Genomic DNA, 41,060 nt, shown 5'->3' with positions numbered 1-41,060 from the left:
GGCAAGCGAGCGCTCAACCTTCCTTGGCCGAACGTGTTTCGAGGCCCAAAACTCGTGCCATACTTGGCCTCATGCGGTTGAATTTCCTATCCGTACCTACAGCAACGACAAGATCTATGCGATGCGCAAGGTGATCAAGCCCTTTGGCGAGAGTCTGGACGACTTCGAGATCTTCCGCCGCCTGGCCGCACTGATGGGCGTGGAATACGGGTTCACCGAGGGCAAGACGGTGATGGACATCCTCAAGGCCTCGTACGAAAAGACGAGCCAAAAGGTTCCGTTCGATCAGTTCTGGAAGGAAGGCTTGGTGCGCATCGAGGTGCCCGAGAAGATGCGCCAATGGGTGCGCCATGGCGACTTCTACACCGACCCGGCCAAGCACCCGCTGCACACCAAGTCCGGCAAGATCGAGTTGTATTGCTCGGAGATCGCCCGTTTCAATGTGCCCGATTGCCCACCGGTACCCAAGTACCTGGAACCTTCCGAGTTCCTGGGCAACGCCAAGCCCGGCCAAGTGCACGTGGTCAGCCCGCACCCGTACAACCGTGTGCATTCGCAGATGGCCCAGGCCGACGTGCGTTTTGAGCAAAACGTCAAGGGCCGCCAGCATGTGCTCATCAGCGTGGAAGACGCTGCAGACAAGGGCATCAAGAACGGTGACCTGGTGGAGTTGTCGAACAGCCGGGGCGCCCTGATTGCTGGCGCGGTGGTCACCGACAAGATCATGAAGGGCGTGGTCAGCCTGGAAGAGGGCAACTGGATCCAGCTCGACTCCAAGGGCCGGTGCAACAGCGGTGCGATCAACATGATCACCACCAGCGTGGCATCGAGCGGGTTGAGTCAGGCTACCAGCGCCAACACCTGCATTGCAGACCTCAAGCGCTGCGACGATGCCGAGTCGCCAAACCGGGCCTATGAGCCGCCCGTCATCGAACGTGCCCCGGTGCGCAAGCTGGACGTGGCCGCCCTGCAGCTCACCGAGCGTGCCGCCCGCATCAAGGGCGCCACCATGAGCCAGATGATTCCCGGCGAAAAGCTCTTCTACGAGCGCTGCACGCTGTGCCATGTACCGCGTGAACCCGGCGACTTCACCAAGAGCCAGTGGCATGGCATCACGCAGAGCATGTTCCCGCGCGCGGGCTTGAGCGACACAGAGCGCAAGCTGGTGCTGCAGTTCCTGGAGATGAACGCCAAGGATGCCGCCGTGTTGCCCTGACGGGGTGATTCGGTACGGTATCAGGCACGGCGCGCAGATGGATTGACCATGAAACTATTTGGTATCGCGGGCCATTCGGGGATGGGCAAGACCACGCTGCTGGAGCGGCTTGTCCCTGAACTGCGCGCCCGGGGGCTTTCGGTGTCGCTGATCAAGCACAGCCACAAGGACATCGAGATTGATCGCCCCGGCAAGGATTCGTACCGCCTGCGGGAGGCGGGCTGCGGCGAGGTCATGCTGCTGGGGCAGGCGCGCTGGGCCTTGATGCATGAGCTGCGTGAGCAGGTTCATCCACCACTGGAATATCTGCTATCGCGCCTTCAGTCGTGCGACTTGGTGCTGATCGAGGGATTCAAGACGGGAGATTTTCCGAAACTGGAGGTGTGGCGGCCAGCCTTGTTCAAGGCGCCGCTGGGGCCGGGCTGGCCGGGCATTGTTGCCACCGCCAGCGACGAGCCACAACGAGTGCCGCACGGCCCTGCTCTCGATTTGCATGACATACCGGCTATCGCGCAACTAGTCATGGACCGTGCGCAGCCCTGCTCGTTAGGCCCAGCGGGCCGCGCGGAGCGAAGCGCAGACTGGCCGTAACCGCTGAGCGGCTCACCCACTGTATCGCTCATTGCCACTGCTGCTGGCTGGGGAAGCGACCTGTGGCACCGAGCCCGACAGGCATCCGCACCTCGTGCAGCGGCCCGGACCTTTATGCCCGCCCATCTTGCCTTGTAGCACCTTTACAAGGTGCTGCTTGGCTTCCGCCAACTGGGCCTTGTCGGTGTCGTGCACCTTGCGGAAGAACGCCGCGCACTCGGCGGAGCCGGCGGCTTCGGCGTCTTTGATGTACTGGTCGTAGGCCATGAGGGCCTGGGCCTTGTTCTGCACCAAAGTGACCCAGTCGTAAGCCAGGTTGCCAAGAGGATGGGGATCGGTGGAATTTTCTTGCATCGGTAGCCTCCGCGTTGCGTGACAAGATTTGGAGCGCCTCGTGGTTGGCCCCGCCTCGTCAACAAAGCGGGGGCAATAAAAGAGGTGCCCCACGTTGCAAAGACCTGGGCTGCGGCGAAATCCTGAAGGAAAGCCGCCCTGAGCTTGCTCTTTCCACCGTATCGCCAACCGCTGCCGCTGGGTGCGGCGTGTTTCTATGTTGCACGCAGGACTGGGCCTACTTTGCCAAGGGGGCAGTGCAGTGCTGCCCATTGAACCTGTTCAGGTATTTTCGGGGTCGTCCGAATGGCATGGCGCGATGGTCGCCGGGTGCGGCCAACAGCCCACAGCCCATGCCAAGGGCAAGCGCGGTGCCTGATCACTCCCCGCGTTCCCTGTCCTTGCGCAGCGCGCTGCGCAGCAGGCGCGTGGCGCGGTCGCGCAACCCGGTGGGTTGGTCGCGCCGCACGGGGTGCGCTTTGGCGTGAGCGCACGCTGCCAAAAAATCGTTCAGGATGGCCGTGTCGTCCAGCGTGTCGGCCCCGAGCTTGTGAAACTCGGGGTGCCACTGGGTGGCGGCGATGTAGCCGCGGCCCGGTGCGGGTTTGACGCGGATGGCTTCGGGCACGCCGTCGGGCTCGCTCAGGGCTTCGACCACGAAGTCGGGCGCCACGCGCTTGATGCCCTGGTGGTGGATGCTGTTGACGCGGGCGCGGGGCAGGTTGGGGTAGAGCTGTGCCAGGCGCGAATCGGGCACGATCTGGATGTCGTGGAAATGCTGGTCGTAGGCCACGGCGTTGCGGTGCTGCAGTGCGCCGGGGTGCTGGGTTTCGATGTCCTGGTACAGCGCGCCGCCAAAGGCCACGTTGATGAGCTGCAGCCCCCGGCACACGCCAAAGATGGGTTTGCCCACCTCGGCAAAGGCCTTCACCAGCGCCAGGTCGTAGATGTCGCGCACGCGGTCGCCAATCCATTCCTCGCGCAGGGGTTCTTCGCCATAGTTGCCGGGCCACACATCGGCGCCGCCGTGCATGACCACGCCATCCAGCCATTCGGCGTAGTGCTGCAGGGTGACGTCGCCGCGCGCCGTCTCGCCCGTGGGGCAGGGCACCATCACCACCATGGCCCCGGCGGACATGAGCCAGTGCGCGATGGACTGCTCGACGTATTGCAGTGTTTTGTTGGTGAACAGTGGGCGGGTGGGATCCGCGTGTTGAAAGCAGGCCGACAGGCCGATCTTGAGGCGGGGTGCGTTGGGCATGGGCAGCGGGTGGGGTGCGCGGGCGGTGGGTGCGCACAGGCCAGCCTCTGTTGTAGCACCGCCCTTGCCGCAGCGGTGTAGGAAAGTGTCGGCTTTGCGCGGCGCCCGCAGGCCTTCACCCGCCCTCTGAAGGGGCTCCTTGGGTATTTGAATGAAATTGGGCTCTTCTAGCGAATGCTAGTGATGCACTCGATAAATGTCGTACGTCGAAATCGTCGTTTACAGACGTGCGGCGATTTCCATCACTACTATTCGCTAGAAGAGCCTGAAATTGGCACCTGGCGCTTATTGGGTAAGCGCTGGTAGCTATCGAAATGATAGCATTTCGGTTAGGCGGTGGCGAGCTCTTTGGTTTCCTGGGCCGTTGGCACTGTTTGCAGCACGGTGCCTGGTCGCGCCAGCAGCGGGTGCAGTTGCACCACCTGACCCACCATGATGAGGGCGGGGGGCTGGACCTTTTCGGCCACGGCCAGGGCGGGCAGGGTGGCCAGGGTGGCCGTGAGGCAGCGCTCGGTGGGCAGGGTGGCGTTTTCCACCACGGCGGCGGGGGTGTCGGCAGGCAGGCCGTGGGCGATGAGCTGGCTGCAGATGGCGGGCAGGGCGCCCACGCCCATGTAGATGACCACGGTTTGGCGGGGGCGGGCCAGCAGTTCCCAGTCCAGCCCCACGGTGCGGTCTTCGCGCAGGTGGCCGGTGGCAAACACCAGGGTGCAGGCGTGGTCGCGGTGCGTGAGCGGAATGCCCACCGACGCGCCCGCACCTTGCGCGGCGGTGATGCCGGGCACCACGTCAAAGCCAATGCCGGCCTCGGCCAGGGCCTGCACTTCCTCGCCCCCTCGGCCAAAGATGTAACCGTCGCCACCCTTCAGGCGCACCACATTGCGGCCGCTGCGCGCCAGGCGCACCATCAGCTCGATGATCTGCTCCTGCGGCAGGGTGTGACGGGATGATTCCTTGCCCACGTAGATGCGCTCGGCGCCAGGCGCAATGCAGTCCAGCACGGCAGGGCCGACCAGGTGGTCGTACAGCACCAGCGTGGCGGTCTGCAGCGCCCGGTAGGCTTTGCGGGTGAGCAGCTCCGGGTCGCCAGGGCCCGCGCCCACCAGCGTGACATGACCCACGGGGGAAACCACGGGCGCAGTGGGGCCTTCTCCTGCGGGCTGGTCTGCCGCTGCAGCGCCCGGGGCGTTGTTCTGGAAGCTCATCGTGGATCTCGTTGTGTGGTGGAAACAGGCCCGATGTTTAAACGCAATGCCCGGCCCGACCTTGACTTAGTTCAAGGTCGGCGCTTCCAACACGCGAGAGGATGCGTCCATTGAAGGCGGTTGCCGCAACCTGTGTTGCGCGCCCCACGCTCCCACGGTGACGACATGACACACATCCCCCGCTTTTTCCGGCCCGGCCCGTGGCGCGCCGCGCTGCTGCGCTGCTGCCTGCTGGGGTGGTTGGGCTGCGCGGCCGCAGGCGCTGCCCTGGCGCAGCCTGCGCCAGCGCCCGTCCCTGTCCCCGCCCCCAGTGCAGAGCGCCAAAGCGCCCTGGTGCGCATGGTGCGGCAAGACTGCGGCTCTTGCCACGGCATGCGGCTGACGGGTGGGCTGGGCCCCGCCATCACCCCCCAGGCGCTGGAGGGCAAACCCCTGCTGTCCATGGCCTCGACCATCTACGGCGGCCGCCCCGGCACCCCCATGCCGGGCTGGAGCGCCATGCTCACCCTCGAAGAAGCCCACTGGGTGGCCCAGCAGCTGGCCGAGGGCTTTCCTGAAGAATCCCGGAGACCTGCGCGATGAATCCACCCGCCTTCCAGCCCCTACAACGCCGTGGGCTGCTGACCCTGATGGCCTCGGCCCCCCTGTGGGCCAGTGGCTGCGCCGCCCTGGCCGATGGCCGCGCTGCGGAAGCATCCCCAGCCGCCCTGCGTGGCACCGGCGACCTGGGCGTGGTCATCCAGCGTGCCCGGGGCGCCATCACGGTGGTCAACACCAGCGACCGCTCGCTGCTGGGCGAAATCACCGGGCTGGGCGATCTGTCGCACGCCTCGGTAGTGTTCTCGCGCGATGGCCGCTACGCCTACGTGTTTGGCCGCGATGGCGGCCTCACGCAGGTGGACTTGCTGCGCGAACGCATCGTGCACCGCGTGATGCAGGCCGGCAACTCGATTGGCGGGGCCGTGAGTGCCGACGGCACGCTGGTGGCCGCCCAGAACTACGTGCCTGGCGGCGTAAAGGTGTTTGACGCAAAAACCCTGGAGCTGCTGGCCGACCTGCCCGCCACTTATGGAAACGGGCAGCGCTCGCGCGTTGTCGGCCTGGTGGACCTGCCTCAGCGCCGCTTTGCCTACAGCCTGTTCGATGCCGATGCGATCTGCATTGCCGATTGCTCCGACCCCACCCGCCCCCGCGTGCACACCCTCGAGGGCATTGGCCGCCAGCCGTACGACGCGCTGGTCACGCCCGATGGGCGCCACTACATCGCCGGCCTGTTCGGTGAAGACGGCCTGGCCATGGTGGACCTGTGGGAACCCCAGCCCAAGGTGAGGCGCATTCTGGCCGGTTACGGCCGGGGCCAGCAGCCGCTGCCGGTTTACAAGATGCCGCACCTGCGCGGCTGGGCCGTGGCCGGGCGCCACGCCTACCTGCCCGCCATTGGCCGCCACGAGGTGCTGGTGGTGGACACCACCACCTGGCAAGAGGTGGGGCGTATCCCCGTGGCGGGCCAGCCCGTGTTCGTGATGGCCCGGCCCGATGGCCGCCAGGTGTGGGTGAACTTTGCCGTGCCCGACTACGACCGGGTGCAGGTGATCGACACCCCCAGCCAGCGCGTGGTGGACACGCTGCGGCCCGGCAAGGCCGTGCTGCACATGGAATTCACGCCCCGCGGCGACGCGGTGTGGATCAGCTGCCGCGACGACCACCTGGTGCGCGTCATCGACACTGCCACGCGCCAGACTCTGGCCACGCTGGCGGTGGACGCCCCCAGCGGCATCTTCTTCACCGCGCGCGCTCAGCGCATGGGGTTCTGACATGCAGGCCGTGCCCGACCCCGCTGCGCCTGCCCTGGGCAGCACCGGTTTCCAACCCAGCCCCGCGCAGCGCCTGTCGCTGCTCAACGCGTGGCAGCGCGGCTTTCCGCTGTGCGACGAGCCCTTTGCCGTGGTGGGCGCGGCGCTGGATTTATCTGCAGCGCAGGTGCTGCAGGCCTACCGCCAGCTGTCGCGCGAAGGCGCGCTCAGCCGCATTGGGGCGGTGTTTGCGCCGGGCAGCGGCGGGGCCTCCATCCTCTCGGCCATGGCGGTGCCGCCCGAGCGGCTGGAAGCCGTTGCCGCCGTGGTGTCGGCCCACCCGGGCGTTAACCACAACTACGAACGGGAGAATGCCTACAACCTGTGGTTCGTGGTCACCGGCCCCAGCGCCGCCCAGGTGGAATGCACCATCGTCAGCCTGGAGGCGGACACCGGCCTCACGGCCCTGCGTCTGCCCATGCTGCAGCCCTATCGGATCGACCTGGCGTTTGACCTCTCGTCCGAGCTGACCACCGGCCCGCAACACGCCGCCCAGGCGGCCAGCTGCGCCCTGCAGCCCCCGCAGGTGGCGCCCCGCGCCCAGCTGGCTGATGCCGACTGGCCCCTGGCGGCCTTGGCCGAAGCGGGCCTGCCCCTGGTGGCCCAGCCCTATGCCCAGTGGGCGCAGGCCCTGGACACCACCGCCGCGCAGGTGCAGGCCACCTTGCAGCAGTGGCTGCACACCGGCGTGCTCAGCCGCTTTGGCGTGGTGGTGCGCCACCACGAGCTGGGCTTTGCCGCCAATGCCATGACGGTGCTGGATGTGCCCGACGACGAGGTAGACGCCGCCGGCTGCGCCCTGGCCGCCCAGCCTGGCGTGACGCTGGCCTACCGCCGCGCCCGCGCGCCCGGCTGGCGCTACAACCTGTATTGCATGGTGCACGGCGCCCATCGGCAGGCGGTGGAGCAGGTGGTGGCCAGCGCCCTGGAGCGCAGCGGCCTGGCCCACCAGCCCCACGCCGTGCTGTTTTCGCGCCGCCGTTTCAAGCAGACGGGCGGGCGCCGGTTTGCCGCCGCAGCACCCACCGCGCAAGGAGTGGCCCATGCCCTGCCTTGAAGACCTGCGGCTCATGGCCTACCTGCACGGCGGCTTTCCGCTGGTGGACGCGCCCTACGCCGCCGTGGCCCAGGCGCTGGGCACCACCGAGCAGGACGTGCTGCAACGGTTGCAGCGTTTGCTGGATGACGGCTACCTCACCCGCTTTGGCCCGCTGTTCCAGATCGAACGCGCAGGCGGGCAGTTTGTGCTGGCCGCGCTGTCAGCCCCCGAAGCGCAATATGACGCCGTGACTGCACAGGTCAACGCCCTGCCCGAGGTGGCCCACAACTACCGGCGTGAACACGCGCTGAACATGTGGTTTGTGGTGGCCGCTGAGTCGCCCGCGCAGGCCACCGAGGTGCTGCAGCGCATTGAGAGCGCCACGGGCCTGAAAGTGCACGCCTTTCCGAAAGAGCGCGAATACCGCGTGGAGCTGCGCCTGCCGCTGCTGCCCCCCGGCGAAACGCTGCCCCCACCGCTGGAGGTGCCCCATGGCGCTGGATGCGTTTGACCGCGCGCTGATCGCCGCCACCCAGGCCGGCCTGCCCCTGGTGCCCCGCCCGTACGACGCCGTGGGCGCCACCCTGGGCGTGAGCGGCGAGCGCGTGCGCCAGCGGCTGGCCGAGATGCTGCACACCGGCCTGGTGCGCCGCATTGGCGCGGTGCCCCACCACTACAAGCTGGGCTTTACCGCCAACGGCATGAGCGTGTGGGACGTGGCCGATGCCGAGGTGGATGCCCTGGCCCGCCAGGTGGCCCAGCTGCCCGGCGTGAGCCACTGCTACCTGCGCCCGCGCAGCCTGCCGGTGTGGCCCTACAACCTGTTCGCCATGCTGCACGGGCGCAGCCGCGACGAGGTGGCCGAACAGGCCGCCCAACTTGCCCAACTGCTGGGGCCGCACTGCCGCCAGCACGACATTCTGTATTCCAGTGCGGTGCTCAAAAAAACAGGCCTGCGCCTGAAGGAAGACTGACCATGTTTCGCATCAGCCAATACATGCGCGAGCTGGCAAAAGCCGAGGCCACAGGCCAATACCCCGTGGTGCGCGACCGCAAGGCCACCGGCCCGGTCGTGATCTGGAACCTGATCCGCCGCTGCAACCTCACCTGCAAGCATTGCTATGCCCTGTCGGCCGACCACGACTATGCGGGCGAGCTGGGCACGCAAGAGGTTTATACGGTGATGGACGACCTGCGCGCTTTCGGCGTGCCCGTGCTCATCCTCTCGGGCGGCGAGCCCTTGATGCGCCCCGACCTGTTCGACATTGCCGCGCGCGCGCAGGGCATGGGCTTTTACATCGGCCTGTCTACCAACGGCACGCTGATTGACGAGCCCATGGCCGACCGCGTGACCGCTGCCGGTTTTGACTACGTGGGCATCAGCCTGGACGGCCTCAAGCCCACGCACGACAAATTCCGCCGGCTCGACGGCGCTTTTGATCGCAGCCTGGCGGCCGTGCGCTTCTTGGGCGCGCGGGGCGTGAAGGTGGGCCTGCGTTTCACCATGACGTCGATGAACGCGCACGACCTGCCCGCGCTGCTGGCGCTGATGCGCGAAGAGGGCGCGCAGAAGTTCTACTTCTCGCACCTCAACTACGCCGGGCGCGGCAACATCCACCGGGGCAAGGACGCGCATTTCACCGCCACCCGCGAGGCGCTGGACCTGTTGTTCGAACGCGCCTGGCAAGCCGCACTGGACGGGCTGGACGAAGACTACGTGACCGGCAACAACGATGCCGATGGTGCCTACCTGCTGCAGTGGGTGCAGCGGCGCCTGCCCCGCTGGCACGCCGATCTGCGCGCGCGCCTGCAGGCCTGGGGCGGCAACTCCAGCGGCGTCAACGTGGCCAACATCGACAACCTGGGCCATGTGCACCCCGACACCATGTGGTGGCACCACGACCTGGGCAGCGTGCGCGAGCGGCCGTTCTCGGCCATCTGGGCTGACACCAGCGACCCGCTCATGGCCGGCCTCAAGGCCCACCCCCGGCCGGTGGAAGGCCGCTGCGCGCAATGCCGCTACTTCAGCCTGTGCGGGGGCAACACCCGCGTGCGCGCCCAGCAGCTCACCGGCAACCCCTGGGCTTCTGACCCCGGCTGCTACCTGACGGACGAAGAAACCGGCACCGAGCACCTGGCCGTGGCCGAACCTGCGGCCCCGCACCCCGTGCACTTCATGGAGGTGAGCCATGCGCAGTAACCGCCTGACCCGCACCGTGCGCGTGCTGGCCCTGTGCGCTGCGGGCCTGCTGGCCGCTTCAGGGGCCGCGCTGGCGCAGACTTCTGCGCCCGCCACCGCCTCCACCGCTGCGGTGCCTGATGCTCCTGCCCTGTACCAGCAGCACTGCGCCGCGTGCCACGCGCCCCAGCGCACCGGCGCCATGGGCCCGGCCCTGCTGCCCGAAAGCCTGGAGCGCGTGCGCCCCGCCGAGGTGCTGCGCGTGATTGGCCAGGGCCGCACCGCCACGCAAATGCCCGGCTTTGCTGGCACGCTGAGCGCCCCCGAAATCCAGGCCCTGGCGCAGTGGGTGCGCAGCCCGGTGCAACCCGCGCCCACCTGGGGCGATGACGACATTCGCGCATCGCGTGTGGTCACCCCCGCACCGGCCGATGAGCCCGCCAAGCCCGTGTGGTCTGCCGACCCCATGAACCTGTTTTTGGTGGTGGAGGGGGGCGACCACCATGTCTCGCTGCTCGATGGGGACAAGTTCGAAGTCATCACCCGCTTTGCCAGCCGCTACGCCCTGCATGGTGGCCCCAAGTTCACGCCCGACGGGCGCTATGTGTTCTTCGGTTCGCGCGATGGCTGGATCACCAAGTACGACCTGTGGCGCCTGCGCGTCGTGGCCGAGGTGCGTGCGGGCCTGAACATGCGCAACGTGGCGGTGAGCGGCGATGGCCGCTGGGTGATGGCCGCCAACTACCTGCCGCGCAACGCCGTGCTGTTCGATGCCGACCTGAACCTGGTGCGCAACTACCCCGCCACCTCGCTCGATGGCAAGCAGGCCTCGCGCGTGTCGGCGGTGTACGACGCCACGCCGCGCCGCAGCTTTGTGGTGGCCCTCAAGGACGTGCCCGAGCTGTGGGAGATTTCGTACGACCCGGCGGCCGAGCCCATCCATGACGGCTATGTGCACGACTACCGCATGGGCGAGTCGATTGCCAAGCCGGGCTTCCAGGGCGTGCGCCGCACCCCGCTGGAGGAGCCGCTGGACGACTTCTTCTTCGACCAGACCTACACCTACGTGCTGGGTGCGACGCGGCCCCGCCAGTCTGCACAAGCCGAAGGTGCCACCGCCCAGGTGGTGAACCTGAACATCCGCCGCAAGGTGGCCGACCTGCCCATTGCCGGTATGCCGCACCTGGGCTCGGGCATCACCTTTGCCTGGAACGGCACCACCGTGCTGGCCAGCCCCAACCTGCAGGGGGGCGCCATTGACGTGGTGGACATGAAGAGCTGGAAGCCCGTGCGCACCATTGCCACGCCCGGCCCCGGCTTCTTCATGCGCAGCCACGAGAACACGCCGTTTGCCTGGACCGATTCGATGATGAGCCCCACGGGCAAAGACACCCTCACCATCATCGACAAGCGCACGCTGGAGGTGGTGGCCAAGGTGCGCGAGCCGGGCAAGACACTGGCGCACATCGAGTTCACCAAAGACGGGCGCTACGCCCTGGCCAGCGTGTGGGAGATGGACGGCGCCGTGGTGGTGTTCGACGCGCAGACCTTCAAGGAAGTCAAGCGCCTGCCCATGAGCAAGCCCGTGGGCAAGTACAACGTGTGGAACAAGATCACGCGCAGCGAGGGCACCTCGCACTAGCCTCCTTGGCGTGCGCTGCCAGTCGCACTCAGCGCGGCTGGAACACCGCCGCGGCTGTTCTGCGAACCAGATCGAGTGCGGCCTTTTGCACCTGGGTGGATGGCCGCTGCAGGCTGGTGGCCAGCGACAGCGCAATGCGCAGCGGTGGCGTGCCAATGGCCTGCGCGGTGTAGGCCGAGGGGCGTGGCGAGTTGAGCAGCGCGTTGCGCGACAGCACGGCGCAGCCTGCGCCATTGGCCACCAGGTCGAGGATGGCAGACACGCCGTCAATCTCCAGCGCCACCTGCGGGGTGCAGCCAATCTGGGCCATTTCTGATTCCACATGCATGCGGATCGCATTCGGCCGGGTGGGGATGACCAGGGGCAGTTGGGCCACCTCGCTCAGTGCGATGGGGCCGGGCGGCGGGTCTTCCAGCAGGCCTGGCGGGCGGGCCCGCACCAGCACCAGGTCTTCGTCAAGCAGGTGCGCCACATCGGTCTCGCGCGAGGGCTGGGCGTTGTAGAGCACCACCAGGTCCAGGTGGCCGCTGTTCAGCCCGCCCAGAATGGCGCCCGACAAGCCTTCGCTGATGGACAGGCGCACCTCGGGTAGCTCGTTGCGGAAGGCGCGGGTCAGCGGCACCGTCATCACGCGCGCCACGCTGGTGGGCAGGCCAATGGCCACGCGCCCGGCCAGCGCTCCGCGCACCCGGCCCAGCTCTTCGCGTGCCCGCTCCACCTGGTGCAGGATGCCGCGCCCATGCTCCAGCAGCAGCTTGCCGGCCTCGGTGGGAATGGCGCCGCGCCCGTTGCGCACCAGAAGGTTCTGGCGCAGCTCCACCTCCAGCAGGCGCACCTGGCGGCTCAGGGCGGGCTGGGCAATGTTCAGCACGACGGCAGCCCGGGTAAAGCTGCCCAGCTCTGCCACGCGCACAAAGTATTCGATCTGTTTCAAGTCCATGGGGCTCTCCCGGTAGGCTGCGGCGGGTCGGCAGCTATGGTTATTGGAATATCTGCCATTTGGCCATCACAGAATGGTATATCTGGTAGTGGCTTGGCATGCTGTCGCACGGGCCGCGCCATGACCACAATCAAGCCTTTTCACGGGTCAGGCAGGCGCCGCAGCGCCTACTCCGGCCGCACCGCATCCACAGGAGACGCATGGCTACCCCCCTCCAAGGCATTTCGTCCATGGCCACCCGCCAGGTGCTGGCAGAGCTGGTGGCCGCCTATGCGCAGCAATCGGCCGACCCGGTGCACATCGAATCCGTAGGCGGGGTGGATGCCGCCCGGCGCGTGCAGGCGGGTGAGGCGTTTGACGTGGTCATCCTCGCCTCGGACGCCATCGACAAGCTCGCGGCCTCGGGCCATGTGCGGGCGGGCAGCAAGGTTGATCTGGTGCATTCCGGCGTGGCCGTGGCAGTGCGCGAAGGCGCCCCCGTGCCCGACCTGGCCTCGGAAGACGCCGTGCGTCGCGCGGTGCTGGCGGCCCGCAGCCTCAGCTATTCCACCGGCCCCAGCGGTGTGGCGCTGGCCCGGCTGTTCGAGCGCTGGGGCATTGCGCAAGAAATTGCGCCCCGCATTGTTCAGGCCCCACCGGGCGTGCCCGTGGGCACGCTGGTGGCGCGCGGCGAGGTGGAGCTGGGCTTTCAGCAGCTGAGTGAATTGCTGCACGTGCCAGGCATCACGCTGGCCGGGCCGCTGCCAGAGCCCATCCAGATCACCACCACGTTCTCGGGCGCGGTGGCCACAGCCGCCGCCCAGCCCGCGGCCGCGCAGGCGCTGCTGGCGTTCATGGCGTCCCCGCAGGCGGCGCCCGCCAAACGCCGCCAGGGCATGGAGCCCGCTTAGCCGCGCGCCGACCTGATATACCGATTCCAAGCATCCAAGGAGCCCTTCATGAGCCTCATCATCGACTGCCACGGCCACTACACCACGGCCCCCAAGGCGCTGGAGAACTGGCGCAACGCGCAGATCGCTGGCATCCAAGACCCCGCAGCCATGCCCAAAGTGGCGGACCTGAAGATCAGCGACGACGAACTGCGCGAGTCCATCGAGACCAACCAGCTCAAGCTGATGAAAGAGCGCGGCAGCGACATCACGCTGTTCAGCCCGCGTGCCAGCTTCATGGCCCACCACATCGGTGACTTCAATGTGTCCAGCACCTGGGCTGCTATCTGCAACGAGCTGTGCTACCGCGTCTCCACGCTGTTCCCCGACCACTTCGTGCCCGTGGCCATGCTGCCGCAAAGCCCCGGCGTCGATCCGGTCACCTGCATTCCCGAGCTGGAAAAGTGCGTGAAGGAATATGGCGCCGTCGGCATCAACCTGAACCCCGACCCCTCCGGCGGCCACTGGACCAGCCCGCCGCTGACCGACAAGCGCTGGTACCCCATCTACGAAAAGATGGTGGAGTACGACCTGCCCGCCATGATCCACGTGAGCACCAGCTGCAATGCGTGCTTTCACACCACTGGCGCGCACTACCTGAATGCTGACACCACGGCCTTCATGCAGCTCATCCAGGGTGATCTGTTCAAGGACTTCCCCACGCTCAAGTTCCTGATTCCGCACGGCGGCGGCGCGGTGCCCTACCACTGGGGCCGCTTCCGGGGCCTGGCGCAGGAGATGAAGAAGCCCCTGCTGCAAGAGCACCTGCTGAACAACGTGTACTTCGACACCTGCGTGTACCACCAGCCCGGCATTGACTTGCTCAACACCGTGATCCCGGTGAAGAACGTGCTGTTTGCCAGCGAAATGATCGGCGCGGTGCGCGGCATCGACCCCACCACCGGTCACTACTACGACGACACCAAGCGCTACATCGAGGCCAGCACCCTTCTGAGCGCTGACGACAAGCACCAGATCTACGAAGCCAACACGCGCCGCGTGTTCTCCCGACTCGATTCACGCCTGAAAGCAAAGGGGCTCTGACATGTACGAACTGGGCGTTGTCTACCGCAACATCACCCGCGCCGACCGCGCAGCCGCCGATGGCCTCGCAGCCCTGGGCTCTGCCACCGTGCACGAGGCCATGGGCCGCGTGGGCCTGCTCAAGCCCTACATGCGCCCCATCCAGAGTGGCGTGCAGGTCAGCGGCACGGCCGTGACGGTGCTGCTGCACCCCGGCGACAACTGGATGATGCATGTGGTGGCCGAGCAGATCCAGCCCGGCGACATCGTGGTGGCCGCCATCACCGCCGAGTGCACCGATGGCTACTTTGGCGACCTGCTGGCCACATCCTTCCAGGCGCGTGGCGCACGGGCGCTCATCATCGATGCCGGTGTGCGCGATGTGAAGACCCTCAACGAAATGAATTTTCCGGTGTGGAGCAAGTGCATTTCCAGCAAGGGCTGCATCAAGGAAACCCTGGGCTCGGTGAACATCCCTGTGGTGTGCGCCGGCATGCTGGTCACGCCGGGCGATGTGATCGTGGCAGACGATGACGGCATTGTGTGCGTGCCCGCTGCCCGGGCGGTACAGACGCTGGAAGCTGCGCAGAAGCGCGAGAGCTTGGAAGGCGAAAAGCGCGCCAAGCTGGCCAGCGGCGTGCTGGGGCTGGACATGTACAAGATGCGCGAGCCACTGGAAAAGAAGGGCCTGCGCTACATCGACTGACCTGTCTGTCTGCAAGCAATTTCAAGTAAAAAAGGCCTGTAGCGCTTATGAATAAAGCGCAAGCAGCTATCAAATTAATAGTAATTACATCAAGGAGACATCCCGTGGCAACTTTCGCAACCCTGAACCGCCGCACCGCCGCCCTGGCTGTGGGCCTGGCCGCCACCCTGGGGCTGGCGCCCCAGTGGGCCGCCGCGCAGCAGTTCCCCACCAAGCCTGTGCGCATCATCACCCCCTTCCCGGTGGGCGGCGGCCCCGATGGCGTGGCGCGTCTGGTGGCTGACAAGCTCTCCAAAACCTGGGGCCAGTCGGTGGTGGTGGAAAACCGCCCCGGCGGCAACGGCTTCATTGCAATCGATGCCTTCAAGCGCGGCGCCAAGGACGGGCATGACCTTATCGTGCTCGACAACGTGCACCTGGCCGCCTACCCCAGCCTGTTCAAGAAGCTGCCCTACGACACGGCCAAGGATTTCGACACCCTGCTGCCGCTGTTTCGCACCTACTTCTTCTTCACCGTGGGCACCAACAGCCCCTACAAGACCGTGGCTGACGTGGTGGCCGACGCCAAGGCGCGCCCTGGCAAGCTCAACTACGGCTCGTGGTCGGTGGGTAACCCGGTGCACCTGGGCTCTGAGCTGTTCGAGAGCATGACCGGCACGCAGATGGAGCATGTGATCTTTAAGGAGACCACGCAGCTCTACACCTCGGTTTCCACAGGCGATATCAACTTTGCGATGGGCAGCGCCGCCACTGCGGGCCCGCTGTACCGCGCTGGCAAGCTGCGCCTGCTGGCCCTGGCCGCGCCCCAGCGCTCGCCCGAGTTCCCCGACGTGCCCACCGTGGCCGAATCCGGCGGCCCCAAGGACTTTGCCGTGACCGGCTGGAACGCCATTGCCGTGCCGCCCGGCCTGCCCGCTGCCGTCACCGACAAGATCAAGCGCGACATCGAGCAGGCCCTGACCGGCCCCGATGTGACGGAGAAGTTCAAGACCTTTGGCTACGAACCCTTCCCCACCACGCGTGCGCAGTTCGACCAGTTCGTCAAGGACGAAGCCAAGCGCTTTGGCGACGTGATCCGCCAAGCCAACGTCTCGCTCGACTGACCTGCGAGCCGGCAAGAATCCAAGGAGCACGCGAATGAGCGAATTCACCAGAGCGGAGGTCTTCACCCAAGCCGAAGGCTTCACCAAAACCCCCGGCTGGCTCGACTGGTACACCGGCCCTGCCAAGCCCCGCTTTCAGCTGCCCGCTGGCGCGGTGGACGCCCACTGCCATGTGTTCGGCCCCGGTGCGGAGTTTCCGTACGCGCCCGAGCGCAAGTACACGCCTTGCGATGCCAGCAAGCACGAGCTGTTTGCGCTGCGCGACCACCTGGGCTTTGCCCGCAACGTGATCGTGCAGGCCACCTGCCACGGCGCAGACAACCGCGCCATGGTGGATGCCTGCCTGGCCAGTGGCGGCAAGGCGCGTGGCGTGGCCACCGTCAAGCGCAGCGTCACCGATGAGGAACTGCAACAGCTGCACGCCGCAGGCGTGCGCGGTGTGCGCTTCAACTTCGTCAAGCGCCTGGTGGACTTCACGCCCAAGGACGAGCTGATGGAGATTGCAGGCCGCATTGCCAAGCTGGGCTGGCATGTGGTGATCTACTTTGAGGCGGTGGACCTGCCCGAGCTGTGGGACTTCTTCACCCGCCTGCCCACCACCGTGGTGGTGGACCACATGGGTCGCCCGGATGTGAGCAAGGGCGTGGACAGCGAAGAGTTCGCGCTGTTCCTCAAGTTCATGCGTGAGCACCAAAACGTGTGGAGCAAGGTGAGCTGCCCCGAGCGCCTGAGCGTGACCGGCCCCAAGGCCCTGAACGGCGAACAGGCTGCATACCAGGACGTGGTGCCCTTTGCGCGCCGCGTGGTGCAGGAGTTTCCTGACCGCGTGCTGTGGGGCACCGACTGGCCGCACCCCAACCTCAAGGACCACATGCCCGACGACGGCCTGCTGGTGGACTTCATCCCGCACATTGCGCCCACGGCCGAGCTGCAGCAGAAGCTGCTGGTCACCAACCCTATGAAGCTTTACTGGCCCGAGGAGGTCTGAGATGGCACTCGACAAACCCTACCAGGACGTGCCTGGCACCATCATCTTTGATGCGGAGCAAAGCCGCAAAGGCTACTGGCTCAACCAGTTCTGCATGAGCCTGATGAAGGCCGAGAACCGCGAGCGCTTCAAGGCCAACGAGCGCGCCTATCTGGACGAATGGGCGATGACCGAAGAGCAGAAGCAGGCCGTGCTGGCCCGCGACCTCAACTGGTGTATGCGCACCGGCGGCAACATCTACTTTTTGGCCAAGATCGGTGCGACCGATGGCAAGAGCTTCCAGCAAATGGCGGGCTCCATGACCGGCATGACCGAAGAGGAATACCGCGCCATGATGATCGGCGGTGGCCGCAGTGCCGAAGGCAACCGCTACATCGGCGAAGACGGCGATGCCCAGGCGCACCGCCAGCCGCAAGGCAAGGCCGGGCAGGCCCAGAAAGACTGAACACCATGGCACGCATTACCGCATCCGTTTACACATCGCACGTCCCCGCCATTGGCGCGGCCATGGACCTGGGCAAAACGCAAGAAGACTACTGGAAGCCATTGTTTGCAGGCTACGACTTCTCCAGGCAATGGATGAAGGACCACAAGCCCGATGTCATCTTCCTCGTCTACAACGACCACGCCACGGCCTTCAGCCTGGACTTGATTCCCACGTTCGCCATCGGCACCGCCGCCGAGTACCAACCCGCCGACGAGGGCTGGGGACCGCGCCCGGTGCCCAAGGTGATCGGTCACCCCGAACTCGCCTCGCACATCGCGCAAAGCGTGATTCAGCAAGACTTTGACCTCACCATCGTCAACAAGATGGATGTGGACCACGGACTGACGGTGCCGCTGTCGCTGATGTGCGGCGAGCAGCATCCCCAGACCGGTGCCTGGCCCTGCCCGGTGATTCCGTTTGCGGTGAACGTGGTGCAGTACCCCGTGCCCAGTGGCCGCCGCTGCTTTCAGCTGGGGCAGGCCATCCGCCGCGCGGTGGAGAGCTACGACGAAGACCTGAACGTGCACATCTGGGGCACCGGGGGCATGAGCCACCAGTTGCAGGGCGCACGCGCAGGCCTCATCAACCGCGAGTGGGACAACGCCTGGCTTGACCAGCTTATCAACGACCCTGCCGCTTGCTCGGAAGTGCCGCACATCGACTACGTGCGCGAGGCGGGCAGCGAGGGCATTGAGCTGGTGATGTGGCTCATCGCCCGTGGTGCGATGGCCGATGTGGCCGGGGGCCCGGCCCCCAAAGTGGCGCACCGCTTCTACCATGTGCCCGCGTCCAACACCGCCGTGGGCCACCTGATTCTTGAGAACTGAACCGAATCCCAAAGGACATCACCCCATGACCATCAAAGTCGCACTCGCCGGCGCGGGCGCCTTCGGCATCAAGCACCTGGACGGCATCAAGAACATTGACGGCGTCGAAGTCGTCTCCCTCATCAGCCGCGACCTGGCCAAGACCCAGGAAGTAGCCGACAAGTACGGTATTAAGCACGTCACCACCGATCTGGCCGACAGCCTGGCCATCAAGGAAGTGGACGCCGTGATCTTGTGCACGCCCACGCAGATGCACGCCAGCCAGTCCATTGCCTGCCTGGAAGCGGGCAAGCATGTGCAGGTGGAAATCCCGCTGTGCGACATCCTGAGCGAAGGCCAGGCGGTGGTGAACCTGCAAAAGCAGACGGGCCTGGTGGCCATGTGCGGCCACACCCGCCGCTTCAACCCCAGCCACCAGTACGTGCACAAGAAAATCAAGGCGGGCGAGTTCAACATCCAGCAGATGGATGTGCAAACCTACTTTTTCCGCCGTACCAACATGAACGCCCTGGGCCAGCCCCGCAGCTGGACGGACCACCTGCTGTGGCACCACGCCGCCCACACGGTGGACCTGTTCGCCTACCAGGCGGGCAGCCCCATCGTCAAAGCCAACGCCATCCAGGGCCCCATCCACAAGGATCTGGGCATTGCCATGGACATGAGCATCCAGCTCAAGGCGGCCAACGGTGCGATTTGCACGCTGAGCCTGAGCTTCAACAACGACGGCCCGCTGGGCACCTTCTTCCGCTACATCGGCGACACCGCCACCTACATCGCCCGCTACGACGATCTGGTGAACGGCAAGGAAGAGAAGATCGATGTGAGCCAGGTGGATGTGTCGATGAACGGCATTGAGCTGCAAGACCGCGAGTTCTTCGCCGCCATCCGCGAAGGCCGCGAGCCCAACGCCAGCGTGGCGCAGGTGCTGCCTTGCTACCAGGTGTTGCATGATCTGGAGCAGCAACTGGTTTGATGCTGCTATTGATTCAGTAGCTGCTAACGCCCGTAGATCAAACGCTGCGGGCGTTTTTCATTAGATATCGGAGATGTGATGCAACAACGTGCTTTGGGCCCTTTCCAGGTCAGCGCCATTGGCCTGGGCTGCATGAACCTCTCGCACGCCTATGGCGCCCCGGTCAGCGCTGAGCAGGGCGAGCGTGTGCTGCTGGCCGCGCTGGATGCGGGCGTGACCTTGTTCGACACGGCGGCGCTATACGGCTTTGGCGCCAACGAAACCCTGGTGGGCCGGGTGATGAAGCCGCACCGCCACCGCTTCACCCTGGCCAGCAAGTGCGGCATGCAGGGCGTGGATGTGAATGGCGACGGCAAGCTGGTGCGCGAGATTGACGGGCGCCCCGCCACGCTGCGCCAGACCTGCGAAGACAGCCTGCGCCGCCTGCAGACCGATGTGATTGACCTTTATTACCTGCACCGCTGGGACAAGAGCGTGCCGATTGAAGACAGCGTGGGCGCGCTGGCCGACCTGGTGCGCGCGGGCAAGATCCGCAGCATTGGCCTGTCGGAAGTGTCTGCCGCCACGCTGCGCCGCGCCCATGCCGTGCACCCCGTTGCAGCCCTGCAAACCGAATATTCGCTGTGGACGCGCAACCCCGAGATTGCGGTGCTCGACGCCTGCCGTGAACTGGGCGTGGCGTTTGTGGCCTTCAGCCCGGTGGGCAGGGGCTTTCTGTGTGGCGACCTCACCGATGTGGGCACGCTGGACGCCAAGGACATCCGCCGTGGCATGCCGCGCTTTGCGCCCGAGGCGTATGCAGCCAACCTGCAATTGCTGGCAGGCTACCGTGCCATCGCGGCCGAAGTGGGCTGCACCCCCGCGCAACTGGCGCTGGCCTGGTTGCTGCACAAGGGGCAGGACATCATCCCCATCCCGGGCACGACCAGTGTGGAGCATCTGCACGACGACCTGGGGGCTGTGCAGGTGCAGCTCGGCAGCGCTGTCATCGAGCGGCTGGAAGCGCTGATCAACGAGCGCACTGTGGTGGGCAACCGCTACAACCCGCAGAACGCCAGCGAAGTGGATACCGAGGCCTACGCGGAGCGCACAGGCGTCTGAGACAGCATCCATTGGGTGTTGCCCCTTCGCGGTTGGCCGGGCTTCGCCCCGCCCATCGCATGGGTGAAAAGACCGAGGCCAGCGCCGCCTGTGCCTTGGGTTGTGGGATATGTCCTACAAACATTTGCAAGCACTGCGGATGGTGTTGTGCGCGATGCGCGGGCATGCTGAAAGGCTGCCTGCCCTGGTGCTCCCCGTGGTTCCTGGGCGTGGTCTTTGCCAACGCTACACACAAGGAGAACCCTGCATGCCACCATCCGCCTTTCTTTCCTGGGTTCAGGAGACCACTTTTGCGGGCGTGCCGCTGTGGAGCTTGCTGATCGCCGTGCTGGCGGGGGTGGCCACCTATCTGGGCATATTGCTGGCGCTGAGCCTGTTGACCGGCCGTGCCCGTGCGTGGGCCAGCCAGTCGCACAGCGGGGTGGCCCGTGCGCTGGTGGATGTGCTGGAAGGCACCAGCCGCTTCCTGATGCTGGTGGCGGCGCTGCTGGTGGGCGCCAGTTTTCTCGATCTGCCCGGGCGCTGGGAAAACCGGCTGAGCCAGCTGTGGTTTGTGGCCGTGGCGCTGCAGATGGGCTTGTGGGGCATGCGCGCCATCGGCATCGGGGTGCGGCACTACCTTGCGCAGCACGCGTCTTCGGGCATGACGCAGGTGAGCGCTTCGGCCACGCTCATGTCGTGGGGGCTGCGCACCTTGCTGTGGAGCGTGGTGCTGCTGGCCATCCTGTCGAACCTGGGGGTGAACATCACGGCCTTCATTGCCAGCCTGGGGGTGGGCGGCATTGCGGTGGCCCTGGCGGTGCAGAACATCCTGGGGGATTTGTTTGCATCGCTGTCCATCGCGGTGGACAAGCCGTTCCAGGTGGGCGACTTTGTGGTGGTGGGCAACGTGGCGGGCACGGTGCAGATGATTGGCCTCAAGACCACCCGCATCCGCAGCCTGCAGGGCGAGGAGGTGGTGATGTCCAACACCGACCTGCTCAAGCAGACCATCAGCAACTATCGCCCCATGCAGCGCCGCCGCATCGTGTTCGGCTTTGGCGTGCCTTACGACACGCCCATCGAACAGGTCGAGGCCATCCCAGGCGTGGTGCAGCGGCTGGTAGAAGCCCAGCCGCAGCTGGAGTTCGACCGGGCGCACTTCAAGGCCTTTGGGCAAAGCGCGCTGGAGTTTGAGGTGGTCTACATCGTGAAGGACCCGGGCTTCAATCTGTACATGGACCTGCAGCAGACCCTGAACCTGGGCTTGATGCGCGAGCTGGCCGCCATGGGCGTGAAATTTGCCTTGCCCGCCCGCACCGTGCATGTGGCCCAGATGCCTGCCGAGCCTCCCCACCCCCTGCGCGTGGCCCCTTTGCAGGCCTGATGGGTTGATGTTGCTAAGGGCGCGGCGCGCGACGCGTTTTGCGGCGATGCCAATGCCAGCGCACCTGCTGTGCCAGTACCAGCGCAGCCAGCGCCCACAATTGCGCACGCTGCTGGCCGGTGCGCTGCTCCAATATTTGCACTTGCGCCTGCAGCACGTCGCTGTGCGCTGCGGGCGAGGCAGTGCCCGCAGGTGTGGCGGGCAGCATGTCGGCGGTGATGTCTGAGCCTGCTGCCGCCACCAAAGCGCCGGTCTGCGTGGCGGCCACCGCACGCTTGCCCACTGCGCTGCCGCGCTCGTCGGCATACACCTTGGTGAACTCGGCCCCCAGCAGAAAGATCTGTGCGGCGTAGTACACCCAGGCCAGTACCACCACCAGCGAACCGGCTGCTGCATAGGTTTCGTTCACGCCGCTCTTGCCCAGGTAGTAGCCGATGGCGAATTTGCCCAGCTCGAACAGCACAGCCGTCACGGCAGCGCCCACCCACACGTCATGCCATTGCAGTGGCACCGAGGGCATGAACTTGAAAATCATCGCGAACAGCACGGTGGTGGCGCCTACCGCAATGAGGGTGTTCAGGGCTTGCAGCGTCACCTCCCAGGCCGGCCACAGGCCGCTGGCCCAGCCGCCCAGGGCCGCCACCCCCGCGCTGATGACCAGGGACACGATGAGCAGAAAGGCCAGCCCCAGGATCAGCCCGAACGACAGCACCCGCGCGCGCAGCACGGCCCATAGGCCCGAAGGCTTGGCCCGCTGCGGCACATGCCAGATGCGGTCGAGCGCGCTTTGCAATTCGGCAAACACGGTGGTGGCACCCACCAGCAGCACCACGCCACTGATCAGACCCGCCACCAGGCCGCGCGTGGGCTCGCTGGCAGCCCGCACCAGCGCTTGCACGGCCACGGCAGCGTCCTGGCCGATGAGCCCTTGCAATTGCCCCACGATTTCGCCCTGGACCGCCTCGCGCCCAAACAGCGCGCCTGCCACGGCAATCACGATCACCAGCAGGGGGGCGATGGAAAACACGGTGTAGTACGCAATCGCCGCGCCCATGCTCGGGGCAAAGTCATCCATCCAGGCCATGACGGCTTTGCGGGCCAGGCGATAAAGGCGTTGTAGGTTCATGGGCGACAAGAGAACAGAACTGACCCTATGCTGCCGTTGAACACACCTTGCGGCTGTAGGCGCGCGCACCGATGCTGCGTAGGCGGGCTGCGTGATGCATTCCTGCCAAGGTGACCTACCAAAGAGAAACGCGCCCCTCGGGGCGCGTTTCGCAGGCAGCTTGGGGTGCCTTACTTGGCAGTCACCACGCGCACCATTTCCAGGCACTTGTTCGAGTAGCCCCATTCGTTGTCGTACCAGCTCACGACCTTCACGAAGGTGCCGTCCAGCGCGATGCCGGCGTCAGCGTCGAAGATCGAAGTGCGGGTGTCGCCACGGAAGTCGGTGGCCACCACCTTGTCTTCGGTGTAGCCCAGCACGCCCTTCAGGGCGCCTTCGGACTGGGCCTTCATCTCGGCCTTGATCTCGTCGTAGGTGGCAGCCTTGTCCAGCTCCACCGTCAGGTCCACCACCGACACGTCGGAGGTGGGCACGCGGAAGGACATGCCGGTCAGCTTCTTGTTCAGCGCAGGAATCACCACGCCCACGGCCTTGGCAGCGCCAGTGCTGGAAGGGATGATGTTTTCCAGAATGCCGCGGCCGCCGCGCCAGTCCTTGTTCGATGGGCCGTCCACGGTCTTTTGCGTGGCAGTGGCTGCGTGCACGGTGGTCATCAGGCCGCGCTTGATGCCCCACTTATCATGAAGTACCTTGGCCACGGGGGCCAGGCAGTTGGTGGTGCACGAGGCGTTGGAGACGATGGCTTGGCCAGCGTAGGTGTCGTGGTTCACGCCGAACACGAACATGGGCGTGTCGTCCTTGGAAGGAGCCGACAGGATGACCTTCTTGGCGCCTGCGTCGATGTGCTTCTGGGCTGAGGCCTTGTCCAGGAACAGGCCGGTGGATTCGATCACCACATCAGCGCCGACTTCGTTCCACTTCAGGTTGGCGGGGTCGCGCTCTTGTGTCAGGCGGATCTTCTTGCCGTTGACGATGAGGGTGTTGCCTTCCACGGCCACAGTGCCCTGGAAGCGGCCATGCACCGAGTCGTACTGCAGCATGTAAGCCAGGTAGTCGGGCTCCAGCAGGTCATTGATGCCAACGACTTCGATGTCGCTGAAGTTCTGGATGGCCGAGCGCAGCACGTTGCGGCCGATACGGCCGAAACCGTTGATACCAATCTTGATCGTCATAGCTTGTAGTCTCTCCAAGGTTGCAAAGTCGAAATCAGGAACCTGCCGCCACGCACCCGCTGGCAGCGGGGCACAGCGGGCAGGAGGAGTGTCAGCGGGCCTTCTTGGCGGGCTTCAGGCGTGCCGCGCCGATGGCGACCAGCACCGTGTCGGCCACGTTTTCTTCGGTGAAGCCGAAGTGCTTGAACAGCACAGGCGCGGGGGCCGATTCACCGTAGGTGTCGATGCCCACCACGGCGGCGCAGCCGTACTTCCACCAGCCGTCGGTCACGCCCATTTCCACGGCCACGCGGGGCACGCCAGCGGGCAGCACGCTGCTCTTGTACTTGGCGTCTTCGCGGTCAAACGTGGTGGTGCTGGGCATGGAGACCACGCGCACGGCGATCTTCTTGTCGGCCAGCAGGCGCTGCGCCTTCAGGGCCAGTTGCACTTCAGAGCCGGTGGCAATGATCACGGCCTGGGGCTTCTTCTTGATGCCCACGTCAGCGGGTTCGGAGAGCACATACGCGCCCCGGCTGATGTCGCCCAGCACGCGCTTGGGCGCTGCGGCCGAGAGGTGTTGCAGGTTCTGGCGCGACAGGGCCAGCGCCGTGGGCTTGGTGCGGTTGGACAGAGCCACGCTCCAGGCCACGGCGGTTTCCACCGTGTCGGCAGGGCGCCACACGTCCAGGTTGGGAATCAGGCGCAGGCTGGCCACATGCTCGATGGACTGGTGCGTGGGGCCGTCTTCGCCCAGGCCGATGGAGTCGTGCGTGAACACGTGGATCACGCGCTGCTTCATCAGCGCGGCCATGCGGATGGCGTTGCGGCTGTAGTCGCTGAAGGTCAGGAAGGTGCCGCCGTAGGGGATGAAGCCACCATGCAGCGCCACGCCGTTCATGATGGCGGCCATGCCGAACTCGCGCACGCCGTAATTGATGTGGCGGCCGCCAACACCAGCTTCGTTCTTGACCACGGCGCCCGCTGCGTCAAAGCGCAGGTTGGGCGTGCTCTTGGTGTTGGTGAGGTTGGAGCCGGTCAGGTCTGCCGAGCCGCCCAGCAGCTCGGGCAGAGCAGCGGTGAAGGCTTCCAGCGCCAGCTGGCTGGCCTTGCGGCTGGCCACGGTCTCGCCCTTGGTGTGGGCGGCCACCACGGTGTCCACGGCCACCTGGGCAAACTGGGCAGGCAGCTCGCCCTTCATGCGGCGGGTGAATTCGGCAGCCAGCTCGGGGAAAGCCTTGCTGTAGGCAGCAAAGCGGTCGTTCCAGGCGGCTTCGGCCTTCTGGCCGCTGGCCTTGGCGTCCCAGCCGGCGTACACGTCTTCAGGAATCACGAAGGGCTCGCTGGTCCAGCCCAGGGCTTCGCGGGTGAGCTTGATTTCTTCGGCGCCCAGGGGCTCGCCGTGGGCCTTGGCGGTGTTGGCGCGGTTGGGGCTGCCCTTGCCGATGTGGGTCTTGCAGATGATGAGCGAAGGACGCTCGGTCTGCTTCTTGGCTTCGGCAATGGCGTCTGCCACCTTGTCGGCGTCGTGGCCGTCGATGGGGCCGATCACGTTCCAGCCGGCGGACACGAAACGCAGGGCGGTGTTGTCTGCAAACCAGGGGGCCACCTGGCCGTCGATGGAGATGCCGTTGTCGTCATACAGGGCGATCAGCTTGTTCAGCTTCCAGGCGCCTGCCAGCGAAATCGCTTCCTGGCTGATGCCTTCCATCAGGCAGCCGTCGCCCAGGAAGGCGTAGGTGTTGTGGTCAACGATGGCATGGCCGTCGCGGTTGAACTCGGCAGCCAGCAGCTTTTCAGCCAGCGCAAAGCCCACGGCGTTGGTGATGCCCTGGCCCAGTGGGCCGGTGGTGGTTTCCACGCCGGGGGTCACGCCCACCTCGGGGTGGCCTGCGGTCTTGCTGTGCAGCTGGCGGAAGTTCTTCAGCTCGCTCATGGGCAGGTCGTAGCCCGTGAGGTGCAGCAGCGAGTAGATCAGCATCGAGCCGTGGCCGTTGCTCAGCACAAAACGGTCGCGGTCAAACCACTGGGGGTTGGTGGGGTTGTGCTTGAGGTGGCGAGCCCACAGGCCCACGGCCATGTCGGCCATGCCCATGGGCGCGCCGGGGTGGCCGGAGTTGGCTTGTTGAACGGCGTCCATGGCCAATGCGCGGATCGCATTGGCCATTTGTTGGGATTGCTGGGTGTTGGCCATGGGTTGTGGGGGTGCTGGTGGGTGGGGATCAGGGAAACCGCTTATTTTACCGGGGCCGCAGTGGGCACTTCGCCCGGCACGCGGCGGCAGCATGGCAGGCCCGGTGGGTGATGCACTAGGTGATGCACTACATTGCATGCCCATGCATGGATTGCACCTCACTGCCGACCTCCACGGATGCCGCTGCGCGCCGCATTGGCTCACCGATGCCGATGCCTTGGGCCGCGCCTGCCTGGATGCCGTGGCCGCCAGTGGCCTGCAGGCGGTGGGGCAGGTTTTTCACACCTTTCCTGCCACGGCCCACGGGCCCGGCGGCGTGACGGCCACGGTGCTGCTGGCCGAGTCGCACCTGTGCGTGCACACCTGGCCCGAGCAGGCCGCCGTCACGCTGGATGTGTATGTGTGCAACTTTGGCGCCGACCACAGCGCCAAGGCCCATGCCCTGATGAATGCCCTGCTGGCGCTGCTGGAGGCCACCACCGTGCAGCGCCACGCCCTGCAACGCGGCGAGTTGCGCCCTGCGCCCGAAAGCCTTGTTCCATGAGTTCGACCCTTACCGCAGCCCCTGTTCACCAGGTACCCGCCATGCTGCTGGCCGCTGGCCGTGGGGAGCGCATGCGCCCCCTGACCGACACCTGCCCCAAGCCGCTGCTGGAGGTGCAGGGCCTGCCGCTGCTGCAGTGGCATTTGCAGGCGCTGGCGCAGGCGGGGGTGAACCGGGCGGTGATCAACACAGCCTGGCTGGGGGAGCAGATCAGCGAACGGTTTTCAAGCCATTTTGGCCTGCAGGGCGCACCGGATAAGCGCCATCAGCTATCAATTTCATACTCCCACGAGGGCTTGGACTTTGGCGGGGCGCTGGAAACCGCAGGCGGCATTGCCCGCGCGCTGCCGCAACTGGGGCCGGTGTTCTGGCTGGCCGCAGGCGATGTGTTTGCGCCCGATTTCGTGTTCGATGCCCAGGCCGTGCAGGCCTTCGAGGCCAGCGGCCACCTCGCCCACCTGTGGCTGGTGCCCAACCCCGCCCACAACCCGCGCGGTGACTTCGGGCTCTCTGCCACCGGCCTGGCGCTGAACCTGCCGGCCGACGACCCCGCGCCGCGCTACACCTACAGCACCATCGCGCTGTTGCGCGCCGAGTTGTTGGCTGCCCCCTGGTGCGATATCCCGCCGGGCAACCCGGCAGGCATGGCCGTCCCGCTGGCCCCCTTGCTGCGCCGCGCCATGGACCAGGGGCGCGTGGGGGCTTCCATTTACACCGGGCGCTGGACGGATGTGGGCACGCCCGAGCGCCTGGCCGAACTCAACCGCTGAACGGGCACGCTGCCGGCGCCCGGCGTTGCCAGCTGCGTAGGGTCATGGCGTGGAAGCGGCTTGGGCGGCGTTGTAGGCCGCTTGGACGGTCACAGGGCCGTTTTCGCAACCGCGAAACAGCCACTGGCTGGGCGCAAAACGGGCGTCCGGGCCATCTGGCGGCGGCTTGCCCACTTCGGCTTGCAGGTCGTAGGGGATGTGCGGCACCTGGAACAGGGCGATCTGGCCCTTGCGGCACTGCAGTGTGGGCATGACCTTGTTGGGCACCCAGGTCTGCGTGGCCGTGTCATAGCGGTGCACCGGCCCGATGCGCTGGTTGTCGGCCAGCTCCACCCGCATGGGCACCACCTGCAAGGCGGTGGCCAGCACGCCAGCCACCTCCACCGGCTGAGCAAAACGCACGGCGTCCAGGCCATGCAGGGCCAGAGGGCGGTGGGGTTCGCCCCGGTCAAAGGGGTCTGTGCGGTTGATGAGGCTGCCTGCCGGGATGAGCAGTTCGCCGTATTGGAAATCCTGGGTCAGCACGAAGCGTTCGCGGCTGGCGCGTACGGCAGCGCTGTCTTGCCAGGTCTGCTTTTCCGTGTGGGACAGGTAGGCGCGCACGCCCAGCCACACATCGCACAGGCCTGCCACCACGATGAGCGCCACCAGGGCCTCCCGGGTCAGCAGCCACTTCTGGGGCACATCCACCCAGCGGTAGTAAACGCCGTAGACCAGCAGGGCGGCCGTGAGCACCACCCCGAGCGCGGGCACGAAAGTTGACAGAAAAAAGTTCAGCATGAATGCGTATCGATGGAAAGAGGAGCTGCGGCGCCAGGCAGCGGAGGGCCTTCAACCGCTGGACCAATGGGCGCAGATTCTCTGTGACATATCCGGGGGCGCGCCAGTTGGGCTCAAAATGTACACATGAATGCAACGCAATCCATCTACGCCCAGCGCCGTGCCCGCCTCGCCTCGATGCTGGGCGCCGGCGGCATCGCCATCATCCCCACCGCGCCTGAACGCCCGCGCAACCGCGACACGGACTTCATCTACCGGCACGACAGCTACTTCTATTACCTGACCGGCTTTGCCGAGCCCGGTGCAGTGCTGGTGCTCACGGCCGAGGGGCACAGCACGCTGTTTTGCCAGCCCAAGGATCTGGAGCGCGAAATCTGGGACGGCTACCGCCTGGGCCCCGCCGCCGCGCCCGAAGCGCTGGGGGTAGATGCCGCGCAGTCCTCTGGGGTGCTGGATGCCCAACTGCCCCGCCTGCTGGAAAACCGCAGCTGCGTCTGGTACCCCTTTGCCACGCACACGGGTCTGGCGGCGCGGGTAGAGGGCTGGCTCAACGCCGTGCGCGCCCGCGTGCGTTACGGAGCACTGTGCCCAGCACAACAAAGCGATGTGTGCACCTTGCTCGACGAGATGCGCCTCATCAAGGACGCGCATGAACTGGACATCATGCGCCGCGCCAGCCAGATCAGCGCCCAGGCCCATATCCGCGCGATGCAGCGGTCTGCCCGCATGTTGCGTGCCGGGCAGGATGTGCGTGAATACCACCTCGATGCCGAGTTGCTGCACGCGTTCCGCGAAGGCGGCTCGCAATACCCCGCCTATGGCTCCATCGTCGCAGCAGGCGCCAATGCTTGCGTGCTGCACTACCGGGCCGATGCAGCGCCGGTGCGCGATGGGGAGCTGGTGCTGATTGACGCAGGCTGCGAGCTGGACGGCTACGCCAGCGACATCACCCGCACCTTTCCGGCCAATGGCAAGTTCACCGCCCCGCAGCGCGCGCTGTATGACCTGGTGCTGGCCAGCCAGGACGCCGCCGTCGCAGCCACCAAGGCCGGTGCGCGCTTCAACGACCCGCACGACGCCACGGTGGCCGTGCTGGCGCAGGGCCTGCTCGACCTGGGGCTGCTGGACAAGAACAAGGTGGGCACCGCCCAGGACGTGATCGACCAGCGTGCCTACTTCCAGTTTTACATGCACCGCACCGGCCACTGGCTGGGCATGGATGTGCACGACTGCGGCAGCTACGTGGAGCCCGGCGAGGTGGGCCAGGCCAGCGAACGCAAGGACCCGCTCTCGGGCGAGACCATCACTAACCGCCCCAGCCGCGTGCTGCGCCCCGGCATGGTGCTGACCATCGAGCCTGGGCTGTACGTGCGCCCCGCCGAGGGCGTGCCGGAGCAGTTCTGGAACATTGGCATCCGCATCGAGGACGATGCCGTGGTGACCGAGGCCGGTTGTGAGCTGATCACACGCGATGTGCCGGTGGAAGCCGATGAGATCGAGGCCTTGATGCGGGGCTGAGCCCGTTCCCTGGGAGTGCGTCAGGGTTTTCTGGTAACGGGGATGTAACTGGTTTCGTGTGAAAATTGAAACCCGATTACATCTACACGAAAGAGACTCGCCATGGCCACTCGCCGCGCCACCAAGATCGTTGCCACCCTGGGTCCTGCTTCGAGCGACCCGCAACTGCTCGAGGCGATGATCCGAGCGGGTGTCAACGTGGTGCGGCTGAACTTCAGCCATGGCAAGGCGCAAGACCACATTGATCGCGCCGCCACGGTGCGCGCTGCCGCCCAGCGTGCCGGGCGCGAAGTGGCCATCATGGCCGACCTGCAGGGCCCCAAGATCCGCGTGGGCAAGTTTGCCGACGGCAAGGTGTTTCTGGAGCCCGGTGCCAAGTTCGCGCTGGACGCTTCGCGCACCGAGCCAGGTGACATCAACGGCGTGGGCCTGGACTACAAGGAGCTGCCCCGCGACGTGAAGGCGGGCGACCTGCTGCTGCTCAACGACGGCCTGATCGTGCTCACGGTGGATGCGGTGCGCGGCGAAGAGGTGCACACCACCGTCAAGCTGGGCGGTGAGCTGTCCAACAACAAGGGCATCAACAAGCAGGGCGGGGGGCTCACGGCGCCAGCCCTCACGGCCAAGGACATGGAAGACATCCGCACGGCCATGAGCTTTCAGGCCGACTACGTGGCGGTGAGCTTTCCCAAGAACGCGACCGACATGGAAATGGCGCGCCAGCTGTGCAACGTGGCCGCTGCCGAATACCGCCACAAGCCGGGCCTGATCGCCAAAATCGAGCGCGCCGAGGCCATTCCGCACCTGGAGGCCATCCTGCGCGCCAGCGACGGCATCATGGTGGCGCGCGGCGATCTGGCGGTGGAAGTGGGCAACGCGGCGGTGCCTGCGCTGCAAAAGAAGATGATCCGCATGGCGCGTGACATGGACAAGGTGGTCATCACTGCCACGCAGATGATGGAGAGCATGATCACCAACCCCGTGCCCACGCGTGCCGAGGTGAGCGATGTGGCCAACGCGGTGCTGGACGGCACCGATGCAGTGATGCTGAGCGCCGAAACAGCCGCCGGGCGCTATCCGCTCGAAACCGTGGAAGAGATGGCCAAGATTTGCGCAGCCGCCGAGGCCGCCGAAGACCACCAGCTCGATGCTGATTTCACCGGCCAGACCTTCCGCCGCATTGACCAGTCCATCGCCATGGGCGCGCTGTTCACGGCCCACCACCTGGGCGCCAAGGCCATCGTGGCGATGACCGACAGCGGCGCCACGGCCCTGTGGATGAGCCGCCACCGCATCCACATCCCCATCTACGCCCTCACCCCCAAGGTGGCGACGCAGCGCAAGATGGCGATGTACCGCAACGTGCGCCCGCTGCTCATGGACACCAGCGCGGACCGTGACACGGCGCTGGAGCAGGCCGAAGGCCATTTGAAGAGCCGCAACATCGTGCAAAAGGGCGATGTGTACGCCATCACCTGCGGTGAGCCCATGGGGGCGCCGGGCGGCACCAACATGCTCAAGATCTGCGTGGCCAGTTAAAAACCGGGGCTTCGGCCCCGGTCAATCGGCCACAGGTGCGGGGGTAGAGTGCAAAAAGGCCGCAATGCGGGGGCGCAGGGCCACGGCAGCCAAGTCCACCAGCCAGCCGGTAGTCCAGCACAGCCAACCGGTCCACAGGGTGTGGCTCATGAAATGCGCACCGCGCACCTGCTGCGAGCCACCCAGCACCAAGCCCATGAGCACCGCGCCCGCTAGCCACCACCGTGCCGCAACGGGTTGCTTGCGGCGCAGCGCAAAGTAGCCCCCCACAAACGCAAAACCTGCCGATGCATGACCGCCGGGGAAGCAGCGGCCGCCTCCGCCATCGATCACGCCCAGCGCCCAGTGCGAGGCGTAGCGCGCGACGCCGCCGAACTCCGCCAAATCCCAGGGGCAGCTGGTGTTGCTCAGGTTTTTGATGACGCTCACCACAGCCAGGCCCAGCAAGGCGCTGAGGGCCATCTGCAGGCGCTCGCTGGCGTCCAGGCGGCGAAGAATTCCCAGGGGCCACCACACGCTCAGCGCCAATGCCAGCACCACCAGCCACCCGATGCGGCGCGCGCCTTCGTGCATCACTTGCACAAAAAACCAGTGCTCGCGCAAAGGGAAGCCCGAGGGGGTTCCAAAGGCGTTCGCCCAGGCCATGTCCTGCCCTCCTGCATCCCAGGCCACCACGGCTGCCAGGAGAAGCAAGGTGACCACCAGGGTGTGGCGTTGCGAAATGGACTGCGGTTGTGTGCCCGAAAGAGAGGATTGCTGCATGCCCGCGACGTTAAAAGGCGGCACTTAACCCGGTCTTAATGGACGCGAAGCGGACTTGCCGCGGCTTGCGGTGACAATCCGGCCATGCGAATCTTGGTGATTGAAGACGATGCAGGCATCGCCGCAGGCCTGCGCACCACGTTGCAGCAACGCGGCTATGCCGTGGATGTGTGTGGTGACGTGGCCAGTGCTTGGAGCGCTTTGCGCACCGAGCGGTTTGACGCCGTGCTGCTGGACTTGGGTTTGCCTGACGCTGACGGCAGCGTTCTGTTGCAGCGCTTGCGGTCGGCGCCAGCCACGGTAGGCGCCTTGGGTGCAGCCTTGCCCAACCCGGCTACACCGGTGCTCATCGTGACCGCCCGCGACCAGGTGCAGCAACGCATTGCGGGACTGGATATGGGCGCCGACGACTACGTGGCCAAGCCTTTTGACATCGACGAGCTGGATGCCCGGCTGCGCGCGCTACTGCGCCGGGCGGCGGGCCGGGCGGCCCCCACCATCCGCCATGGCGGCATTGAGCTGGATCCCGCCGCCCGCACCGTTCGGCTGCACGGGCAGTTGGTGGAAATGTCGCCGCGCGAGTTTTCTGTGCTGCGGGTGTTGCTGGAGGCGCGTGGGCATGTGCTGTCGCGCCAGCAGATTGAGGAGCGTTTGTACAGCTGGGACGCCGCCATTGAGAGCAATGCCGTGGAAGTGCACATCCACCACCTGCGGCGCAAGCTGGGCAGCGGCAGCATTCTCACCATGCGCGGCGTGGGCTATTTCATTCCCCAGGAGGCAGCGTGATCGCTCCGGCTGCCGCCCCGTCAGCGCGCAGCGCTTCGCTGACGCAGCACCTGTTGCTGTGGTCGCTGGGGGCGCTGGTGGCGGTGTGGGGCAGTTTCGTGTTCATGGGGTACCAGACCGGTGTGCACGAGGCCGATGAGCTGACCGACGGACATTTGGCCAGCGTCGCGTCACTGCTGCTGAATTTGCGGGCGTTCGAGTCTGTCGAGGGGGTGCATGCCACCCAGCGGGCACCACTGCCCGGCTTGAAGGCACACGACTACCAGCAATCCTTGAGCGTGGTGCAGTGGAGCGCAGAGGGCCGCGTGGTGGCGGCCAGCGGTTCGGCGCCGGTGCCAACGTTTGACGAGACAGAAGGGTTTGCCGATCTGAACTTGGGCGCCCCGCCCGCGGCCTGGCGCAGTTTTTCGCAGTGGAATGCCGATCACAGCCGCAAAATCATGGTGCTGGTGGCCGTACGCGAGCGGGACGAGTTGGCCCAGGACATTGCCGAGCAAATGATCGAGCCCGGGCTGTGGCTGCTGCCGGTGGTGGCGTTGGCCCTGGGGTTGGCTTTGCGCCGGGGGCTCAAGCCGCTGTACGCCCTGTCAGACGATGTGGCTGCGCTGGACCCCGCGGCAGACCAGCGTCTGGCCTCTCAGAACGCCTGGAAGGAGTTCGAGTCGGTCGAGGCTTCCATCAACACCTTGCTGGACCGCCAGCAGGCGGCCATGGCCCGTGAACGCCGACTGGCCAACGAAGTGGCGCATGAGTTGCGCACGCCGCTGTCGTCCATTGCGCTGCAGGCCAGCGCGCTGGGGGGCGAGCTGGCGCCCGAGGCCCAGGCGCAAGCGCTGGACCGCATTCGCCAGGACGCCCTGCGTGCAGGGCATGTGCTCAACCAGCTGCTGGCGTTGGCGCGCGCCAGCCGTGCCGAACTGGACGGCGCCACGGCCAGTGTGGACCTGGCCGCCCTGGCGCGCACCGCGTGTGCCGAATACGCCCAGGCCGCGTGGCAGCGGGGCGACGAGCTGGAAGTCAGCGCGCCAGACGCGCTCTTGGTGCGAGGCCATCCGGTGCTGCTGGATTTGTTGCTGCGCAACCTGATTGAAAACGCCCTCAAGCACACCCCTGCGCGCACCCGCATTGCCGTGCAGATGGGCGAGGGCGGTGGGGAGCACGGTGCCTGGCTGCAGGTGTGCGATGACGGCGCGCGCGTGGTGGCTGCGGGCGATGTGGTGGCCGCAGCGCCTGTGCCGGTGGACAGCCTGCATCTGGGCCATGAAATTGTGGCGCGGGTGGCGCAGGTGCACCGGGCCCGTTTTGGCAAGGCCCCGGCACCTGCGCCATTCACCACCTGCTACCGTCTGGATTTCGCACGAGAGTCCCTGCTCACAGCCGGGTAAAATCCCGGAGTTACCAAGCGGTTACCAACCGCTGCCTGAAAAAATGCCCGGCCCTGGTGGCCGCGGCGCTCCTACCACCCTCAACGGACCCAACGACCATGCCTCTCGTCTCCATGCGCGAATTGCTCGACCATGCCGCTATCAACGGCTATGGCATCCCCGCTTTCAACGTGAACAACCTGGAGCAGGTGCAAGCCGTGATGGCCGCCGCAGACGAAGTGGGCGCACCCGTCATCCTGCAAGCCAGCGCTGGCGCCCGCAAGTACGCTGGTGAGCCCTTCATCAAGCACCTGATCCAGGCTGCGGTCGAAGCCTTCCCCCACATTCCGCTGGTGATGCACCAGGACCACGGCACTTCGCCCAAGGTCTGCCAGGGCGCCATCGACCTGGGCTTTGGCTCGGTGATGATGGACGGCTCGCTGATGGAAGACGGCAAGACACCTTCTTCCTTTGACTACAACGTTGATGTCACCCGCAAGGTGGTGGACATGGCCCACAAGGTGGGCGTGACGGTGGAAGGCGAGCTGGGTTGCCTGGGCAACCTCGAAACCGGTGATGCCGGTGAGGAAGACGGCATTGGTGCCGAAGGCAAGCTGGACCACAGCCAAATGCTGACCGACCCGGAGGAAGCGGCCCAGTTTGTGAAGGCCACCCAGTTGGACGCGCTGGCGATTGCCATCGGCACCAGCCACGGCGCCTACAAGTTCAGCCGTCCGCCCACAGGCGACATCCTGGCCATCAGCCGCGTCAAGGAAATCCACGCCCGCATCCCCAACACCCACCTGGTGATGCACGGATCGTCTTCTGTGCCGCAAGAGCTGCTGGCCATCATCAACCAGTACGGCGGCAAGATGAAGGAAACCTACGGCGTGCCCGTGGCCGAGATCCAGGAAGCCATCAAGCACGGTGTGCGCAAGATCAACATCGACACCGACATCCGCCTGGCCATGACTGGCGCGGTGCGCAAGTTCCTGTTCGAGAACCCCGACAAGTTCGACGCCCGCGAATGGCTCAAGCCCGCCCGCGAAGCGGCCAAGCAAGTGTGCAAACAGCGTTACCTGGAGTTTGGCTGCGAAGGCCAGGGTTCCAAGATCAAGGGGCTGAGCCTGCAAACCATTGCTGCACAGTACGCATCCGGCGCGCTTGCCCAAGTGGTGAACTGACCACCGCCACTGCTGTCTGCGTTCAGCGCCCCGCCACTTGAAGTGGCGGGGCGCTTTTTTTCGTGCAGCTGCTGCGGCGAAAGCCCGTTCCCCCTCGGTCTGTCTGGAGGGTGACGCTCGCATCAGCAAAACGCGACGGTGATAAGTATTTCTTCATGTAAGCTCATGGTCAGCTTTTTCGACAGTCCGTCTGAAAGTGGGTTCGGCGGATGTTTCACCACTTGGATGGAGTGTCGGTGCGAACCATGATCACGGATGCTTTGAAAGAAACTCTGCGCTACAGTCTGGCCAGTTATCGGATGATTGACGCCATTTCGTACAAAGTCATACCGCTTCATGTTTTCCATGGTTCTGCAGCTCTGCGGTGTTTATTTAGCGCCGGAACTCGCACCGCATCGAGGGAACATGGGTGTCCCCGTGATCAAATGGTAATGCCCATGAACTGAACGATGGCTGACTGCTCGTGCCAGGAGAACCGTGCCGGCTGCGGCAAGGTGCATCGCCAAGTATCAAGCGCTTGACACACCTTGCTAGCGCCGGACTGCTCCCTCCCAGGCTGGTAGTCCTGAATAACGATTTCAAAACTTGAGGAGATCCCCATGGAGACAAGTCCGACGTTACAGCCGCAGCGCATTGGCGTGCCGCGTGAAACCTTCCCTGGCGAAAAACGCGTGGCCACCGTGCCCGATGTGGTGGAGAAGCTGATCAAGCTGGGCTTTGCCGTCACCGTGGAGTCCGGGGCCGGAGATGCCGCCAATTTCAGCGACGACGCCTACCGCGCTGCGGGCGCGCAAATCGCTGGCGACGCGGCGGCTTTGTGGGCTGCGTCAGACATCGTTTTCAAGGTGCGCCCGCCCAGCAGCGAGGAAGTGGCGCTGATGCGCGAGGGCACCACCCTCATCGACTTCATCTGGCCTGCCCAGAACCCCGATCTGATGCAGCAGCTGGCCCTGAAGAAGGCCACGGTGCTGGCCATCGACTGCCTGCCACGCACTTTGTCCCGCGCCCAGAAAATGGACGCGCTCACCTCCACCGCCGGGGTCAGCGGATACCGCGCAGTGATCGAGGCGGCCAATGCGTTTGGCCGCTTTTTCAACGGCCAGATCACGGCGGCAGGCAAGGTGCCACCGGCCAAGGTGTTCATTGCAGGCGCGGGTGTGGCGGGCCTTGCCGCCATTGGTACGGCCGCCAACCTGGGCGCCATCGTGCGCGCCAACGACACGCGCGCCGAGGTGGCTGACCAGGTCAAGTCGCTGGGCGGCGAGTTCGTCAAGGTGGACTACGAGGAAGAAGGCTCGGGCGGCGGCGGCTATGCCAAGGTCATGAGCGAAGGCTTCCAGGCCGCGCAGCGCAAGATGTACGCTGAGCAGGCCAAGGACGCCGACATCATCATCACCACCGCGCTGATCCCCGGCAAACCCGCGCCCAAGCTCATCACCGCTGAGATGGTGCAGAGCATGAAGCCCGGCAGCGTGATTGTGGACATGGCCGCCGAGCAGGGCGGCAACTGCGAGCTGACCGTGCCCGGCGAGGCCGTGGTGCGCCATGGCGTGACCATCATCGGCTACACCGACCTGGCCTCGCGCCTGGCCAAGCAGTCGTCCACGCTGTACGCCACCAACCTGCTGCGCCTGACCGAAGAGCTGTGCAAGGCCAAGGACGGTGTGGCCGTGGTCAACATGGAAGACGACGCGATCCGTGGCCTCACCGTGGTCAAGGACGGCGCCATCACCTGGCCCGCCCCGCCGCTCAAGCAGGCACCAGCGCCCGCGCCCAAGGCAGCGGCCCCGGTGGTTGAAAAGAAATCGGGCCATGGCCACGGCACGGGCGCGCCCATGTCCGCCAAGACGCTGACCATCGTTTTTGCCGTGATGGCCGTGCTGTTCTGGGCCGTCGGCGCCTATGCGCCCGTGGCCTTCCTGGGGCACTTCACGGTGTTCGTGCTGGCCTGCTTCATCGGCTACATGGTGGTGTGGAACGTCACGCCCGCGCTGCACACGCCGCTGATGAGCGTGACCAACGCCATCTCCAGCATCATCGCCATCGGCGCGCTGGTGCAGATTGCGCCGCCCGATGCGGGGGTAAACGGACGGCCTGACGGGCTCATCCTGTGGCTGGCCTTTGCGGCCCTGGTGCTCACGGCCATCAACATGTTCGGCGGCTTTGCAGTCACGCGCCGCATGCTGGCCATGTTCCGCAAGTAATCCGATAACGACAAGAACAACGAGGAGCACAGAACATGTCCCAAAGTCTCGCTACCGTCGCCTACCTGGGCGCGGCCATTTTGTTCATCCTGAGCCTGGGTGGGCTTTCCAATCCTGAAACCTCCCGCCGGGGCAATCTGTTCGGCATGGTCGGCATGGCGCTGGCTGTGCTGGCCACCGTGTTTGGCCCACGCGTCAGCCCGGCGGGCGTGGCCTGGATCGTCGGCGCGCTGGTCATTGGCGGCGGCATTGGCCTCTATGCGGCCAAGGTCGTCAAGATGACGCAGATGCCCGAGCTGGTGGCGCTCATGCACAGCCTGGTGGGCTTGGCGGCCTGCCTGGTGGGGTTTGCCAGCTATGTCGATACCTCCATCCAGCTGCAGGGCGCGGAAAAGATCATCCACGAGGTGGAGATCTATGTCGGCATCCTGATTGGCGCGGTCACCTTCAGTGGCTCGCTGATCGCCTTTGGCAAGCTCAACGGCAAGATCGGCGGCAAGCCACTACTGCTGCCCGGCCGCCACTGGCTCAACCTGGTGGCGCTGCTGGTAGTGATCTGGTTTGGCCGTGAGTTCCTGCGCGCGGAGACCATCGAGCAAGGTATGGTGCCGCTGATGGTGATGACGGCGATTGCGCTGCTGTTCGGCATCCACATGGTCATGGCCATTGGCGGGGCCGACATGCCTGTGGTGGTGTCCATGCTCAATAGTTACTCGGGCTGGGCGGCGGCGGCCACGGGCTTCATGCTCAGCAATGACCTGCTCATCGTGACCGGTGCGCTGGTAGGTTCCTCGGGTGCGATCCTGTCCTACATCATGTGCAACGCGATGAACCGCAACTTCATCAGCGTGATTGCCGGGGGGTTTGGCTCCGGGGCTGGCGCGCCCGCCAAGAAGGGCCAGACCGGTGAAAGCGCCGAGCCGCAGGGCGAAGTGGTGCCCGTGACAGCCGCCGAGACGGCCGAGCTGCTGCGCGATGCCAAGAGCGTGATCATCGTGCCCGGCTATGGCATGGCGGTGGCCCAGGCGCAGCACACGGTCAACGACATTGTGAAGACCTTGCGCGACAAGGGCGTGCAGGTGCGCTTTGCTATCCACCCGGTGGCGGGCCGCATGCCCGGCCACATGAACGTGCTGCTGGCCGAGGCCAAGGTGCCTTACGACATCGTGATGGAGATGGACGAGATCAACGAGGACTTCCCGGACACCGACGTGGCCATCGTCATCGGCGCCAACGACATCGTGAACCCCGCCGCGCAGGACGACCCCACCAGCCCCATCGCCGGCATGCCGGTGCTGGAGGTGTGGAAGGCAAAGACCTCCATCGTGATGAAGCGCTCGATGGCCTCGGGTTATGCCGGGGTAGACAACCCCTTGTTCTACAAGGAAAACAACCGCATGCTCTTTGGCGATGCCAAGAAAATGCTGGACGAGGTGCTCGCAGCGCTCAAAGCCTGACGGGCATAATCCGATCTCAGGAAAAGCACGGTCGTGCTGAAAATGACTGTGCTGTCCAGGCCCCAGAAAAACTTTTCAGGAGACAAATAAATGACCGACCGCCCCTGGCTGGCTGCTTACCCCCAAGGCGTTCCCGCAGACATTGACCCCACGCAGTACGCCTCTTTGGTCGCGTTGATGGATGAGGCTTTCCGCCAATACGCAGACCGCGTGGCCTACAGCTTCATGGGCAAGGACATCAGCTTTGCGCAGACCGATGCGCTCAGCCGTGCGTTTGCCGCCTACCTGCAGGGCCAGGGCCTGGTCAAGGGCGACCGCGTGGCCATCATGATGCCCAACGTGCCCCAGTACCCCGTGGTGGTGGCCGCTGTGCTGCGCGCAGGCTTTGTGGTGGTCAACGTCAACCCGCTGTACACACCGCGCGAGCTGGAACACCAGCTCAAGGACTCCGGCTCCAAGGCCATCGTCATCATCGAGAACTTTGCCACCACGCTGCAAAGCTGCATTGCCAACACGCCCGTCAAGCATGTGGTGCTGTGCGCCATGGGCGACCAGTTGGGCTTCCTCAAGGGCATGCTGGTCAACTACGTGGTGCGCAACGTCAAGAAGCTGGTGCCTGAATACAGCCTGCCCGGCGCCGTGCGCTTCAATGACGCCATTGCCAAGGGCCAGCGCGGCACGTTCAAGCCGGTGGACATCAAGCCCGACGACATCGCGCTGCTGCAATACACGGGCGGCACCACCGGCGTGAGCAAGGGCGCCGTGCTGCTGCACCGCAACGTGATTGCCAACGTGCTGCAGGCCGAGGCCTGGAACGAGCCAGTGATGAAATCGCTGCCCGCGGGCGAGCAGCCCACCAGCATTTGCGCCCTGCCGCTGTACCACATCTTCGCCTTCACGGTGAACATGATGCTGGGCATGCGCACCGGCGGCAAAGTCATCCTCATCCCCAATCCGCGCGACCTGCCTGCGGTGCTCAAGGAGCTGTCCAAGCACACCTTCCACAGCTTCCCGGCGGTGAACACGCTGTTCAACGGCCTGGCCAACCACCCGGACTTCAACACCGTCAACTGGAAGAACCTGCGGGTTTCGGTGGGCGGTGGCATGGCGGTGCAAGGCGCCGTGGCCAAGCTCTGGCTGGAAAAGACGGGTTGCCCCATCTGCGAAGGCTACGGCCTGTCGGAGACCTCGCCCATCGTCAGCTGCAACCCCGTGACGGCCAAGGAATTCACGGGCACCATCGGTGTGCCGCTGCCCAGCACCCTCATGAAGCTGCTGGACGACGATGGTCGCGAAGTGACCACCCTGGGCCAGTCGGGCGAAATCGCCATCAAGGGCCCACAGGTCATGGCGGGCTACTGGCAGCGCCCTGACGAAACCGCCAAGGTCATGACCGAAGACGGCTACTTCAAGTCGGGCGACGTGGGCGTGATGGATGCGCGCGGCTACTTCAAGATCGTGGACCGCAAGAAGGACATGGTGCTGGTCAGTGGCTTCAACGTCTACCCCAACGAGGTCGAAGAAGTGGTGGCCGACATGCCTGGCGTGCTGGAGTGCGCCGTGGTGGGCGTGCCCGACGAAAAGACGGGCGAGGCGGTGAAGCTCGTCATCGTCAAGAAAGACCCCGCCCTCACCGAAGCCCAGGTCAAGGAATACTGCAAGGCCAACCTCACGGGCTACAAGCAGCCCAAGGTGATCGAGTTCCGCACCGAACTGCCCAAGACCCCCGTGGGCAAAATCCTGCGCCGCGAACTGCGCGACAAGAAGTGACCCGAAGGGGCACTTCTTGCGGCGAAGGCTCATGTTGCGCAGCAACGTGAAGCGCAGCGGCCGAAGCCACAAGCCCCAGCGTGTCTTTTCCACCCGAAGGGGCACTTCTTGCGGCGAAGGCTCATGTTGCGCAGCAACGTGAAGCGCAG

39 protein-coding genes are annotated in these 41,060 nt (G+C 65.6%); 29 read left to right on the top strand and 10 right to left on the bottom strand.

Annotation, left to right across the window (positions count from 1 at the left end):
- Both IHV84_RS11180 and mobB read left to right on the top strand, forming a co-directional pair.
- Positions 1-1,216, top strand: a 1,216-nt coding sequence (locus IHV84_RS11180; protein ID WP_304503481.1) for a molybdopterin dinucleotide binding domain-containing protein, incomplete at its 5' end; no start/stop codon positions are given.
- Positions 1,217-1,264: 48 nt separating this feature from the next.
- Positions 1,265-1,807, top strand: a complete 543-nt coding sequence (gene mobB, locus IHV84_RS11175) for a molybdopterin-guanine dinucleotide biosynthesis protein B (protein WP_198846914.1) — start codon at positions 1,265-1,267, stop codon at positions 1,805-1,807.
- Between the two features lie 12 nt (positions 1,808-1,819).
- Here the strand turns inward: mobB and IHV84_RS11170 are convergent, their stop codons facing one another.
- The 3 genes from IHV84_RS11170 to cobA all read right to left on the bottom strand — a co-directional run bounded on the left by IHV84_RS11170 (position 1,820) and on the right by cobA (position 4,606).
- On the bottom strand, positions 1,820-2,161 hold the full coding sequence (locus IHV84_RS11170; protein WP_233099955.1) for a hypothetical protein: 342 nt from the start codon (positions 2,159-2,161) through the stop codon (positions 1,820-1,822).
- 358 nt (positions 2,162-2,519) lie between these two features.
- A complete protein-coding gene (locus tag IHV84_RS11165; RefSeq protein WP_198846913.1) occupies positions 2,520-3,401 on the bottom strand; it encodes a gamma-glutamyl-gamma-aminobutyrate hydrolase family protein in 882 nt (293 codons plus the stop codon).
- A gap of 329 nt (positions 3,402-3,730) precedes the next feature.
- Positions 3,731-4,606: a uroporphyrinogen-III C-methyltransferase gene (gene cobA / locus IHV84_RS11160; protein ID WP_198846912.1), complete on the bottom strand. Its 876-nt coding sequence runs from the start codon at positions 4,604-4,606 to the stop codon at positions 3,731-3,733.
- Between the two features lie 165 nt (positions 4,607-4,771).
- On the opposite strand from cobA, the gene IHV84_RS11155 reads away from it, so the two are divergent.
- From IHV84_RS11155 to IHV84_RS11125, 7 genes are read left to right on the top strand one after another with little or no spacing between them, the layout of a single operon-like run.
- Entirely contained in the window at positions 4,772-5,188 is a 417-nt protein-coding gene (locus IHV84_RS11155) for a cytochrome c (RefSeq protein WP_233099954.1), read from the top strand.
- A gap of 47 nt (positions 5,189-5,235) precedes the next feature.
- The gene (locus tag IHV84_RS11150) at positions 5,236-6,420 is read left to right on the top strand and encodes a cytochrome D1 domain-containing protein (protein WP_370541254.1); all 1,185 of its coding nucleotides are present in this window, start codon (positions 5,236-5,238) and stop codon (positions 6,418-6,420) included.
- 1 nt (position 6,421) lies between these two features.
- On the top strand, positions 6,422-7,516 hold the full coding sequence (locus IHV84_RS11145; RefSeq protein WP_198846910.1) for an Lrp/AsnC family transcriptional regulator: 1,095 nt from the start codon (positions 6,422-6,424) through the stop codon (positions 7,514-7,516).
- Positions 7,503-8,009 carry an Lrp/AsnC family transcriptional regulator gene (locus IHV84_RS11140; protein ID WP_198846909.1) on the top strand — a complete coding sequence of 169 codons (507 nt, stop codon included), beginning with the start codon at positions 7,503-7,505 and terminating at the stop codon, positions 8,007-8,009. Before IHV84_RS11145 ends, IHV84_RS11140 begins: the two co-directional genes overlap by 14 nt.
- On the top strand, positions 7,990-8,472 hold the full coding sequence (locus IHV84_RS11135; RefSeq protein WP_198846908.1) for an AsnC family transcriptional regulator: 483 nt from the start codon (positions 7,990-7,992) through the stop codon (positions 8,470-8,472). The genes IHV84_RS11140 and IHV84_RS11135 overlap by 20 nt, the downstream gene beginning before the upstream one ends.
- A gap of 2 nt (positions 8,473-8,474) precedes the next feature.
- Positions 8,475-9,698: a heme d1 biosynthesis radical SAM protein NirJ gene (gene nirJ, locus IHV84_RS11130; RefSeq protein WP_198846907.1), complete on the top strand. Its 1,224-nt coding sequence runs from the start codon at positions 8,475-8,477 to the stop codon at positions 9,696-9,698.
- Positions 9,688-11,319, top strand: coding sequence for a nitrite reductase (locus IHV84_RS11125; protein WP_198846906.1), 1,632 nt, complete (start codon positions 9,688-9,690; stop codon positions 11,317-11,319). Before nirJ ends, IHV84_RS11125 begins: the two co-directional genes overlap by 11 nt.
- 28 nt (positions 11,320-11,347) lie before the next feature.
- Here IHV84_RS11125 and IHV84_RS11120 read toward each other — a convergent pair whose 3' ends face one another.
- Complete coding sequence (locus tag IHV84_RS11120; RefSeq protein ID WP_198846905.1) at positions 11,348-12,259, bottom strand: LysR substrate-binding domain-containing protein; 912 nt, start codon at positions 12,257-12,259, stop codon at positions 11,348-11,350.
- Between the two features lie 200 nt (positions 12,260-12,459).
- On the opposite strand from IHV84_RS11120, the gene IHV84_RS11115 reads away from it, so the two are divergent.
- The 10 genes from IHV84_RS11115 (at position 12,460) to IHV84_RS11070 (ending at position 21,762) form a co-directional block, all read left to right on the top strand.
- Positions 12,460-13,149 (top strand): substrate-binding domain-containing protein, encoded by a 690-nt coding sequence (locus IHV84_RS11115; RefSeq protein WP_198846904.1) that lies wholly within the window; start codon positions 12,460-12,462, stop codon positions 13,147-13,149.
- A gap of 48 nt (positions 13,150-13,197) precedes the next feature.
- Positions 13,198-14,232, top strand: coding sequence for an amidohydrolase family protein (locus IHV84_RS11110; protein ID WP_198846903.1), 1,035 nt, complete (start codon positions 13,198-13,200; stop codon positions 14,230-14,232).
- A 1-nt stretch (position 14,233) separates the two neighbouring features.
- On the top strand, positions 14,234-14,917 hold the full coding sequence (ligK, locus tag IHV84_RS11105; protein WP_066694022.1) for a 4-carboxy-4-hydroxy-2-oxoadipate aldolase/oxaloacetate decarboxylase: 684 nt from the start codon (positions 14,234-14,236) through the stop codon (positions 14,915-14,917).
- A gap of 104 nt (positions 14,918-15,021) precedes the next feature.
- Entirely contained in the window at positions 15,022-16,020 is a 999-nt protein-coding gene (locus IHV84_RS11100) for a Bug family tripartite tricarboxylate transporter substrate binding protein (protein WP_370541252.1), read from the top strand.
- 34 nt (positions 16,021-16,054) lie between these two features.
- Positions 16,055-17,008, top strand: coding sequence for an amidohydrolase family protein (locus IHV84_RS11095; RefSeq protein ID WP_198846901.1), 954 nt, complete (start codon positions 16,055-16,057; stop codon positions 17,006-17,008).
- Position 17,009: 1 nt separating this feature from the next.
- Positions 17,010-17,453, top strand: coding sequence for a protocatechuate 4,5-dioxygenase subunit alpha (ligA, locus tag IHV84_RS11090; RefSeq protein ID WP_198846900.1), 444 nt, complete (start codon positions 17,010-17,012; stop codon positions 17,451-17,453).
- Positions 17,454-17,458: 5 nt separating this feature from the next.
- Complete coding sequence (locus IHV84_RS11085; protein WP_198846899.1) at positions 17,459-18,322, top strand: class III extradiol dioxygenase subunit beta; 864 nt, start codon at positions 17,459-17,461, stop codon at positions 18,320-18,322.
- Between the two features lie 25 nt (positions 18,323-18,347).
- On the top strand, positions 18,348-19,295 hold the full coding sequence (locus IHV84_RS11080; protein ID WP_198846898.1) for a Gfo/Idh/MocA family oxidoreductase: 948 nt from the start codon (positions 18,348-18,350) through the stop codon (positions 19,293-19,295).
- Between the two features lie 78 nt (positions 19,296-19,373).
- Positions 19,374-20,396 (top strand): aldo/keto reductase, encoded by a 1,023-nt coding sequence (locus IHV84_RS11075; protein ID WP_198846897.1) that lies wholly within the window; start codon positions 19,374-19,376, stop codon positions 20,394-20,396.
- A gap of 247 nt (positions 20,397-20,643) precedes the next feature.
- Positions 20,644-21,762: a mechanosensitive ion channel family protein gene (locus IHV84_RS11070; RefSeq protein WP_066693705.1), complete on the top strand. Its 1,119-nt coding sequence runs from the start codon at positions 20,644-20,646 to the stop codon at positions 21,760-21,762.
- 13 nt (positions 21,763-21,775) lie between these two features.
- Here IHV84_RS11070 and IHV84_RS11065 read toward each other — a convergent pair whose 3' ends face one another.
- The 3 genes from IHV84_RS11065 to tkt all read right to left on the bottom strand — a co-directional run bounded on the left by IHV84_RS11065 (position 21,776) and on the right by tkt (position 26,233).
- Positions 21,776-22,888 (bottom strand): YihY/virulence factor BrkB family protein, encoded by a 1,113-nt coding sequence (locus IHV84_RS11065; RefSeq protein ID WP_198846896.1) that lies wholly within the window; start codon positions 22,886-22,888, stop codon positions 21,776-21,778.
- A 170-nt stretch (positions 22,889-23,058) separates the two neighbouring features.
- The gene (gap, locus tag IHV84_RS11060) at positions 23,059-24,060 is read right to left on the bottom strand and encodes a type I glyceraldehyde-3-phosphate dehydrogenase (protein WP_198846895.1); all 1,002 of its coding nucleotides are present in this window, start codon (positions 24,058-24,060) and stop codon (positions 23,059-23,061) included.
- A gap of 91 nt (positions 24,061-24,151) precedes the next feature.
- Complete coding sequence (tkt, locus tag IHV84_RS11055; protein WP_198846894.1) at positions 24,152-26,233, bottom strand: transketolase; 2,082 nt, start codon at positions 26,231-26,233, stop codon at positions 24,152-24,154.
- 142 nt (positions 26,234-26,375) lie between these two features.
- On the opposite strand from tkt, the gene speD reads away from it, so the two are divergent.
- Positions 26,376-26,777 carry an adenosylmethionine decarboxylase gene (gene speD, locus IHV84_RS11050; protein ID WP_198846893.1) on the top strand — a complete coding sequence of 134 codons (402 nt, stop codon included), beginning with the start codon at positions 26,376-26,378 and terminating at the stop codon, positions 26,775-26,777.
- Complete coding sequence (locus tag IHV84_RS11045; RefSeq protein WP_198846892.1) at positions 26,774-27,547, top strand: nucleotidyltransferase family protein; 774 nt, start codon at positions 26,774-26,776, stop codon at positions 27,545-27,547. Before speD ends, IHV84_RS11045 begins: the two co-directional genes overlap by 4 nt.
- 42 nt (positions 27,548-27,589) lie before the next feature.
- Here the strand turns inward: IHV84_RS11045 and IHV84_RS11040 are convergent, their stop codons facing one another.
- Positions 27,590-28,327, bottom strand: coding sequence for a hypothetical protein (locus IHV84_RS11040; protein WP_198846891.1), 738 nt, complete (start codon positions 28,325-28,327; stop codon positions 27,590-27,592).
- 126 nt (positions 28,328-28,453) lie between these two features.
- Between IHV84_RS11040 and IHV84_RS11035 the strand changes: the two genes are divergently transcribed.
- Positions 28,454-29,845 (top strand): aminopeptidase P N-terminal domain-containing protein, encoded by a 1,392-nt coding sequence (locus tag IHV84_RS11035; protein ID WP_198846890.1) that lies wholly within the window; start codon positions 28,454-28,456, stop codon positions 29,843-29,845.
- A gap of 102 nt (positions 29,846-29,947) precedes the next feature.
- Positions 29,948-31,384, top strand: coding sequence for a pyruvate kinase (gene pyk / locus IHV84_RS11030; protein ID WP_198846889.1), 1,437 nt, complete (start codon positions 29,948-29,950; stop codon positions 31,382-31,384).
- A gap of 21 nt (positions 31,385-31,405) precedes the next feature.
- Here pyk and IHV84_RS11025 read toward each other — a convergent pair whose 3' ends face one another.
- Entirely contained in the window at positions 31,406-32,146 is a 741-nt protein-coding gene (locus IHV84_RS11025) for a phosphatase PAP2 family protein (RefSeq protein ID WP_198846888.1), read from the bottom strand.
- A gap of 84 nt (positions 32,147-32,230) precedes the next feature.
- Here IHV84_RS11025 and IHV84_RS11020 point away from each other — a divergent pair, with 84 nt between their 5' ends.
- From IHV84_RS11020 to fba, 3 genes are all read left to right on the top strand, one after another.
- The gene (locus IHV84_RS11020; protein ID WP_198846887.1) at positions 32,231-32,932 is read left to right on the top strand and encodes a response regulator transcription factor; all 702 of its coding nucleotides are present in this window, start codon (positions 32,231-32,233) and stop codon (positions 32,930-32,932) included.
- Positions 32,932-34,317 (top strand): histidine kinase dimerization/phospho-acceptor domain-containing protein, encoded by a 1,386-nt coding sequence (locus IHV84_RS11015; protein ID WP_370541253.1) that lies wholly within the window; start codon positions 32,932-32,934, stop codon positions 34,315-34,317. Before IHV84_RS11020 ends, IHV84_RS11015 begins: the two co-directional genes overlap by 1 nt.
- Before the next feature lie 98 nt (positions 34,318-34,415).
- On the top strand, positions 34,416-35,480 hold the full coding sequence (fba, locus tag IHV84_RS11010) for a class II fructose-bisphosphate aldolase (protein WP_066691136.1): 1,065 nt from the start codon (positions 34,416-34,418) through the stop codon (positions 35,478-35,480).
- A gap of 122 nt (positions 35,481-35,602) precedes the next feature.
- Here the strand turns inward: fba and IHV84_RS11005 are convergent, their stop codons facing one another.
- Positions 35,603-35,827 carry a hypothetical protein gene (locus IHV84_RS11005; RefSeq protein WP_198846886.1) on the bottom strand — a complete coding sequence of 75 codons (225 nt, stop codon included), beginning with the start codon at positions 35,825-35,827 and terminating at the stop codon, positions 35,603-35,605.
- Between the two features lie 252 nt (positions 35,828-36,079).
- On the opposite strand from IHV84_RS11005, the gene IHV84_RS11000 reads away from it, so the two are divergent.
- From IHV84_RS11000 to IHV84_RS10990, 3 genes are all read left to right on the top strand, one after another.
- Entirely contained in the window at positions 36,080-37,684 is a 1,605-nt protein-coding gene (locus IHV84_RS11000; RefSeq protein WP_198846885.1) for a Re/Si-specific NAD(P)(+) transhydrogenase subunit alpha, read from the top strand.
- Between the two features lie 35 nt (positions 37,685-37,719).
- The gene (gene pntB / locus IHV84_RS10995; protein ID WP_198846884.1) at positions 37,720-39,141 is read left to right on the top strand and encodes a Re/Si-specific NAD(P)(+) transhydrogenase subunit beta; all 1,422 of its coding nucleotides are present in this window, start codon (positions 37,720-37,722) and stop codon (positions 39,139-39,141) included.
- A 90-nt stretch (positions 39,142-39,231) separates the two neighbouring features.
- Complete coding sequence (locus tag IHV84_RS10990; protein ID WP_198846883.1) at positions 39,232-40,911, top strand: long-chain-fatty-acid--CoA ligase; 1,680 nt, start codon at positions 39,232-39,234, stop codon at positions 40,909-40,911.
- Positions 40,912-41,060: the final 149 nt, after the last annotated feature.

The sequence above is a fragment of the Acidovorax sp. IB03 genome (assembly GCF_016406015.1).
GTDB lineage: Bacteria > Pseudomonadota > Gammaproteobacteria > Burkholderiales > Burkholderiaceae_C > Acidovorax > Acidovorax temperans.
Note: the sequence above shows the minus strand (reverse complement) of the source record. Positions and strands in the feature narration are given on the sequence as shown.

Bases quoted from the DNA above. Each gene is read 5' to 3' on its own strand.
- mobB (WP_198846914.1), top strand. From the start codon at position 1,265: ATGAAACTATTTGGTATCGCGGGCCATTCGGGGATGGGCAAGACCACG.
- IHV84_RS11085 (WP_198846899.1), top strand. From the start codon at position 17,459: ATGGCACGCATTACCGCATCCGTTTACACATCGCACGTCCCCGCCATT.
- IHV84_RS11145 (WP_198846910.1), top strand. From the start codon at position 6,422: ATGCAGGCCGTGCCCGACCCCGCTGCGCCTGCCCTGGGCAGCACCGGT.
- IHV84_RS11005 (WP_198846886.1), bottom strand. From the start codon at position 35,827: ATGGAAAACATGAAGCGGTATGACTTTGTACGAAATGGCGTCAATCAT.
- pyk (WP_198846889.1), top strand. From the start codon at position 29,948: ATGGCCACTCGCCGCGCCACCAAGATCGTTGCCACCCTGGGTCCTGCT.
- IHV84_RS11165 (WP_198846913.1), bottom strand. From the start codon at position 3,401: ATGCCCAACGCACCCCGCCTCAAGATCGGCCTGTCGGCCTGCTTTCAA.
- IHV84_RS11045 (WP_198846892.1), top strand. From the start codon at position 26,774: ATGAGTTCGACCCTTACCGCAGCCCCTGTTCACCAGGTACCCGCCATG.
- IHV84_RS11075 (WP_198846897.1), top strand. From the start codon at position 19,374: ATGCAACAACGTGCTTTGGGCCCTTTCCAGGTCAGCGCCATTGGCCTG.
- IHV84_RS11070 (WP_066693705.1), top strand. From the start codon at position 20,644: ATGCCACCATCCGCCTTTCTTTCCTGGGTTCAGGAGACCACTTTTGCG.
- tkt (WP_198846894.1), bottom strand. From the start codon at position 26,233: ATGGCCAACACCCAGCAATCCCAACAAATGGCCAATGCGATCCGCGCA.
- IHV84_RS11140 (WP_198846909.1), top strand. From the start codon at position 7,503: ATGCCCTGCCTTGAAGACCTGCGGCTCATGGCCTACCTGCACGGCGGC.
- IHV84_RS11095 (WP_198846901.1), top strand. From the start codon at position 16,055: ATGAGCGAATTCACCAGAGCGGAGGTCTTCACCCAAGCCGAAGGCTTC.
- IHV84_RS11000 (WP_198846885.1), top strand. From the start codon at position 36,080: ATGGAGACAAGTCCGACGTTACAGCCGCAGCGCATTGGCGTGCCGCGT.
- speD (WP_198846893.1), top strand. From the start codon at position 26,376: ATGCATGGATTGCACCTCACTGCCGACCTCCACGGATGCCGCTGCGCG.
- gap (WP_198846895.1), bottom strand. From the start codon at position 24,060: ATGACGATCAAGATTGGTATCAACGGTTTCGGCCGTATCGGCCGCAAC.
- ligK (WP_066694022.1), top strand. From the start codon at position 14,234: ATGTACGAACTGGGCGTTGTCTACCGCAACATCACCCGCGCCGACCGC.
- IHV84_RS11020 (WP_198846887.1), top strand. From the start codon at position 32,231: ATGCGAATCTTGGTGATTGAAGACGATGCAGGCATCGCCGCAGGCCTG.
- cobA (WP_198846912.1), bottom strand. From the start codon at position 4,606: ATGAGCTTCCAGAACAACGCCCCGGGCGCTGCAGCGGCAGACCAGCCC.
- IHV84_RS11025 (WP_198846888.1), bottom strand. From the start codon at position 32,146: ATGCAGCAATCCTCTCTTTCGGGCACACAACCGCAGTCCATTTCGCAA.
- IHV84_RS11170 (WP_233099955.1), bottom strand. From the start codon at position 2,161: ATGCAAGAAAATTCCACCGATCCCCATCCTCTTGGCAACCTGGCTTAC.
- pntB (WP_198846884.1), top strand. From the start codon at position 37,720: ATGTCCCAAAGTCTCGCTACCGTCGCCTACCTGGGCGCGGCCATTTTG.
- IHV84_RS11110 (WP_198846903.1), top strand. From the start codon at position 13,198: ATGAGCCTCATCATCGACTGCCACGGCCACTACACCACGGCCCCCAAG.
- IHV84_RS11040 (WP_198846891.1), bottom strand. From the start codon at position 28,327: ATGCTGAACTTTTTTCTGTCAACTTTCGTGCCCGCGCTCGGGGTGGTG.
- IHV84_RS10990 (WP_198846883.1), top strand. From the start codon at position 39,232: ATGACCGACCGCCCCTGGCTGGCTGCTTACCCCCAAGGCGTTCCCGCA.
- IHV84_RS11125 (WP_198846906.1), top strand. From the start codon at position 9,688: ATGCGCAGTAACCGCCTGACCCGCACCGTGCGCGTGCTGGCCCTGTGC.
- fba (WP_066691136.1), top strand. From the start codon at position 34,416: ATGCCTCTCGTCTCCATGCGCGAATTGCTCGACCATGCCGCTATCAAC.
- IHV84_RS11135 (WP_198846908.1), top strand. From the start codon at position 7,990: ATGGCGCTGGATGCGTTTGACCGCGCGCTGATCGCCGCCACCCAGGCC.
- IHV84_RS11065 (WP_198846896.1), bottom strand. From the start codon at position 22,888: ATGAACCTACAACGCCTTTATCGCCTGGCCCGCAAAGCCGTCATGGCC.
- IHV84_RS11155 (WP_233099954.1), top strand. From the start codon at position 4,772: ATGACACACATCCCCCGCTTTTTCCGGCCCGGCCCGTGGCGCGCCGCG.
- IHV84_RS11120 (WP_198846905.1), bottom strand. From the start codon at position 12,259: ATGGACTTGAAACAGATCGAATACTTTGTGCGCGTGGCAGAGCTGGGC.
- IHV84_RS11150 (WP_370541254.1), top strand. From the start codon at position 5,236: ATGGCCTCGGCCCCCCTGTGGGCCAGTGGCTGCGCCGCCCTGGCCGAT.
- IHV84_RS11115 (WP_198846904.1), top strand. From the start codon at position 12,460: ATGGCTACCCCCCTCCAAGGCATTTCGTCCATGGCCACCCGCCAGGTG.
- IHV84_RS11035 (WP_198846890.1), top strand. From the start codon at position 28,454: ATGAATGCAACGCAATCCATCTACGCCCAGCGCCGTGCCCGCCTCGCC.
- ligA (WP_198846900.1), top strand. From the start codon at position 17,010: ATGGCACTCGACAAACCCTACCAGGACGTGCCTGGCACCATCATCTTT.
- IHV84_RS11080 (WP_198846898.1), top strand. From the start codon at position 18,348: ATGACCATCAAAGTCGCACTCGCCGGCGCGGGCGCCTTCGGCATCAAG.
- nirJ (WP_198846907.1), top strand. From the start codon at position 8,475: ATGTTTCGCATCAGCCAATACATGCGCGAGCTGGCAAAAGCCGAGGCC.